This window comes from Streptomyces sp. NPDC058525 (genome assembly GCF_042719495.1).
GTDB lineage: Bacteria > Actinomycetota > Actinomycetes > Streptomycetales > Streptomycetaceae > Streptomyces.
In genome coordinates this window covers 1-55548 of sequence record NZ_JBHXNP010000045.1, presented here as the reverse complement: position 1 = coordinate 55548, position 55548 = coordinate 1, and the positions used below count along the sequence as shown (strand labels likewise).

The following is a 55548-nucleotide window of genomic DNA, read 5'->3' as shown; positions in this document are numbered from 1 at the left end:
CCAGCTCGCCGTTGAGGGAGTCGAGGGCGCCGGTGGGCTCGTCCGCGAAGATCACCCGGGGCTGGGTGACCAGGGCGCGGGCGACGGCCACACGCTGGCCCTGGCCGCCGGAGACCTCGCCGGGCCGCTTGCGGGCCAGGTCCTCCACCTGGAGGCGCTCCATCCACTGCAGCGCCGTCCGCTCGGCCTCCTTGCGCTTGACGCCGGTCAGGCGCAGCGGGAGGGCGACGTTCTCGACGCAGGTCAGCTCCGGTACGAGCTGCCCGAATTGGAAGACGAAGCCGAACTCGCCGCGGCGCAGGGCGCTGCGCTCGGCGTCGTTCATGGCGGACAGCTCGCGGCCGGCGTAGGTGATGGTTCCGGAGTCGGGCGGGACGATCCCGGCGAGGCAGTGCAGCAGCGTCGACTTGCCGGAGCCGGAGGGGCCCATGACGGCGACGACCTCGCCGGGGTGGATGGAGAACTCGGCGCCGTCGAGGGCGCGGGTGGGCCCGTACTCCTTGCGGAGGCCGGTGGCGGTGAGCAGGGAACCGGCCGGGGTCATCGGCGTACCTCCTGGGCGAGCCGGTCGAGCCGGGCGGCGGTGAGCTCCAGCCACCGCAGGTCCGCCTCCAGGTGGAACAGGGCGTGGTCGCAGACCAGTTGGTCGGCGAGGTCGCCCTTGCGCTTGCGCTGGGTCAGGATGCGCATGAGGCGCAGGTGCTCGGCGCGCTGGGTGTCCAGCAGCTCGGCCGCGCTGCGGCCGGTGAGCAGGGCGAGGACGACCTTGGTGTACAGGGTCGAGTGGAGGTACGGCTCGGGCTTCTCGGGCTGGGAGAGCCAGGTCTCGACGTCGGTGATGCCGGCGTCGGTGATCGCGTACCGCTTGCGGTCGGGACCGCCGCCGCTCTCTATCCCGTCGACCTCGACGAGGCCGTTCTTCAGGAGCCGGGACATGGTCGAGTAGACCTGCCCGTAGGCGAGGGGGCGGTCGTGGCCGAACTTCTCGTCGAAGGCCCGCTTGAGGTCGTAGCCGTGGCGGGGGCCGGCCTCGAGGAGGCCGAGGAGGGTGTGACCGATGGACATGCCGACGACTGTACACCGTGTGTATACCTGCGATGTATACCCGCAGCGCATAGCCCGGCGGAGGAACGCCCCGGCCCCCGCCGGAGTACGAGCGGCGGGGGCCGGGGCGCAGCCCCCGACAGGGGGCGGGGCCGGGGCGGCGGGGTCAGTCCTGGGACTTCGGGGGCCGGCCGCGGCGTGGGATGGGGCCCGGTCCGGAGGGGAGGCGGCCGGACTCCGCGAGCGCCCGGCGCAGCAGGAATTCGATCTGGGCGTTGGCGCTGCGCAGTTCCTCCCCCGCCCAGCGGGCCAGCGCGTCGTACACGAGCGGATCGAGCCGCAGCAGCACCTGCTTGCGCGGCTGCCGGGCCGCCCGGCTCCCCTCCTCGGGCGGGGTCACTGGTAGAGGGTGCCCGCGTTGACCACGGGCTGGGCCGCACGGTCCCCGCACAGGACCACCAACAGGTTCGAGACCATCGCGGCCTTGCGCTCCGGGTCCAGGTCCACGATGTCCTCCTCGGCCAGGCGGTTCAGAGCCAGTTCGACCATGCCCACCGCGCCCTCCACGATCTGCTTGCGGGCCGCGACGACCGCGCCCGCCTGCTGGCGCTGGAGCATCGCGGAGGCGATCTCCGGAGCGTACGCGAGGTGCGTGAAGCGGGACTCGATGATGGACACCCCGGCCGCGTCGACCCGCGCGTGCAGCTCGGCGGCCAGCTTCTCGGTGATCTCCTCGGCGTTCCCGCGCAGCGAGAGGCCGCCCTCCTCGTGCGCGTCGTACGGGTACTCGATGGCGATGTGCCGGACGGCCGCCTCGGTCTGGGTCTCGACGAACTCCGTGAAGTCCTCGACCTCGAAGGTGGCCCGGGCCGTGTCCTCGACCCGCCACACCACGACCGCGGCCAGCTCGATGGGGTTGCCGTAGGCGTCGTTGACCTTCAGTACGGCCGTCTCGTGGTTGCGCACGCGGGTGGAGATCTTCTCCCGGGAGGTCAGCGGGTTGACCCAGCGCAGGCCGTCCGTGCGGATCGTCCCCCGGTAGCGGCCGAACAGCTGGACCACCCGCGCCTCGCCCGGCGCGATCGTGTTGAGTCCGGTCATCGCGATGAGCGAGGCGAGGAACAGCAGGGCGCCGGCCGCGATCAGCGAGGCCTTGACGGCGGCGCCCGGCATGACCGCGCCGGCGACTATCAGACCCACCCCGGCCGCGGCGCCCGCCAGTCCGAGCAGCAGCGCCAGGCCGCCGCCCGTGCTCCGCGCGGTGAATTCCCGTACGTCCTGTGGAGTGGAGACGTTGTTCGTCATCGTTTGCCCCGTTTCTCGTCGCCGCAGCTGGTCGAGCTGCTTATCAAAGTGATATCACTTTTTTCCCCTACGGCAACCCTTCGGGCATCGTGTGCGTCGGTTCCTGTGATGTGGGTGCTGATTCTCACGTCCGAATTGACCGATATTGGCCATGGTTGGTCAACCTTTGTCACAGCCTGCGGTGTTAGCTTTCTGAGCTGACGTCGGGGGGTATATCGAGCGGAGCGGGAGCGATGGGCCGAGCAGAAGCGCGTAGGGCGCAGCAGCAGCGCGGTGCGCGGCGGGCGCCGAGCGGACGCGCCAAGGGCGCCAAGGGCAAGAGCGGCGCCGGCAAACCCACCGGCATACGTCGCTTCTTCACCTGGAAGAAGGTCGTCGGCACCTTCTTCGGGATGATGCTGCTCGGCATGGCCGCCCTCATCGGCCTGTACTTCTACGTCGACGTGCCCAACCCCAACGAGCAGGCGACGCAGCAGAGCAACGTCTACAAGTGGGCCGACGGCACGACGATGGCCAGCACGGGCAAGGTCAACCGCGAGATCGTCGAGATCGACAAGGTCCCGAAGGACGTCCAGGCGGCGTTCATCGCCATCGAGAACAAGTCCTTCTACAAGGACCGGGGCGTCGACTTCAAGGGCCTGGCCCGCGGCCTGTGGAACACGGTCAGCGGCCAGGGCAAGGCCGGCGGTTCGACGATCACCCAGCAGTACGTCAAGAACCACTACCTGACCCAGGAGCAGACGGCGACCCGCAAGATGAAGGAGATGGTGATCTCCCTCAAGGTCGACCAGCAGATGGAGAAGCCCGAGATCCTCGCGGGCTACCTGAACACCAGCTACTTCGGACGCGGCGCGTACGGGATCCAGGCCGCGGCCCAGGCCTACTACGGGGTCGACGCCTCGCAGCTGAACCTGGCGCAGGGCGCCTACCTCGCCGCCGTCCTCCAGGCCCCGAGCCAGTACGACTGGGCGGTGGCCGGACCCAAGGCCCAGGAACTGGTCATGACCCGGTTCAACGGCACGCTCATCAACATGGTCGACATGGGTGAGCTGGACGAGGCCAAGAAGGCCGAGACCAAGTTCCAGGAGCCGATCAAGCCGAAGGCCCGCGCCGGCATGGACGGCCAGAAGGGCTACCTGGTCGAGGCGGCCGACGCCGAGCTCGTCCGGGGCGGTGCGCTGACCAAGAAGCAGATCGACGCCGGCGGCTGGACGATCACGCTCAACATCAACCCGAAGAACCAGGCGGCGCTGGAGAAGGCCGTCCAGGACGAGCTGGAGTCCAAGCTCGACCGCAAGGACCCGAAGGGCCGCCCGCAGGACCAGAGCGTCCAGACCGGCGTCACCTCGGTGGACCCGAAGACCGGCGCGATCGTCGCGATGTACGGCGGTACGGGCTTGCAGGACAAGTACGCGAGCAACGCCCTGCGCGACGACTTCCAGCCGGGCTCGACCTTCAAGCCCATCGTGCTCGCCTCCGCCCTGCAGAACAACGCGACCACGCAGGACGGCAAGCCGATCACCCCGAACGCGATCTACGACGGCACCAGCAAGCGCCCGGTCGTCGGCAGCAAGATCCCGTTCAACCCGCAGAACCAGGACGACAAGGACTTCGGCAAGGAAATCACCGTCCAGAGCGCGACCAACGACTCGGTCAACTCCGTCTACGCGCAGATGATCGTGGACGTCGGCCCGCCGGCCGTGAAGAAGACGGCCCTCGCCCTCGGCATGACGGACCGCGAGGGCTGGCCCGAGGACAAGCCGGCCATGTCGCTCGGCACCATGAGCACCAACACCGTGGAGATGGCGGGCGTCTACGCGACCTTCGACAACCACGGCAAGAAGGTCACGCCGACCATCATCAAGTCCGCCGAGCACAAGGACCTGGAGTACAAGCCGGCCGAGCCCGCCATCGGAGCGCAGGCCGTCAGCCGCCAGACCGCCGACACCGTCACCAAGGTGCTCACCGGCGTGGTCGACGACGGCTCCGGCAAGAACGTCAAGAGCGGTGCCTACGAGGCCGCCGGCAAGACCGGTACCACCGAGTCCAACGTGGCCGGCTGGTTCACCGGGTACACCCCCGAACTGGTCACCGTCGTCGCGATGTTCGGCGAGGACCCGGTCACCCACGGCCAGGTCACCCTCACCGGCACCGCCGGCCTCGGCCGAGTGGGCGGCTCCAGCTTCCCCTCCAAGATCTGGAAGGCCTACACGGAGGCCGTGCTCAAGGGCGTGAACACGGGCGAGTTCGACGTCTCCGAGGCGGAGATGGGTGCCTCGCAGGCCCCGTCGCGCAGCCCCTCCCCGCCCCCCTCGCACAGCGCCTCCAGCCAGCCGCCGGCCAGCAGCGCACCGCCGTCGAGCTCGCCGACGCCGTCGTCGTCCCCGACGCCGAGCAGCACCCCGACGAAGTCGCCGACTCCGACCAAGTCCCCGACGCCGACGGCGACCGACACCGGCGGCCCGAAGCCGCCGGACCCGGGCCCGCTGTTCCCGCACGCGGGCGGTCACTGACCGACACCGGCAACACCACTGCCCCGCAGCCTGTGAAGGCTGCGGGGCAGTGGCGTTCGCAAGCGGGGCTCAGCGCCGTTCGTGACCCGGCGGCAGCGCCAGCTCGAACCAGACCACCTTGCCGCTGCTGAGCCGGGTGGCGCCCCAGCGGCGGGCCATCCGGTTCACCAGGAACAGGCCGCGGCCGCCCTCGTCGGTGTCCCGGGCCCGGCGCTGGCGCGGCAGCTGCGGGGAGTCGTCGCCGACCTCGCAGCGCAGTACGTCCGTACGCAGCAGGCGCAGCGTAACGGGCCGTTCCGCGTACCGCACGGCATTGGTGACCACCTCGCTGACGAGCAGCTCCAGCGAGTCCTGGAGCTCCTCCAGGCCCCACCGGGTCAGGGCGCGCCGGGCGAAGCGGCGGGCGCGGCCCGGAGCGGTCTCCTCCGGGTCCAGGAACCAGTACGCGACGTCGCTGGGCGCGATCCCGTCGAACCGGGCCGCGAGCAGCGCGATGTCGTCGTCCCGGTCGCCCGGGCCGAGCATGTCCAGCACGTCGTCGCACAGGGCTTCCAGCGGCGGCGGGTGGTCCAGGCCGGTCAGCTGGGCGGTGGTCGCCAGGCGCTCGCGGAGCTGCTCGATGCCGGTCCACACGTCCCGCAGCCGGGACTCGACCAGTCCGTCGGTGTACAGCAGCAGGGTGGCCCCGGCGGGCGCGTCCAGCTCCACGGCCTCGAAGTCCACGCCGCCGACGCCGATGGGGGCGCCCGGGGGTACGCGGAGCACCTCGGCCCGGCCGCCCAGGTGCAGCAGCACCGGCGGCGGGTGGCCGGCGTTGGCGATGGTGATCCGGTGCGAGACGGGGTCGTAGACCGCGTACAGGCAGGTGGCCATGCGGTCGGAGCCCAGGCGCTGGGCCTGCTCGTCCAGGTGGTGCAGGACCTCGGCGGGCGGCAGGTCCAGCTGCGCCAGGGTCTGCGCGGTGGTGCGGAGCTGGCCCATGATCGCCGCGGAGGTCATGGAGTGCCCCATGACGTCGCCGACGACGAGCGCGACCCGGCTGCCGGGCAGCGGTATGGCGTCGTACCAGTCGCCGCCGACGCGCGCCGTCTCGGCGGCGGGCAGGTAGCGCGAGGCGAGCCGCACCCCGGTGGGCTGGGGCAGGCTGTCGGGCAGCATGGTGCGCTGGAGCTCGTCGGCGATGTACGCCTCGCGGCCGTACAGCACCGCCTTGTCGATGCCGAGCGCGGTGTGGGTGGCCAGCTGGGCGGCGACCAGGAGGTCGTTCTGCTCGAAGGCGGGCCGCTCGGGGCTGCGCAGGAACACGGCCGCGCCGATCACCCGGCGGCGCCCGCGCAGCGGTGCCAGCACGGCCCGGTTGCCGCGCGGCAGCGGATGGTCCGAGCCCAGCAGTTCGGGCAGCGCGGCCTTGGCTGCCGCGGAGGACCCGAAGACGGGCCGTACGCCGCGCAGCACCTCGGCGAGCGCGCCGCCGGACCGGATCTCGCACAGCTCGGCCGCGGGCAGGTCACCCTGCGGGCCGACCAGCGGCAGCTGGCTGAAGTCGAGCTCGCCGGTGGCCCCCGCGGCCCCGGCGAGGTCCAGGCCCGCGCCGATGGTGCCGCCCGAGACGGCATCGGTGAGATCGTCGATCGGCCGGAGCCGGTCGGTGCGCCGCAGCCTTAAAACGACCGGGCCGAGGGGACGCTCGTCCCCGACCGGCAGCGGGTCGCGCAGGTAGACGAGGATGGCGTCCGAGAACGTCGGCACGGTGGCCCGGCACAGGCCGAGCACGATCTCGTCGAGGTCGATGCCGCGGGCGATCCGCCGTGTGGCGGCGCCGACGAAGCGCAGCCGGTCCCCTTCGCGGCGCGCGGCGGTGTCCCCGGCGCCTCCGCCGGCCGGTATGCCGGCCCCGCCGCCGTGCCGGTCGCCTCCCGCGGGGTGCGGGGATCCCGGGGCGGGGCCGTCCTGGCCGCCGGCCGGGCCCTGGGCCGCGTCCCGGGCGGGGAGGGCCTGCGGGCCGTCGGCGGCCGCGTTGCGCGCGGCGCCCGTGTCCCTGGACCGGGCGGCGCCGCCGTCCCGGGACCGGGCGGCACCCCGGGGCCGGGGGAGACCGGCAGGGCCGCCGCCGGGCTCCGCGCCCGGGCCCTGCGCATGCGTGCGTACGGCCTCGGCGGCGGCGATGGGCGCCTTGCCGTGGCCGGCCTCGTCCGTACCTCCGCCGGAGGCGACGGGCTGCGGGCCCTCCTGAGAGGTGGGGTACTCCGTCACGCGTGGCATTCCGTCCGTCTGCGCTCGATGTGCGCTGCACTCAACTCGGTCAGTCGCGGTATACCCGCTCAGCGGCCGGGGCACCATCACCCCGCGATACCGCGTCTCCCCCGTTACCTCTCGCTCTGCGTCGACCTCCGGTCAAATCCCGCGTACGGCACGACACTTGCGCACACAGGGTCTCATCGCGCCGCCCTCCGCGCGCGACCTTGCGGAGGACGATCCTACGTTTGCATGCCAGGGGCGCATCAAGGGTCTCATGAGGTCATATGAGCCGGGGTGCGGTCCCAGTCCTCGGGGAGGTCCGGAACCGTCCAGGCCGGATCCGGCCGCCAGTTCTCCCAGCCGTCGCCGAACGGCGCACCCCACTGCCGGATGACCTCGACCGCCGCCCGGCCGGCCTCCCGCACCCGCTCCGCCTCCTCCGGGCCCATCAGCCCGGAGCGCTGCGCCTGGGCGAACTCGTCCTCGTCGCGCCACTTCAAGCTGCGGTCCGGGTAGACGGAGATGTCGAGGAAGTGGTCCACGGAGTCGACCCCGCCGGACCACCGCGAGCGCGGCTCCTCCAAGTTCACGTACCAGCTCTTGAACCGCCAGCCGTGCTCCCAGAACAGCCACACCGACCACGGCTCCCCGGGACGGGCCAGCTTCAGCACGCCCGCGCCGAACCAGCGCGAGCGCACGGTGGTGCGCGGCGCGGTGTAGCGGGTGGCGAGCGGCTCCTCGTGGACCGGGGTGCCGTCGGCGAGCACCGGTTTGACGCACTGGGTGCCGGGGGCCATCCAGACGGCGAGCAGTTCGTCGGTGTCCTGCACCACCGTCACGGGACGGCAGATGTGCACCTGCCCCTTCAGCCCCGGGGCGTGGTCGCGGTAGCGCCAGAGGATCTGCTCCCCGGGCGCCCAGTGCGTGCCCTGCGCACGGGTGCGCGCGGCGCTGCCCGCAGGCCTGAAGGTACCTGTCATGCGCAGATCTTAGGGCTGGCGCCCCCGCGGATGCTGCGGTGCAGGTCACCGTGGGGGCGGGGGACGGTAAACGACCGGATTCGGACCCTGTCGGGGGGCCGCTCAGGGGTGGGTCATGCGCAGCACGTCCAGCGCCTCGTCGAGCTGTTCGAGGGTGAGCGCGCCGCGGTCGACGTAGCCGGACTCCAGGACGACCTCCCTGATCGTCTTCCGCTCGGCGAGGGACTTCTTGGCGACCTTGGCCGCTTCCTCGTAGCCGATGTACCGGTTCAGCGGGGTCACCACGGAGGGGGAGGATTCGGCGTACTCCCTGGCCCGCTCGGCATTGGCGGTGATCCCGTCCACCGTGCGGTCGGCCAGCAGGCGGCTCGCGTTGGCGAGCAGCCGGACCGATTCGAGGAGGTTGCGGGCCATCACGGGGAGCATCACATTGAGCTCGAAGTTGCCGGCCGCGCCCGCCACCGCGACGGTGGCGTCGTTGCCCGTCACCTGTGCGGCGACCATCAGGACGGCCTCGGGGACGACCGGATTGACCTTCCCGGGCATGATCGAGGATCCCGGTTGCAGATCCGGGAGATTGATTTCGGCCAATCCGGTGCGCGGGCCGGAGGCCATCCAGCGCAGATCGTTGCAGATCTTGGTGAGCGAGACGGCGATCGTACGGAGCATCCCCGAGGTCTCCACCAGCGCGTCCCGCGCCCCCTGGGCCTCGAAGTGGTCGCGGGCCTCGGTGAGCGGCAGCCCGGTGTCCGCGGCCACCTCGGCGATCACGGCTGCGGAGAACCCGGGCGGGGTGTTGATCCCGGTGCCCACCGCGGTGCCGCCCAGCGGCAGCTCGGCCAGCCGCGGCAGGGCCGCGCGCAGCCGTTCGACGCCGTAGCGGACCTGGGCGGCGTACCCGCCGAACTCCTGGCCCAGGGTGACCGGCGTGGCGTCCATCAGGTGTGTCCGGCCGGCCTTGACGACCTGCGCGAATTCGGCCGCCTTGCGCTCCAGCGCGGCGGCGAGGTGCTCCAGGGCCGGGATCAGGTCGCGGGTGACGGCGGCGGTGGCGGCGATGTGGATGGACGAGGGGAAGACGTCGTTGGAGCTCTGCGAGGCGTTGACGTGGTCGTTGGGGTGGACCTCCCGGCCCAGCCGCTCGGTGGCCAGGGTCGCGATCACCTCGTTGGCGTTCATGTTGGACGAGGTGCCCGAGCCGGTCTGGAAGACGTCGATGGGGAAGTGCTCGTCCCAGCGGCCCTCGGCGACCTCCTCGGCGGCGGACCGGATCGCCTCGGCGACGTCCTGCTCCACGACGCCGAGCCGTGCGTTGACCACGGCGGCCGCGGCCTTGACGCGGGCGAGCGCCTCGATGTGGGCGGGCTCCAGCCGCTGCCCGGAGATGGGGAAGTTCTCCACCGCGCGCTGGGTCTGAGCTCGCCATTTGGCGTGGGCGGGCACCCGTACGTCGCCCATGGAGTCGTGCTCGATCCGGAACGCTTCGGCCTGCTGCTGATCGGTCATTTTCGTGGCCTCCTCAAAAAGTTGAGCAATTGTCTTGTTCGAAGTGTTCCCAACTCCCCTACCGGCCAGTAAATACCGGGGGTAACACCGGCACTCGGGGAGGCGTTCATGACACGTGCACACAGGAAACCCAGGCTCAGATGTACCTTCGCCGCCATCGCGGCGGCCGCGGCCGCCCTCGGGGGCGTCACCGCCATCACCCCCACGGCCCACGCGGCGGTGCCCGCGGCAGCGGCGGCAGGGGCGGTGACCCCCCTCTCGCCCGAGCTGGAGGCGATCCGCGCGGCCGAGGCCGTCAGGATCTACGGCGACTCCGCCGTGCGCCCGCTCGCCGAGCGCAAGACCGGCCTGATCTCGCTGGGCGACAGCGAGATCTCCGGCGAGGGCGTCGGCAACTACGACCCCGCGACCAACACGCCGAACAACCAGTGCCACCGCTCGCCCGACGCGGCGATCCACCGCACCGGCATCCCGGCCGACCTCACCTTCAACGTCGCCTGCTCCGGCGGGTACACCGGCAACATCAGGATCGGCGGCAGCAAGCAGTACGCCGACGAGCTGGTCCAGAGCGACAGCCTGGCCATCAAGGCCCGCAACACGAAGATCAAGATGGTGCTGCTGGTCGCCGGGGCCAACGACGACCTGCAGTTCGGCCCGGTCATGACCGACTGCGTCACCCGCTGGGTGCTCAGCCAGGGCACCTGCGAGCCCAAGTACGCCCCCGGCTGGCAGGCGCGCGTCGACGGGCTGAAGCCCAAGGTCGAGGCCACCGTCGCCGACCTCAAGACGGTGATGCGCGGCGCCGGCTACGCCGACTCCGACTACAAGCTGGTCGTCATGGGCTACCCCAGCCCCATCGGTCCCGACTTCCACGACAACCCGAACTTCCCCGGCAAGCTGCCCGGCGGCTGCGCCGGCTACGACTCCGACGCCACCTGGGGCCGCAACTACGCGGTACCCACCTTCGAGAAGGGCATGCGCGCCGCGGCCCTCGCCTCCGGCGCCGTCTACCTGGACAACTCGCGGCTCTTCCACGGGCACGAGGTGTGCATGGAGGACACCTGGGCCCGCGGCCTCTACCTGGACCTCGCCGACCACTTCCCGTGGGACGAGAACACCGCCCGCCAGTCCTTCCACCCCAACTACCGGGGCCACGGCGCGTTCGCGTCCTGCCTGACCCAGCTCTACAACTCCGGCCTGCGCGAGGCCTCCTGCGCCGACCCCGCGAGCACCGGCACCCCCGTCCTCCAGGCCGGGGCCTGGGACGACAAGTTCAAGCCCCTGAAGAACGAGGCGACCGGCACCTGCCTCGACTCCAACGGCGGCTCCAGCGCCAATGAGACGGCCGTCCTGGGCTGGGACTGCCACGGCGGCCGCAACCAGGGCTGGTGGTACGACTCCGCCCGCAAGTCCGTCCACATCGAACTGACCCAGGACCGCTGCCTCGACGCCCCCGGCGCCAACTACGGCCCCGGCACCGGCCTGATCATCTGGAACTGCCACGGCGGCGCGAACCAGCAGTTCGTCCGCGACGGGGCCACCCTGCGCCCCGCGGCCTCCCCCGGCATGTGCCTGACGGTCGCCGCCGCCCGCGAGCCGCTGCGCCTGCAGACCTGCAACGGCTCGGCGAACCAGCGCTTCGCGTAACCCCGCCCCGATCCGCCCCTACGACCCCCCCACACCCGGCCGGCGCACCCCGGCCGGGTGTCACACGTCGCGCAGCAGCTTGCGCACATCCCTCGGCCGGTTGGTGATGATCGTGTCGACCCCGAGCCGCACGCACAGCTCGACGTCCTCCGCCTCGTCCACGGTCCACACCCGCACGGCCAGCCCCTTGGCCTTCAGCCGGGCCACCAGCCCCGGATCCCGCCGCACCAGGTCGATGCCGGGGCCCGCGTGGGTCGCGTACGGGGGCCGCACCGGGCGGACCGCACGCTCGATCAGGAACACGGTGGGCAGGCCGGGCGCGAGCCGGTGCATCCGCGTCAGCGCGGTCCGCGAGAAGCTCATCACCTCGACGCGGCCCGAGGCCCCGTCGGCCAGACCGTACTCCCGGAGCATCCGCACCAGCTCGGCCTCCAGCCGCCCGCCCGCGCGCGTCGGATGCTTGGTCTCGACCGCGAGCCCGACCGGCCGGGGCGCGGCCAGCGCCTCCCGCAGCAGGTCCTCGAAGAGCAGCACCCGGGCCCCGGCGTGCTCGGCCCCCTTCCACGCCCCGAAGTCGAGCGCGCGCAGCTCGTCGTAGGTCATCTCGGAGACGACCCCCCGCCCGTCGGAGGTCCGCTCGACCCGCCGGTCGTGCACGCACACCAGCCGCCGGTCGGCGGTGAGCCGCACATCGCACTCGAGCGCGTCCGCCCCGTCCTCGATCGCCTGCCGGTACGCGGCCATGGTGTGCTCGGGGTGCTGGTGGGAGGCCCCGCGATGGGCGACGACCCGCGTCGTGCGGGCGGAGCTGAGGGCGGACGTGGCTGTCATGCGGAAATCCTTGCGAGCCGGGGTGAACGACCACGTGCGGGCCTGTGTCCCCGACGTTAACCGTTCCGGGCCGCTGCGCGGGCAGGGCGGGGCCGGTCCCGGCGGTACCGGGCCACCCCCGTTGAGGCCCGGTACCTGCTGTTGCCGACGCCGTGACTACGGCTTCGGTTCCGGGGCCAGGGGGGCGGGGGTGACCTTGAAGCCGCCCTTGGTGACCTCGGTGAAGGGGGCCGGGGCCATGCAGGTGCCCACCGCGCCCTCGGCGACCGTGCCGTCCGGCTTCACGTCGACGTTGGCGACGCCCCAGGAGAACCCGACGCGGTCCGGCTCGCCGTGCCGGCCGTCCTGGACGCTGATGCCGATGCGCTTGCCGTCCCAGCCGACGTTCGAGTTCTTGACCACGGCGGTGAGGGTGGCGGTCCTGCCGCCCGTGACCAGGCAGTCCACCTCCGCCTCGGCCGTGGCGGTGAAGCCGGTCTCCGTGTAGTGGTGCGAGATGGTCACCCGGCCCCGCGCGTCCGTCGGCAGGCCCTTCTCGCCCCCCGGGGCCGGGAACGGCCTGGTCCACGGGGTCGACACGGCGTCGACCGTGAAGCGGATGTCGTCCTTGGCGGAGTACGGGAAGAGGATCGTGCCGCCCCCGTGCACGGCGGCGGGCTTCGGCGCGGCAGCCGGCGCGGCCGGGGCGGGACCCGCGGCGATCAGCGTGGCCGCGAGGGCGGCGGCGGTTCCGGCGAGGATGAGGACGCGCTTACGGTTCTTCATCGTGAACTCCCGTGTTCCAAGGGCTGTTTGGTTACGGGAACAGCCTCGCCGGGAGCCCGCCCGCCGGCCATCTGCCGATGGGCGGATATGCCCGAGGGCCCCTCCCCCGAACGGGGGAGGGGCCCTCGGCGCGCGTGCCTACAGACCCGGGCCGCGCACCGGGATGTGGGTGAACGTCGGCTCGGGGGCCGGGTTCTGGAAGAACAACGCGATGAAAAAGGGCGATGTCCCAGAACCCTCGGAGAAATCGGCCGTGACCGGCGTTCATGCCCGTGTGCGTCATGCACTGCCTGTCTACCTCGGCCACATCGGGGCCGGGCGTAGCAGCCCAGCCACATCCCGGGTGCAGGCAGTTTGCAGCCACATTGGGCGGAGTTTCGGGGTCTCTGATGATCCGGTGTTCTGTATGCCGGATGACTGAGCGCGTCATCGACGCGTCCCGTCTGCATTGACGCACCGGATGTGCCAGTAGGCGACTTTCGGCGGGCCGTCCTTCTGGCCGAGCGTTCCCCGCCGGGCGAGCTGGTGCAGAGGGATCGGCATGCTGCACGATGGGCACGTCTCGCGCTTTTCGGTGAACGTCGCGTACTCGAACGTGTCTGCCCTGGTTGCCATTTCGCACCCCTCGCCACTTTGGGAATCGACACCCAATGGTGTCTAGGTGTGGGGCCAGGTTCTAGCCGGTTTCCTGTTCGCGCAAAAGCTCGTCTCGGATGCCGTCGAGCATGGCACGCATGGAATCTCCGGATAGCGCTGTTGAGGCAAACCCCTCAAATTTGTGCAGATACAGCGAAACGTCTCTGGGATCGGTCACGACGATTTCCGCGTGAACGGTTTCGACGGTGACCGTCCTGTCATCCCGGATGACAAACGCATGATTGGCTACATCCTGCTGTCTCCCCGACAGGGGGACGACGCGAATGTCTATGTTGGGCAGCCGTGAAAGTGATACAAGCCGATCGATCTGTTCCGCCATCCTGGCGGCTGACACGATGCGCCACCGCAATACGGACTCGGTAATGATGAAATGGAGCTGCTTGGTCGGGTCATAGAGAGCCTGTTGGCGTTCTATCCGGGCACTGATGGTTCGAGTTAGAACATCCTCGCCGAGGTCGTGCCGAGACAGAATCGCTCGAATGTATTCAGGGGTTTGTAGTAGGCCAGGGATCAAAGCTGGCTGGAAGAGCCGCAGCAATGTCATTTGAGCCTCTAGGGCTCTCGTCTGCTGCTGCGCCTTATGCACTCCCATACGGCGGATGAAGCGCCAGGCTGTGGCCTCTGTTGCTGCTGCTCTGACAGCTTCTAGGTATTCTTCCTTGACTTCATCTGAAACGCCGATGGCTGTGAGGATGCGCTCAACGTCCACGACAGACGGGGCAACCTTGGCCGTTTCAATTTTGCTCAACTTGCTTGCAGACATGACGGAGCTACGGGCGACGGCTTTTGCTTCCTTCCCGGATGCCTGCCTAAGCGCCCGCAGTGCGGCCCCTAGCTGTCCCTTGTTCACTCCCCGTACTTCGCCCACCATTCAGAGAATGGCTCGGCATGTGCCATAGCCGTGTCCCGGTAGGCGCGGAATTCCTCCGCACGCTCACCGGACAGGACGTCGGCCCCGAGAAATGCCCCATCTTCCGAATAGCTCATCACCGCTGGCGTCAAGCCATCCATCTGCCAGAAATCTGGAACCCCTTCTAGGGGGTTCGGCCGTTCGGTGATGTCGAGAATGAAGAACTCTTCGCCACCCGTAGCGTTCTTGTGGTAGCCCCAGCCCAGTTCGAACCGTAGATACGGCGTGAGAGGGCGCGAGAGAACGTGCACGCGATAGATGCGCCTGCCATTGCTGATGTGAGAACGAAGTTCTGACACCCAGGCTTCGTTGTAGTCGGCCGGCTGAGGGTCGCCGGCAAGGAATGCCTGATAGGCATCCACGTTTCCCGACTTGCTGTAATCGTCCAGCGTCTCCAGACGGAATGCTTCCCGCTGAAAGGTGTCGAACAGTTCACCCAAAGTCTTAGAAGCCACGAAGGCCCTTCCGGATGAGATCGAAGATCAGTTGCTCCGGGATCTCGACCACGGTTTCGTGCGCGGGAATGTCGAGCCCGTGATCTGTCGGGGTCTCGCCCTGGACCAGCAGCGTGCCCCTGTCGGTCGCATAGATGGTCGGGCAGTCCTTCAGGTCACACGTGCTGACGAGCTTGGTCACCTTCACGGGGTACCCCTCCCGACGTGCTGCGTGGTGTCTTGTCCGATGCTTCCGACCAACTCCCCTCAAGCGCAAGGGGTTCGAGTTTCCAAGACGGGAAACCGGAAGCGCCGAGGTCGCTCGCTACCCTCGGCGCGTGGCCGTGCGGCCCGCTGAGGACCGGGAAGGGCCGGTACGGCAAGAGCCCCCGGCGGTTGGCGCCGGGGGCTCTCTGGGGGGAGTGCTGGGTTACGCCAGACCCGGGCCGCGCACCGGGATGTGGGTGAACGTCGGCTCCGGGGCCGGGTTCTGGAAGAAGTCGTTGCCCTTGTCGTCGACCACGATGAAGGCCGGGAAGTCCTCGACCTCGATCTTCCAGACCGCCTCCATGCCGAGCTCCTCGTACTCCAGGACCTCGACCTTCTTGATGCAGTCCTGTGCCAGCCGCGCCGCCGGGCCGCCGATCGAGCCCAGGTAGAAGCCGCCGTGCGCACCGCACGCGTCCGTCACCTGCTGCGAGCGGTTGCCCTTGGCCAGCATGACCTTGGAGCCGCCCGCCGCCTGGAACTGCTCGACGTACGAGTCCATGCGGCCGGCCGTGGTCGGGCCGAAGGAGCCCGAGGCGTAGCCCTCGGGGGTCTTCGCGGGGCCGGCGTAGTAGACCGGGTGGTCCTTCAGGTACTGCGGCATCGGAGCGCCCGAGTCCAGCAGCTCCTTGATCTTGGCGTGCGCGATGTCGCGCGCCACGACCAGCGGGCCGGTCAGGGACAGGCGGGTCTTGACCGGGTGCTTGGTCAGCGTCGCCAGGATCTCGTCCATCGGCTGGTTCAGGTCGATCGAGACGACGTCCGAGGCCTCGGACAGGTGCTCGTCGGTGGTCTCCGGCAGGAAGCGCGCCGGGTCCGTCTCCAGCTGCTCCAGGAAGACGCCCTCCGCGGTGATCTTCGCGGTCGCCTGGCGGTCCGCGGAGCAGGACACGGCGATGGCGACGGGCAGCGACGCGCCGTGGCGCGGGAGGCGGACGACGCGGACGTCGTGGCAGAAGTACTTGCCGCCGAACTGCGCGCCGATGCCGATCTTCTGCGTCAGCTCGAAGACCTTCTCCTCCAGGTCGAGGTCGCGGAAGCCGTGGCCTGTCGCGGAGCCCTCGGTCGGCAGCTCGTCCAGGTAGTGCGCCGAGGCGTACTTGGCGGTCTTCAGCGCGTGCTCGGCCGAGGTGCCGCCGACCACGATCGCCAGGTGGTAGGGCGGGCAGGCCGCCGTACCGAGCGAGCGGATCTTCTCCTCCAGGAACTTCATCATGGAGGCCTCGTTGAGGACCGCCTTGGTCTCCTGGTAGAGGAAGGACTTGTTGGCCGAGCCGCCGCCCTTGGCCATGAAGAGGAACTTGTACGCGCCGCCGTCCGTCGCGTACAGCTCGATCTGCGCGGGCAGGTTCGAGCCGGTGTTCTTCTCCTCCCACATGGTGAGCGGGGCCATCTGCGAGTAGCGCAGGTTCAGCCGCGTGTAGGCGTCGTAGATGCCGCGCGAGAGCGCCGCCTCGTCGCCGCCCTCGGTGAGCACGTTCTGGCCGCGCTTGCCCATCACGATCGCCGTGCCCGTGTCCTGGCACATCGGCAGGACCCCGGCCGCCGCGATGTTCGCGTTCTTCAGCAGGTCCAGGGCCACGAACTTGTCGTTCGACGAGGCCTCGGGGTCGTCGATGATCCGGCGCAGCTGCGCGAGGTGCGCGGGGCGCAGGAAGTGCTGGATGTCGTGGATGGCCTCTTCGGCGAGCTTGCGCAGCGCCTCCGGCTCGACCTTGAGGAACGTACGGCCGTCCGCCTCGAAGGTGGACACGCCCTCGGCGGTCACCAGCCGGTAGGGGGTGGTGTCCTCGCCCAGGGGCAGCAGATCGGTGTACGCGAACGCCGGGCCGGCGGGGCGGGAGCTAAGGGACATGGGGTGCAATCCTCACTCGGCAGACAGCACTGACGACCAATTGGCAGCGCAGTCCACCAGCGTAGAACCTCCCGGCGTGCCCGTGTCTGTGAGGTAAGGCTCACTCAGCAGTATCGCGATCTATCGTGTCTCGCTATGCTGGGTCGCGTGGACCTGGAAAAGCAACCCGCCGCCCCCGCCCCCGCGCCGGTTCCCACCCCCGCGGGGTCCGAACTGCGCGCCTCCGACGCCGACCGCGACCGGATCGCGCAGATCCTCGCCGACGCCGTCGCCGAGGGCCGGCTGACCGCCGAGGAGCACTCCGAGCGCCTGGACTCGCTGTATGCCGTCAAGACGGTGGGCGAGCTGGACGTGCTCGTACGGGACCTTCCCGCGCCGGGCACCGGCCACACCTCCGCCCTTGGCGTGCCCGCGTACGCGGCCCACACCGCGGCCGCGGGCCAGGCCGAGACGGTCGTCGCCGTGTGCAGCAGCTCCGCCCGCAAGGGCCGCTGGCGTCCCGGGGCCCTCACCCGTGCGGTCTCGGTCATGGGCGACATCAGCATCGACCTCACCGAGGCGGTCTTCGAGCAGCAGGTCACCGAGATCAACGTGACGTGCATCCTCGGGAACGTCGAGGTCGTGGTCCCGGAGAACGTCACCCTGCGCGGCTACGGAAGCGGGGTCCTCGGCAACTTCGAGGTGCGCGGCCAGGGCCGCGGCGCGACGGACCCGCAGGCCCCGGTCGTGATCGTCCGCGGCTTCGCCCTGCTGGGCAACATCGAGGCACGGCCCAAACTCGGCGCCCGGCTGGTCGATCTCGCCGACCGGATGCGCAAGCGGCTCGGCGGCTGAGGCGGCCGGAACGGGCCCGTCGCGGGGGTCGCGTTTCGGACGAACCCCCGGCGCCCGGTGGCACCCAGTGCATAGGGGCGCGTGCAGCGGGTAGGGACAGGTGCATCGTCTCTCGCTCGCGTACCCGTCGTCAGGAGTAGACCGTGCCGCATCCGCCGCATCAGTCCCTGAAGGTTGCCGTCGTGCCGAAGCCGCGGGTGCCGGCGAGGGCTGAGGACGGTCCATGGCATGCGGAGGCGGTGTGCCGCCGCGATGAGGCGGGCCTGTTCTTCGCGCCCTCCAAGGAGCCCACGGCGGCCCGGCTCTCCCGCGAGGAGGCCGCCAAGCGCGTCTGTGCCCGCTGCCCGGTGATGGTCGCCTGCCGGGAGCACGCCCTGCTCCAGCCCGAGCCGTACGGCGTCTGGGGCGGCCTCACCGCCGCCGAGCGCCGGGTGGTCCTGGCGCGGATGCGGCGCAGGTCGGCCGAACTGCGCCAGGCCCCCGGAGCGGGGCCGATCGCCGCAGCCGGCTGAGCCGGCCTCCTGCCGCGGCACAGCGGGGGACGCGACGTCCGCGGACATGCGAGAGGGGCGGTCACCGCCGCACACGGTGACCGCCCCTCTCGCGCTGCCGCGCCGGAGACTACTGGGCGCGGTCGAAGTCGATCGCGCTGTAGGCGCGCAGCTTCGACAGGCGGTGCGTCGAGTCGATCTGCCGGATCGTGCCCGACTTCGAGCGCATGACCAGCGAGGACGTGGTCGCGGTCTCCGAGCGGTAGTGGACGCCGCGCAGCAGCTCGCCGTCCGTGATGCCGGTGGCGACGAAGAAGACGTTCTCGCCGGACACCAGGTCGTTCGTGTGCAGGACGCGGTCCAGGTCGTGGCCCGCCTCGATGGCCTTCTGGCGCTCGGCGTCGTCCTTGGGCCACAGCTTGCCCTGGATGGTGCCGCCAAGGCACTTTATGGCGCAGGCCGAGATGATGCCCTCGGGCGTGCCGCCGATGCCGAGGAGCAGGTCCACGCCGGTGCCCTCGCGCACCGCCATGACCGAGCCCGCGACGTCGCCGTCCGAGATGAACTTGATCCGGGCGCCCGTCTCGCGGATCTCCTTGACGATGCCCTCGTGGCGGGGGCGGTCCAGGATGACGACGGTGACGTCCTCGACGGCCATGTTCTTGGCCTTGGCGACCCGGCGGATGTTCACCGAAGCGGGGGCGGTGATGTCGACGAAGTCGGCGGCCTCGGGGCCCGTGACCAGCTTGTCCATGTAGAAGACCGCGGACGGGTCGAACATGGTGCCGCGGTCGGCGGCGGCCAGCACGGCGATGGCGTTGGGCATGCCCTTGGCGTTCAGGGTGGTGCCGTCGATCGGGTCCACGGCGATGTCGACCTCGGCGCCGGTGCCGTCACCGACCCGCTCGCCGTTGAACAGCATCGGGGCTTCGTCCTTCTCGCCCTCGCCGATGACGACGACGCCGTTCATCGAGACGGTGGAGATCAGGGTGCGCATCGCGTTGACCGCGGCGGCGTCCGCGCCGATCTTGTCGCCGCGTCCGACCCACCGGCCGGCGGCCATGGCGGCGGCCTCGGTGACCCGTACGAGTTCCAGGGCGAGGTTGCGGTCGGGGGCCTCCGGAGAGACTTCGAGCTGGGGCGGCAGGTTGTGCTCGGTCATCGGAGCGCACCTTTCTGTACGGCGACGGCCGGGAAGTGAGGGTGCTGGAACTCTATCGGTACGTCGACATATTGAGCAGAGCGGGTCACGTATGAGCGGAATATCGGTCAGCCGATTGGCCTGAGCGGACGTCTTGCCAGCCGGGCGGGCGCGCCGCGCCGCCCGGTGGGGCCACCCCGGCGGAGATCGCTCCCGCGCATGCGGGACGATGGTGCCGTGGCAGGTATGAAAGGCAAGCAGACGGTCTGGGACATGGTCCGGTCGCTGGCGGTGATCGGCCTCGTGGTCGCGGGGATCTACATCTTCGTCCCGCACGACGAGGACGCCGATCCGACGCGCACGGTCGACTACCGGGTGGAGACGATCACGGCGCGGCGCGCCGCCCCGTACCCCGTGGCCGCCCCGGTGGGGCTGCCGGCGGAGTGGCGGGCGACCTCGGTGACGTACCAGCGCAAGGACTCCCACGCCTGGCACCTGGGCTTCCAGGACCCGGACCGGCAGTACGTGTCGGTGGAGCAGTCCGTGGACACCTCCGCCAAGTACATCGGCGCGGTCACCCAGCGGGCGAAGCCCACCGGGCAGACCCAGCAGGTCGGCGACGCGGTGTGGGAGCGCTGGGACGGCGAGAAGTACGACGCCCTGGTGAAGCAGGAGCAGGGCTACGTCACGGTGGTCACCGGGACGGCCTCCTTCGAGCAGCTCGGGACCATGGCCGCCGCGCTGGAGTTCAAGCAGGGCCAGCAGGGCACGTAAGGCCCGCAGGCCCGCAGGCCCGCAGGCCCGCAGGGCACGTAGGGCCCAGCCCTTCGGCTACAGGCACGCGCACAACGGCAACGGCCGCGCCCCCGGGATCCGGGGGGCGCGGCCGTTGCCGTTGCGCGTGGGGTGCGGGGCGGCTCAGACGGTGGTGACGACCTCGTCGAACGCCAGGCGCGGGGAGCGCGGGAACCAGGCGTCCTCGCCCGGCTTGCCGATGTTGACGATCATCAGCGGGGTGTGGTCGGCGTCCAGGAACTCCTTCTGGATGCCGCCGAGGTCGGCGCCGGTCATCGGACCCGCGGCCAGGCCGGCGGCGCGGACGCCGACGATGAAGTAGGCGGCCTGCAGCGCGGCGTTGAGCAGGGCGGACTGCTCGCGGACCGGGCGCTCGGCGAAGAACATGTCCTTGGCCTGCGGGAAGTGCGGCAGCAGCGCCGGGAGCTCCTCGTGGAACTCGTTGTCCGCGGAGAGGATCGCGACCAGCGGCGCGGCGGCGGTCTTGGCCTGGTTGCCCTCGGCCAGGTGCTTCACGAGGCGCTCGCGGGCCTCGGGGGAGCGGACCAGGGTGATGCGCAGCGGGGTCTGGTTGAAGGCGGTGGGGCCGAACTTCACCAGGTCGTAGATGGCCTGCACCTGCTCCTCGGTGACCGGCTCGTCGGTGAACGAGTTGGCCGTGCGGGCCTCGCGGAACAGCAGGTCCTGCGCGGCGGAGTCAAGAACGAGAGACATCGGAAAGCCTTCTTCCATACGTGGGTGAAGCGATGTCCCAGACTCTACGGCGAAAGTAGGTGAACTTTCAACTAAATCACCGCGGGGTGATCGGGATCACTCGGGCCGCTCGATCGCCCGGGCCGCTCGATCACCCGATCACCCGATCCCCCGATCACTCGTCGCCGTCCGCCGCGTCCCGCGCCGCGAGCGCCGAGTCCAGCCGGGCCCTGGCCCCCTCCAGCCAGTGCCGGCACACCTTCGCCAGCTCCTCGCCGCGCTCCCAGAGCGCCAGGGAGTCCTCGAGCGAGGTCCCGCCGGCCTCCAGCTTGCGGACGACCTCGATGAGCTCGTCGCGGGCCTGCTCGTAGCCCAGCGCCGTTTCGGCCTCTGCCATTCCCTGATCCACCTTATGTGTGTAGTGCAACGACTTGATTGCGGCAGTGTGTCGCCGTGCCGGGGCTATTCGGGGCCGGCGACCCGTACGGAGAACTCCCCCTCCGCGACCCGCGCCCGCAGCACCTCGCCCTCCGCGACCTCCTCCGGCGCGCGCACCACGTGCCCGTCGGCCCGCTGGAGCACCGCGTACCCCCGCTCCAGCGTCGCCGCCGGCGACAGCGCCACCACCCGCGCGAGGGTGTGCGCGAGCTCCGAGTCCGCCCGGTCCAGCAGATGGCCCAGCGTCCGCCTGCTGCGCCCGAGCAGCGCCTCCAGCTCGTCCTCGCGGGTCTCCACCATCCGCTGCGGGTGGACGAACACCGGCCGGGCCAGCGCGTGCGCGAGGCCGCGCTCCTCCCGGTCCAGCAGCCCGCTCACCGCCCGCAGCCCGCGGCCCTGGAGCTGGCGCACCCGCTCCAGCTCCTCGCCGACGTCGGGCACCACCTTCTTGGCCGCGTCCGTGGGCGTGGAGGCCCGCAGGTCCGCGACCAGGTCCAGCAGCGGGGAGTCCGGCTCGTGGCCGATCGCCGAGACCACCGGGGTACGGGCCGCCGCGACCGCCCGTACGACCTCCTCGTCGGAGAAGGGCAGCAGGTCCTCCACGCTGCCGCCGCCCCGCGCCACGATGATCACGTCGACCTCGTCGAGGGCGTCGAGCTCCTTGACCGCCTGCACCACCTGGGGCACCGCGTGCACCCCCTGCACGGCCACGTTGCGCACCTCGAAGCGGACCGCGGGCCAGCGCCGCCGGGCGTTCTCCAGTACGTCCCGCTCGGCCGCCGAGGCCCTGCCCACCACCAGCCCGATCAGCTGCGGCAGGAAGGGCAGCGGCTTCTTGCGGTCCAGGGCGAACAGGCCCTCCGAGGCCAGCGAGCGCTTCAGCCGCTCCAGCCGGGCCAGCAGCTCCCCGATGCCGACCGGCCGTATCTCCGTGGCCCGCAGGGACAGCTGCCCGCGCGGGGCGTACCACTCGGGCTTGGCCAGCAGGACGACGCGCGCACCCTCCGACACCACGTCCGCGACCTCGTCGAAGACCTGGCGGAAGCAGGTCACGCTGACCGAGATGTCGTGCGAGGGGTCGCGCAGCGTCAGGAAGACCACCCCCGCCCCCGGCCGCCGCGAGAGCTGCGTGATCTGCCCCTCCACCCACACCTGGCCGAGCCGCTCGATCCAGCCCCCGATGAGCCGGGACACCTGGCCTACCGGCAGCGGCGCCTCGGCCGACGTATTCAGACCCATGTACGCAGGCTAGCGGGCCGCACTGACAGCGTCTCAGGCTCCGGGTCCGGTGTCGGTCCTCGTCGCGGCGGAGGAACCGGTGCCGGAGCCCGGGCCGGGGCGGAAGCCCGGGCCGGAGCCGGTGCCGCCGCCCGGGCCTGTGCCGGGGCCATCGCCCGGGCCAGGGCCCGTGCCGGTGTCAGGGCCCCGCCCCGCGTCCCGGCGGCCGCGCTGCACCACCAGCAGCCCCAGGCCCACCGCCAGCCACACCGCGCCCACCACCTGCGCCGTCCAGGAGGCCTCCACGATCACCGCGACCGTCACCGCCGCGCCCAGCACCGGGGCCACCAGGTGCTTCCACCAGACGGGCCGGCCCTCCGCGCGCCGCACCACGAACCAGCCCACCACCGAGGCGTGCAGCAGCGTGAAGGCCACCAGCGCCCCGACGTCGACGACCGACACCAGGTGGTCGAGCCCGTCGTCGCGCCGCGCCGCCCACACCGCCGCCACCAGCGTCACCGTGGCCGCCACCAGCAGCGCCGGCCGCGGCGTACCGTCCGAGGTCCGCGCGAGCAGGCGCGGCAGCCGCCGCTCCCGGGCCATCGCGAAGAGCAGCCGCCCGGCCGCCGCCTGCCCGGCCAGCGCTGCGAACGCCGCCCCGATCGCCTTGGAGATCGCCACCAGGTCGTGCAGCCAGAAGCCCACCGAGGCCTCCACCGCGTTGTAGAAGGCCGGCCCCTGCTGCACCGGATCCGCCGCCAGCTCCGCCGACGTGACCGGGCTGAGCAGCGCCGCGAGGTAGGTCTGGGCGATGAACAGCACCCCGGTCACGCCCAGGCAGAACAGCACCGCCCGGGCCACCTTCGCCGAGCCGCCCGTCACCTCCTCGGCGAAGGAGGCGATCGCGTCGAAGCCCAGGTACGAGAGCACCGCCACCGACACCGCGCCCAGGACCGCGGCCGTCGAGAAGCCCAGCGAGCCGTCGCCGGTCAGCGGGGACAGCCAGCCGCGCTGGGCCCCGTCCCGCACCAGCACGGTCACCGCGGCGACCACGAAGACCAGCAGCACCACGATCTCCATGGCCAGCACCGCGAAGCCCACGCGGGCGGCCGCCCGTACGCCCCACAGGTTCAGCAGGGTCGTGACCACCACGGCGAGGGCGGTCCACACCCACCGCGAGACCTCCGGCACCAGGGCGTTCATCGCGATCCCCGAGAACAGGTACGCGACCGCCGGGATCAGCAGGTAGTCGAGCATCGCCATCCACCCGGCGATCAGGCCCGGCCCCTCGCCGAGCCCCTTGCGGGCGTAGGTGAAGACCGAGCCGGCCTGCGGCGCGACCCGCACCATCTGGGCGTACGAGAAGGCGGTGAAGGCCATGGCGACCGTCGCGACGAGGTACACCAGGGCGACCGCGCCGTGCGATGTGGCGTCCAGGGTGCCGAAGACCCCCACCGGGGCCATCGGCGCGATGAAGAGCAGCCCGTAGACCACCAGGTCCCGGAAGCCGAGGCTCCGCCGCAGTCCGGCGTGTTCCGTACGGGGCTCCGTAACGGACGCCATCGTTCCTCCGGGGGATAGGCGGTACGGACATTCGCCCCAGTCTCTGCCGAACGGGCGACGCCCGGCCTCCTGGAGACCCCCGTACGATGGAGCCCATGACTGCTCCCGCTTCCCGCCGTGTCCTGCTCGCCGCCCCTCGCGGCTACTGCGCGGGCGTGGACCGAGCCGTGATCGCTGTCGAGAAGGCTCTCGAGCAGTACGGTGCGCCGGTCTACGTCCGCCACGAGATCGTGCACAACAAGTACGTCGTCCAGACGCTGGAGAAGAAGGGCGCCATCTTCGTCGAGCGGACGGAGGAGGTCCCCGAGGGCTCCATCGTGATGTTCTCGGCGCACGGCGTGGCGCCGGTGGTGCACGAGGAGGCGGCCCGCGGCAAGCTCGCGACGATCGACGCGACCTGCCCGCTGGTCACCAAGGTGCACAAGGAAGCCATCCGGTACGCCAACGAGGACTTCGACATCCTCCTCATCGGCCATGAGGGCCACGAGGAGGTCATCGGCACCTCCGGCGAGGCCCCGGAGCACATCACGATCGTGGACGGCCCGGACGACGTCGCCAAGGTCGAGGTGCGCGACGAGTCCAAGGTCGTCTGGCTCTCGCAGACCACCCTTTCGGTCGACGAGACCATGGAGACGGTCGACGCGCTGAAGCAGAAGTTCCCGCTCCTCGTCTCCCCGCCCAGCGACGACATCTGCTACGCCACCTCCAACCGGCAGGCCGCGGTCAAGGTCATGGGCGCCGACTCGGACCTGGTCATCGTCGTCGGCTCGAAGAACTCCTCGAACTCGATCCGGCTGGTCGAGGTCGCGCTCGACGCGGGCGCCCGCGCCGCCCACCTGGTCGACTTCGCGAGCGAGATCGACGAGGCCTGGCTGGAGGGCGTCACCACGGTCGGCCTGACCTCGGGCGCCTCGGTGCCGGAGGTCCTCGTCGACCAGGTGCTCGAATGGCTGTCGGAGCGCGGCTACGCGGACGTCGAGATCGTCAAGACCGCGGAGGAGTCCATCGTCTTCTCCCTCCCGAAGGAACTGCGCCGCGACCTGCGCGCCGAAGCGGCCGAACTGGTCGCCGACAAGTAACTCCTTTCGTACGGTATGTCCATGCAGATCATGGGTGTGGACATCGGCGGTTCCGGGATCAAAGGCGCTCCCGTCGACTTGGACCGCGGCGAGCTGGCGCAGGAGCGCCACAAGGTACTGACACCGCAGCCGGCCACCCCCGACGGGGTGGCCGGCTGCGTCGCGGAGGTGGTCCGGGCCTTCTCCTGGTCGGGCCCGGTCGGGGTCACCTTCCCGGGGGTGGTCACGACCGGAGTCACCCGTTCGGCCGCCAACATGGACAAGGGCTGGATCGGCGCCGACGCGGCGGCCCTGCTCTCGCGCGAGCTGGGCGGCCTGCCGGTCACGGTCCTCAACGACGCGGACGCGGCGGGGGTCGCGGAGATGACGTACGGGGCCGGGCGCGGGCACGACGGCACGGTCATCCTGCTCACCCTGGGCACGGGCATCGGGAGCGCCGTGTTCACGGACGGGCGGCTGGTGCCGAACACGGAGCTCGGCCACCTGGAGCTGAAGGGCCACGACGCGGAGACGCGGGCGTCGGTGAAGGCCAAGGAGGACGCGGACCTCACCTGGCCGCACTGGGCGCACCGGGTCCAGAAGTACCTGGCCCACGTGGAGATGCTCTTCTCCCCGGACCTCTTCATCATCGGCGGCGGCGTCAGCCGCAAGCCGGAGAAGTTCCTGCCGCTGATCGAGGGCATCCGGGCCGAGATCGTTCCGGCGAAGCTCCAGAACAACGCGGGCATCGTGGGAGCGGCGATGGCGGCACGGGGCTCGGCTCCGGCCTAGGGCGGGGGCGGGGCGGGCCCTGGGGTGGGCCCTGGGGTGGGCCCTGGGGCGGGCCCTGGGGTGGGCCCTGGGGCCGGCTCAGCCCTGGGCGACGCGCCGGGGCATGCGCCGCCTGCCGATGAGCACGGCCTTGCGCACGACGGCGATCAGGGCGGCGACCAGGGTCCCCGCGTACAGCCAGCCCGCGTGCAGGGACAGGGCGGACACCAGCCCCATCAGCTGCCCGCCGAAGCCGCCGGAGCCGCCCGAGATGGGCCACACTCCGGCGGCGAAGGCGATCGGCACGGTGATCGGGGCCGTGATCAGGTCGGCGGGGCGCACCCACAGGGCGGTGGCGGCCGCGACGGGCAGGAAGAGCAGCCCGTAGACGAAGAGCGAGGAACCGAACAGCAGCCAGCAGATCCCGCCGGCCAGCAGCATCCCGGCGCAGGCGAAGAGCCCGCCGCCGAGCCCGGTCAGCCGCGGCCGGGGCGTCCGCCGCCGGTACGGGGGCTGCGGGCCGCCGCCCTGCGCGGGCAGGGCCGCGGGGCGCGGGCCGCGGCGCTGGGCCGGGGGTCGCTGCGGGTGAGGTGCCGGTCGCGTCCTGTATTGCTCCACGGCTCCACGCTAGGCGGGGCGAGCGCGGTATCCGTGTGGGGACACGCGTACAACGACTGCCGCTCATCGGAAAGTAAACTGTCCGGTGGCCCACTCCCGGGCCGCCGCCCCCTCCAGCTACGGGAAGTCGCCAACGTGTCGCTCACGATCGGAATCGTCGGCCTGCCGAATGTCGGCAAGTCGACCCTGTTCAACGCCCTGACCAAGAACGACGTGCTGGCGGCCAACTACCCGTTCGCCACCATCGAGCCGAACGTCGGCGTCGTCGGCGTCCCGGACCCGCGCCTGGCCGTCCTCGCGGGCATCTTCGGCTCGGCGAAGGTCCTCCCCGCCACGGTCGACTTCGTCGACATCGCGGGCATCGTCCGCGGCGCCTCGGAGGGTGAGGGCCTGGGCAACAAGTTCCTGGCGAACATCCGCGAGTCGGACGCGATCTGCCAGGTCATCCGTGCCTTCAAGGACGAGAACGTCGTACACGTCGACGGCAAGGTCTCGCCGAAGGACGACATCGAGACGATCAACACCGAGCTGATCCTCGCCGACCTCCAGTCCATCGAGAAGGCGGTGCCGCGCCTGACGAAGGAGTCCCGCCTCCAGAAGGACAAGGTCGCGGTCCTGGCGGCGGTCGAGAAGGCCCAGAAGATCCTCGAAGCGGGCGACACCCTCTTCTCCCACGGCATTACGAAGGGCACGGAGCAGGGCGACCTCCTCCACGAGCTCCACCTGCTCACCACGAAGCCCTTCCTCTACGTCTTCAACGTCGACGAGGACGAGCTGACGGACGACGCCTTCAAGGCCGAGCAGTCGGCCCTGGTCGCCCCGGCCGAGGCCATCTTCCTCAACGCCAAGCTGGAGCAGGACCTCTCCGAGCTGGACGACGAGGAGGCCCTCGAGCTCCTCCAGTCCGTCGGCCAGGACGAGCCCGGCCTGGCCACCCTCGGCCGCGTCGGCTTCGCCACCCTGGGCCTGCAGACCTACCTGACGGCCGGCCCGAAGGAAACCCGCGCCTGGACCATCAAGCAGGGCGCCACCGCCCCCGAGGCCGCCGGCGTCATCCACACGGACTTCCAGCGCGGCTTCATCAAGGCCGAGGTCATCTCCTTCGCGGACCTGGTCGAATGCGGCTCGGTCACCGAGGCCCGCGCGAAGGGCAAGGCCCGCATGGAGGGCAAGGACTACGTCATGCAGGACGGCGACGTGGTGGAGTTCCGCTTCAACGTCTAATACGTCCGGCGAAAGGCCGTCTGACCTGCGACGGAGCGGGTTGGGCGGCCTTTGCTGTCCGCACAGAATCCGCAGCGTGCTGGATGAGTCCGCAGCCGGGGGAGCGGCTACGCCGCTTCGTTAGCTGGCGCTTCGCCGTCCCGCAGGGCGGTCCGCGTACGCTTTGTCGACAGCAGCCCGGGTCCGCTCCTCGGAGTCGGGCCACAGGTGGGTGTAGATGTTCAGCGTCATGGCCGCATTGGTGTGGCCGAGGTGCTCGGAGACGGTCTTCACCGACTCGCCGTGCTTGATCAGCAGGCTGGCGTAGTGGTGCCGGAGGGCGTGGGGGCCAGTGCCCTTGGCTGTGCCGGCCTTCGCGCAGGCAGGCCGCCAGGACCCGTCCATGAAGTGTGTGTAGACCACGGGTCCGCCTTGCGGCGCCGTGAAGATCCAGCTTTCGGGCCCATCGGCGGGGAAGTCCCGCAGGTGGGCCCTCATCGCATCCACCGCCACGCGGGGGAGTGGAACCGTTCGGTGCGAGCGGGCGGTCTTCGGCGGCCCGACGTACACGCCGTGCTTGGCCGTCTGCCGGATCTGCTGCTCTACCGAGACGGTCGCCTGCAGCAGGCCTGGCTCGCGCCGCTTGTGCGCAGATGGTCGCCGATGAGGTTCAGGCCGAGGAGGACAACCCTGGTGGCGCGCGCATCCTCGCCGACATCCGCCGCATCTTCTTCGCCCAGCGCGAGCCGGAGAGCCTGACCACCGACGAGATCCTCAGCGCCCTGCGCGGTGACGTCGAAGGCCCCTGGGCGGATTGGGGACGCAGCGGCCTGACGGCCCGCGAACTCGGTTCCCTGCTGCGCGAGTACGGCATCAGCTCGGGCAACGTCCTCCTCGCGGACAAGACCCAGCGCAAGGGCTACACCCGCAACAAGTTCCTCGATGCCTGGCGTCGGTACTGCCCTCGTGTCCACCCCGTCGACGCCAACCCTGCCTCCATCGAGGGCTGAGACCTTGCCCACCCCGGTTGCTGTCCGTGCCGTCCCTGCCGTCGCACCGCAGGTCAGAGGCGTGTAGCCGAGACGGCAACTGGGGCTAAGACGGGACTCGATCAAGACTGCCCGAGCCGCACCACTGATGTGCCGCTAATGCACGACCACGAAGCCACCTCCCGCATGCTCCGCGCCCGCACCGCCCGCTCCCTCGTCGGCAGCGACGACATCGACGTCGTACGGCAGATCACCGCGGCCTTCAGCGCCGCCGACGAACGCCTCGGCGGCGGCCACGGCCTGACCACCGTCACCGCCTACCTCGCCGACACCGCAGCCCCCATGCTGCGCGGACGCTTCCCCTCCGAACCCCTACGCCAAGCCGCCTTCGGCGCCGTTGCCGAACTCGCCTACCTCGCCGGGTGGAAACACCACGACCTCGGCCACGAGGGCGCCGCCCAGCGCTACTACCAGGTCGGCTACCAGCTCGCCTGCGAGGCCGACCCCCACGGCCACGCTGCCTGGATGATGCGCGCCCTCGCCCACCAGGCCCTCAGCCGCAAGCAACCCCACCACTGCGTCGACCTCGTCGAAGGCGCCCTCACCCGCGGCCTCGGCCACGTCGACGGCCAGACCGAAGCCCTCCTCCACATCACCCACGCCCGCGCCTACGCAGCCGTCGGCGAGAACCCCTCAGCGGCACGCGCCCTCCTCGCCGCCGAAGATGCCCTCCTACGCGAGGACGGGCCCCAGCCCAGCTTCTCCCGCGTCAGCGGCCCCGCAGCCGGCACCGTGGCCAGCCACACCGCCCGCACGCTCACCGATCTCGCCGACCACATCGGCACGGAACAGCAGCACCGCGACGCACTCACCCGCTGGGACCCGCAGAAGTACAAACGCGTCCACGCCCTCACACACGCCGACTTGGGCGACAGCCTCGCCGCCCAGGCCAGGCCCGTGCCGATGAAGCGGTCGCCGCCTGGACCCAGGCTCTGGCCCTCATGGAGGGCATGACCTCCGACCGCACCCGCCAGGCAATCTCCTCGATCCGCTTCACCCTCGCGGTCTACCAGCGCCGCCGCGTCCCCGGCGCCGCCGATCTCGCCCGCCGCGCCCGCGAGGCCCTCGCCTAACATGCCCAACAACCCGCTCGACGAAGGGAACCCCGTGGCTCAGCAGACCGACGACCGCTCCCAAGCCTTCAAGCCGGCGCTCGACTCGATGACGCTGCTGGTCGCGGCCGTCATCGTCCACGACGGGGCCACCAACCGCGTGGTCCTCCTCCAGCGCAGCGAGAACGCCAAGTTCGCCCAGGGCATGTGGGACCTCCCCGTCGGCAAGAGCGAACCGGGCGAACCCATCACCGCAACCGCGGTTCGCGAGCTCTACGAGGAGACGGGCCTCACCGTGAAGCCCGAGTCGCTCAAAGTCGCCCACATCATCCACGGCGCCTGGGGTGTCGAGGCCCCCAACGGCTTCCTCACGGTCGTCTTCGCCACCCACGAATGGACGGGCGAACCCGAGAACCGCGAACCCCGAAAGCACTCCCAGGTGCGCTGGGTCGACGCCAATGCGATCCCCAAAGCCTTCGTCGACACCACCGCCAGCGCGCTCCACCACTACCTGACCAGTGGCGCCGAGGTGTCCCTGGATGGCTGGTCAACCGCATGAGCATCACGTTGCTCTATTGGATTCCGTTGGCCAGGCTCGGCGTCAGAGGGACCAGTAGGCGCATGGGCAGTGTCTCGCCCGCAGGGGGACTGGGCTCAGATCATGTCGCCCCTATCACGGATGAGCTTGGTGATTGAGACCACCCTCGGGCGGCCGACATTACTTACTCCAAATCCGAGCCCATACCGATAGATCTCAGGGATCCAGTATTGGTCGTTCTCCCTGAAGAGGACACCGTTTGCCTCGAGTAGGCGAGCCTGCGCGGAATCCAGCTCCACGGACTCGAGCGTGAAGGGCACCTTGCGGATCTCCTCTGGCAATGCCCGCAGATGCCTGAAGACGGTTCCGACTGGTACGTTTTCCAGCTCCATCGCGGAGATCTTCTCGCTGCTTGACTGAGGCAGCGCCCTGCGCATCGCAGAAGGAGTCAGTAGGCGATCTGACCATCGTCCAGCTTTTTCGTCACCTGCTGAGTCGCTAGCGGCCTCGGCCAGGAAGTAGACGATGTCTCGTGCTTGAGTCTGCAGATTGAAATCGGAAAGGGCAGCGAGGAACCACTCTTCGGACCGTGCCTCTCGAGAGCGATCCGACCCAAGTTTCTGGCCCCACACCTGGACGAGAAGCCGAGAGAGTGTTTTGGTTCCAGCTGAGCGGATGCTGACAGATTCGTCTCGGGTAAGGACTCTGGCCCGTTCGCCGACCCAGGCCACCAGGCGAAGCGCTTCGGTGCGGTTCCAGCGGAGCTCATAGGCGCGATGCCGTTCAAGAAACTGCTGGGCGTTTTGCGTCACGGAGTTCAAGACGAGGTCGCGCCGTACGAACACCACCAGGCCCAGTGGGCGCCCGCGAAGTGAGCGAAGCCATTCGGGGCAGCCGGTGAGCAGCGCCCTCAGTGCGCGCTGCTGTTGGAGGTTGCTGCTGAAGTCCTGGAACAGGTCTTCGAGCCCGTCGATCACGAAGATCGCTCGCTTGTTTCGTGCGAGGTCCGTGAGTGCCGACTCTGCGGTCTCGGGCGTGGCACTCAGGCCGGCTGCTCGTGCCAAACACGTCAACCAGACCCGGCGCCATCCCACCTCATTCATGTCCGTGTCGAGTGCATCGGTGACGAGATCGCGGAGTGACAAGAAACTTGCAGGTTCGCCTTCGGTCAGATCATTTGCGGAAGCCTTCTGTACTTCTTCAACTTCAGCGCGTAGTTCATCGGCGAGATTCTGTGAAGCCATAACGGGCACTAGCGGGGCGCGCAGTTCAACGCCTTCCACTCCGGCGGCCCTGGCGAAGGCGTCCCAGGTTCCTTGTCGGCACATGCGGAGATACGTGAAGGTCTTTCCAGACCCCTTGGCCCCAACAATGATTTCGACTGGTGCCTCGGTTCTGTGGGTCGAAACCAGGTTCACGAGAGCTTCGGTCGGTAGGAAGTCTTCCTGGACCTGCGTCGTCTCGGCATACGTAAGACTCCGGGCCAGCTTCGCCAGAGCCTCGCGGGTGCCTTGAGGGTCGTCGCGAAGGCCCGGCAGGGCTGATTCCGATTCGGTCAGCTCGAGGGGGCTAAGGGCGTCTGCGAGTCCGGATACCACGGATCGCAGCGTGGTTCGCTCGATTCTCTCGCAGACGTCGGCCCAGCCTCGGGGAAGCGCAAGCAAAGGAGAAAGAAATGGGCTGCTGAGGGGCTCGGATGCCACATCACGGTCGACCGTGGTTGCATCACCACCCTCTCCAGACTCGTCGGTTGGCGAAGTGATGGTTCGGGCGACTGCCTCCATCAGCGTTGCCGCCGCTTCTGACAACTCTGTGCTGTGTTCCTTTTCTTGAAACTGAGTGAGCAGCACAGCGCAAGCTGGATCGGTCGATCGGCGAGATGGGGCACGATGGGCCAAATGACGCAGCAGATTCGTTGTGCCCTGGACTGACTGGTCGCTGATGGTGGTTACAAATACCCGGTGCACTCGAGGGTCGAGAAGGATTGGCGCGCTGAGCTCGCTGGTGCCAGCCCTCAGGTCGATCAGCACAGTGTCTGCCCCTACAGAGTGGGCAAGTTCCGCCAGTGCTTCGGTCAGGATGTACGGCGGCCTGCTGTGCGTGAGCAGGTCCACCGGCTGGATTCGGGGAGGCCCGACCCGCGCGGTGTCCCGGGTGGTGGGCAGGACGATGACGCCGTCCTGTTCTTGGTTGAGCAGGAACTTTCGGGCCATTGCGATAGCTCGGCCGCGGTCGCTGCCTGCAGAACCGTGCAGCAGCGCGAGGAAGTCGTCCAGCGCGAAATCTAGTCGGCTTCCCTGGGCGGCGACCATCCAGCTGATGCCTGGCGCTTCAAGGTCAGCATCGACCAAGAGCACGCGCCGACCTCCCCCTACGGCTTCGGCGCCCCGCTCAGCCAGCTCACGGGCCAGTGCGACGCAGTGCAGCGTGCGACCTACTCCACCCGTGAAGGAGTGGAAGGCGCAGATACGTACACCGTTTGGGAACGACTCGGAATCTGGTGCGGGTAGGCCCTCCGCTAGTTGCCGGACGACACGCCGCTCGCTCCAGCGGGGCTGCCTGGTCACCTCGGTGAGTTCTGTCGCTGAGCGAAGGTGGACCTCAAGGGCGTCCTCGTGGCGATCACTCTCAAGGGATTCCAGGAGAATCGCTTGGCGCCCGGGGTCTACAGTCAGGGGGCCGAGCCGACTGGCAAGCCAGGCCCACACAGCTTCGGGGTCTGTGCCCTCGGCTACGGTGAACTCGACACTGTCCCAATAGGCATCGACCTCGAGCAGCCAGGGCTCCCACTCGCCCCGTGATGCGAGCTTGGCGAAATGCTCGTCGACATCCACCCACGTGTAGAGGTGGCTCGGAGCCGGAAGGCTCTCCTTGACGGTCACCGCTTGTGCTCCCTTCGACACCATTCGCTGAGACTGCTCAACGCGGCATCCGCAGCTTTCTCGTCATCCCCATGCAGCGCGGCGCCATAGCGCCAAGCCTCGTGGAGCTGATGCTGTTCCACTCTGTTCCGTTCGTCGTGTCGACGACGGCAGCCAGCCAACTGGCCTATTGTCTCGGCGCTGAGGTTGAGCGCCTTGGCGAGGGCCCTCAGATCGTGTGTCCGCAGCTCAGGGGGCAGGTCCGCAGTGCTCTGGGCATTCGTTCCGTTCTTGCCGAGGATCGCCGCCTTCAGACCGCATTCCACGCTGTAGAACTGCAGTAGGCGCGCTGCGGAGTCATCTTGTCCGGCGGCACTGTTGCGGAGCCCTGCGTAGCTCCGGACCAGGTCCCCCACCCCTACCTCTACTCCCATGCGAGCAGCTTAGGGCGCGGAAGGAGCTACCGGAGCCGGCCCGTCGGATTGCGTCGCAGCGAACTGAGACTGCTGCTATCCCGACCAAAGGGGGATGCGTCGCTATCCGACGCCGTCTCCGAGGAGGAGCTCGTATGGCGGTGTTCGTCGTCCGGAACGGACGGTACGTAGTTCGGGGCCGTTCGTGCCGAGACGGTCAACAGTCGGGCAGCAGCTTCCTCTTCGGAGGTGGGGGCGAGCCCGAGGGCGTACAGGAGTCGGTCGCGCTCGGCGTCGAAGTCGGGGTCGTCGGCGCGGAGCTCCGATCGCAGCTCGCTGATCGCGAGCCGTTCGCCACGTCGCGCCAGAAGGGCAGCACGACGATGAGCGTCACGGCCTCGACGAGGTCAGCGCCGATCAGAGTGGCGCGGCCCTCGGAGTCGGCGTACAGCACGGGCCTTTCCTCGGCCCCAGGTTCCCCCCACAGGTAGTACGTGTCGCCGGCGCCGCAGCCAGCTATCGGGTGCAGCGGTGCTCCCGTGAAAAGGACCAGGTCGTCTATGGGGTCCCGGCGGTCGATGTCGAAGTCGCCGGGACAGACGAGCGAGGCGGCCAGAGATGGGTTCTGCTCGATCCGGCGGAGCAGAGCGTCTGATGCGGTCATGGGCGGAACGTAACAGCGTCGTCGGACAGAGGGTTCCGCCGAGTGGTGGCGCGAAGCCGGAGGGTGCTGTCAGTGGGCCGTGGCAGTGTGCGGCCATGAGCTATGACCTGGCGGTGTGGGAAGGCGACAGACCTCGCGACGATGTGATCGCGGGCAAGGTCTGCACCCAGCTGTACGACCGATACATCGACACGGCCGAAGAGTTTCCGCCGTCCCCACGTATCGCCGAGTACGTCGCCCGGCTGCTGGCGAGATGGGTGGACCTCACGGAGGACGAGGAGGACACGTCTCCATGGTCGACGGGGCCGTTGATCGGCGAGGCGTGCGGGCCGTTCATCTACTTCCCGATGCGCTACAGCATGGCCGAGGAGGCTTCGGCCTACGCTGCCGATCTCGCGGCATCGATGGGGCTCGTTTGCTACGACCCGCAGGCTCGGCTCCTGCGGCCGTGACCCTTCGGATCGAGGGCGGGTTCAGTCCGGCACGACCTCCCTGTGCGCGGGTAGCGTGATCGACATGTCCGAGGAATTGCCCGGCTTTCCCTACCACCCCGACCCCTTGGCGACCGGGGCGGTTGTTGCGTCCGGCACGACGTGCGTCTGCTGCGGGTGGGCGCGGGGGTACGTCTATACCGGCCCGGTGTACGCGGTCGAGGAACTTTCCCGCCTGCTGTGCCCATGGTGCATTGCGGACGGCAGCGCGGCTGCGAAGTACGACGCGCACTTCATCGGTGACCCGGTCGGGGACGATGTCCCGCTTGAGGTCGTGATGTCCGTCGACGCGCGTACGCCGGGTTTCTCGTCCTGGCAGGACCCGCGGTGGTTCTTTCACTGCGGTGATGGGGCGGCGTTCCTGGGGGTTGTCGGGGCCGCCGAGCTGGCCTCGTTCCCCGATGCCCTGGAGGCGCTGCGCAGCGAGGCCAGCGCGTGGGGGTGGTCTGCTGACGCAGTGGAGAGGCTTCTCGGTGCCTTGGACAAGGATGGCCAGCCCACCGGCTACCTCTTCATGTGCCGCACCTGCGGGCGGTACATGGCCTACTCGGACTTCACGTAGCCGCAGTCGGGCGGCTACGGCTGAGTCCAGCTGTTGGCGAAGTCGCAGTGGAGGTCGGTCAAGCGGCGCTGTTCGGCGGGGGTGAAGTAGGGGGAGCCCTGGAGGTGTGCGAGGGCCTGGACCTACCGGTCCCAGAGACCGTCTGGCTCCGTGAAGCGGTCCGCGTGGTGGGTGCCGAGGTGGGCGTCGAGGTGGAGGAGGGCGCCGAGGGCTGCGGGCTGGTCGTAGCGGAGGTCGGTGCGGGGGAGGTAGCGGTCGAGGTAGGCGGTGAGGATCTCGGCGTCTGCGTGGGTGCCGAAGCGGGCCAGGGCGAAGCAGTAGGCGCTGCCGGAGAAGCAGAACTCGCTGGCCAGGAGCAGGTCGCCGATGCGTTCACGGAACGTGGCGCGTCGGCCTACGCCGATCAGCCAGGCGGCGGTGAGGCGTGAGCGCCACTCGTAGCCGAGAAGGGCCTCCAGCTCGGCATCGGTGATCGTGGCCGAGTCGTCGATGAGGTGACGGGCGAAATATTCGGCGTGAGGCCACTCGGGCCGCAGGAATCGACCACTTTTCAGGACGAGGTAGCGCGCGTGGCCTGAGTCCTTCCTTGCCGCGTAGCGCTCGATCACGTAGCCGTAGTCGATCTCCTCGGGGTGCTGGAACGGCATCGGTCACCTCTCTGGGTACAGGTCGGTACGGTCGATCCAGGTGGGGGCGACGAAGATGTTGTCGCCGGCGGGGGCTTCGGAGGCTTCCAGCAGAGACCAGGTGCGGGACTCTTCGACCAGGTGCTCCCAGGGCGCGGTCCAGTTGAGTTCCCAGTCCAGGCTGGGGCCGGAGACGCCGTACGTGCGGCCGGCGTCCACCTGCCAGAACTGGGAGTAGAGGATCACCTGGGCGTGGTCGGCCAGGTCGTTGATGATCTCGGTGAAGTTGGCCGAGGGCCAGCCAGGGGCGTCGTCCGCAGCGATGGCGCGTAGGCGCACGGTGAGCGGCGGGACGACAGGGTTGCGGGCACCGAGTTCCGTCAGGGCCCAGCGGATGCCGTCCGGCTCGCTCCAGTCCGGTGGCGTCGCCCGTTCCAGGCAAGCGCGATAGGCGCGGCGCACTGGCTCGACCGCGCCCTCGCTCTTCAGGCTCGCCAGGGCCATCGCCGCCCATTCGCGGACGGTGGAGTCCTCGCTGCCCAGGAGGGCGATCAGAGCGGGGCCGCAGCGTGGGTCCGCCACCTCTTCGAAGACCTCGATAGCGGTCAGCTGCCCGAAGCCGCCGAGGGAGGGCAGTCCGTCGATGATGTCGGGGATGGCGTCGGAGCCGATGTCGATCAGTTCTGCGCGGGCATCGTACGACGGTCCGGTCGAGTCATCGAGCTGCTGGATGAGTCTCTCGATGTGGGTGGTCATGGATGCTCCCGGCGCCAGAAAGTGGGGAGCCACCAGCAGAGCACCGAGCGGTCGTCGGGCCACGGGGCGCGTTCGTCCGCGTCCCAGTCCTCGAAGGAGTCGCGCGTCAGGTCGATGGGGCGCCAGGCGGGGTCGATCGGCTCGTCCGCGGCCGGCGGGCGGACGTACTGGCGGCCATGCTGGTCGCAGGCGCCGAAGTCCTGGTAGTTCCGCTGCGCCTCGATCAGGGAGACCTTGTTCGCTCCGCCGTCCATGGTCGGCCAGCGGAACTGGACCCCGTCGTCCTCCCAGAAGCAGACGGGGCAGATCTCGTAGGAGCCGGGCATGGCGTCGAGCATGCGGTGCCCGCAGCAGGGACAGGGGTAGCGGTCGCTCACCTGCGCAGTCTCGTTGCAGGTCCGGCCGGTGCGCCATGGATTTCTCGGCCTCCGCAGGCCCGGCCAGTCCGCAGCCAGTCCGCGGGACGCTCGTAAACGGCCGTCGGGAGCCAACGCATGCCAACTGGGAAATCCCAGGTCAGGGCCCTGGAGGGGGCTCCGTCGCAGGTCAGGATCGGGCCGCAGACATTCCGCTTCAACGTGTAATCGCTTCATTACTGCATGTTGGATAGTTTCGTCAAGCGTGCAGTTCAGAAGGGGTCGGACTCTGGCGAGTCCGACCCCTTCTGCGTTCCCGTGCTGACTTGGTGCTGACTTCTCAGCCGCTTCGGGGCGGTGTGAGCTTGTCGAGATCCAGGCTGACCTCGAAGGGCACCGGGCGCTGGAGGGTGCCCCGGAAGATCCCGGCGGGCGCGTAGGCGCCGGTGGGTTCGTCGAGCTCGTAGACGTGGACTACGGGTGCGCCGTTCTCGTCCTCGATGCACCAGTAGTGCGGGATGCCGGCCTCCGCGTACTTGCGGAGCTTTACTGTGCGATCGCGATGGGCGGACTCGGGTGACACCGCCTCCACGACGAGCTTCACGTTCTCCGGGGCGTACCAGGTGCGGTCGGGGTCGTAGGGCAGGTCCGTCAGCAAGAGGTCCGGCTCGGGGCGGTTGCGGGCATCGAGGCGGATCGTCATCTCCCGCTCGACCTCGAATCCGGCCGGTGCCTGCGCCATGAGCGTGGTGGTCAGGGCGGTGACGAGGCGGCCATGCCAGGACCGCTGGGGCGACATCATGAAGACGAGGGCTCCGTCGATCAGCTCGGTGTGGCGGGGTGCCTCGGGGAGGCGGTCGAGGTCCTCCGCGAACCAGCCTTCCGCGCGCGGCGGGCGCATCCAGTCGGGCAGTGCGGTCATGGCTTCACGGTAGCGGGCCGCCGCTCAAGCCGGAGAGCCAATGAACCCGGTCCGGTGGTTTTCGGCAACTTGCCGCGCCATGACCGGCCACGCGCCTGGCATCCGGCCATGAGCGACTCATCGGTCCAGGTCGCTACGGCGGTCATCTCCGTGGCGGCTCTCGTCTACAACCGGCGTCAGGCGAGAGCAGTTGCCCAAGACAACGCCTCACGGAGAAGGCGCGACGCGAGCAGGCGGAGCCGTACGTCGTCGTCGACATCAGACCTCGTATCCCCGGGTCGTCGCTGCTCGTCCGCAGGGCTGGAGCGCCTACGCGTCATAGACCGGGGAGTGGTGTCCGGCGTGCACGGCCCAGACCGCCAGTTCCCCGTTGTCGAGCGTGTAGGCGACGCGGTAGTCGCCGACGCGCAGGCGGCGCCGCTCAGGCTGGGACACGAGTGCGGTGGTGTTGAAGCCGAGAGGGTCGCTCTCCAGCTCGGTCAGCTTGGCCAGGATGCGCAGCGCCATGTCGCGGGGGATCTTCCGAAGCTCGGCCTGTGCCTCGGGACGGAAGGCGGTTCGGTACTCATTCACCGCGCGCCAGCGTCTCCCTCATGATGTCCTCGATGGGGATGCCGGGCGCCGGGTTGGCCATGCGCTCGTCGATGATCCGGTTGATCTCGCGCTCTTCCCACTCCTGGTACTTGCGCAGCACCTCGATGGAGACGACGGCGGCGACTTCCTTGCCGCGGCGCGTGATCACGGTGGGCACGTCGTCGCGGTCTGCGCGCTCCACGACCTCCGCCAGGTGGGCGCGCACATCGCGGATGGACTCTATGGGCAGCGGCTGGTCATGCGCCCAAGCGTACCGAGTGTCCCATGTGTCCCATGTGTACACAACGCGTCGCTGGGGCGGGCGGACGGCCGGGCTACAGGCCGCTGACCGAGGCGATGGTGAAGGGGGTGGGGGTGCCCTCGTTCGGGGAGAGGGGGCCGCCCTTGTCGAATTGGGAGCGGACCACCAGGGTGCGGGCGCCGGTGTGGGTGAGGGTCGTGGGGATCTGGAGGGACGGGTCCGTGAGCGTGCGCAGCAGGCGGGCGCGGGTGCCGTCGTGGGTGAGCTGCCAGCGGGTCAGGGTGTTGGTCGTGTTGTGCGCGACGCGCAGGGTGCCGTCGGGGGCGAGGTCGAGGCCGTCGGCGGCCTTGAGGTCGGCGCCGGTGAGGGTGACCCGGCGGATGGCGCCGCTGCGGAGGTCCACGCGGTAGAGGTCGCCCGCGACCATGTCGACCGTGAGCAGGTAGCGGCCCGTCCGGTCCGAGGTGATGCCGTTGAGGCTGTACGCCCGGGCCGGGCGGGGGCGCAGGGCCGGGGAGAGGTCGTGGGCCTCGGTGAGGGGGCCGCTGCCGGCGGCCAGTTGGGCGGGGGTCACGCGGTACAGGACTCCGCGGATGCTGTCCGTGAGGTACGCCGTGCCGTCCGGGGTGATCGTCAGGTCGTTGACGAAGCGGGGCGCGTCGCCCGCCACCTCGAAGTGCGCCAGCCGGGCCCCGGTCTCGGTGTCGTAGACGGCGACCCCGGTGGTGGAGTCCGTCACCCACAGGCGGCCCCGCGCGTCGACGCGCAGTCCGTTCGCCGTGCGGCGGCCGTCGGTCCCGGCGGGCAGGAAGACCTCGGCCTCGGACCGGCCGGGGCGGGCCCGGTAGACGGTGCCGTCCGCGTACGAGCCGACGTAGACGGTGCGGGTGCGGGCGTCGGAGGCGATGCCCTCCGGGTAGACCTTCGCGCCGGGTATGGAGAACGCCGTCGATATGCGGGATATGCGGGATGTGGGGGATGTGGGGGATGTGGGGGATGTGCGCGCGTCCGTGGTGGGGGTGGGGGCCGCGCCCAGGGTGAGGGTCGCGGCCGCGGTGGTGAGCAGGGCGGTCGTCAGGGTCGTCAGGGTCGTCAGGGCTGGGGGCAGGAGCCTCATGGGTGTCGTCCTCTATTCGTTGGGTGTGGGCGAATGTATGTTAGAGCTCTAATGTCTGCAAGGGGCGCGGGCCGTAGGATGCGGGCATGACCTCCATGGCCCCCGAGGAGCGCATCGGCTCGCACCTCAAGCGCGCCGAGCAGGCGCTTCTCGCGGCGAAGAACGCCGCGTGCAAGCCGGCCGCAGTAACGGTTCCGCAGTACGCCGCGCTGCTCTGGCTGGCCGAGAAGCCCGGTATTTCCGCCGCCGCGCTCGCACGGCTGTGCGGGGTCACCCCGCCGACCATGAACACCGTGCTGAAGAACCTCCAGGAGCGCGCGCTCATCGAGCGGACCCCGCACGAGTGGCACCGCAACGTGCTGGAGACCCGGCTCACCGACGCGGGGCGGGCGGCGCTGGAGCTGGCCGATTCCGGTGCGGTGCGGGTCGAGCGGGCGCTGGCCGCCGCGTTCACCGGGGAGGAGCGGGAGCAGCTCATCCGGCTGCTGGGCCGGTGCGCGGAGGTGCTCGGCACCCAGCGTTAGCCGGCCGCCCGGGGCGGTACGCGGATCCGCCCGTTCTGGTGCGGATCCGCCGGGCCTCCGAGGAGTTTTTTGCTCGGATTTGGAACTGCGCTGGGGATTCGTACATCAGGACCAATGGGTGCGGTGCCCAGTCGTGCCCAGCCGATCTGCCCTCGGCCCTCGGGCCACTCAAGACCGTTCGGAGCGAAGTTCGTGCACCACGACCCGTACCAGCCGGCGCGACCCCGGCGTTCCCGCCGCCTCATATGGATCAGCGCGGTGGCCGCTCTCGCGCTCCTGCTTGGCGGCGGCGGATTCGCCGCCTGGAAACTCGACTGGTTCTCCGGCAACGGCGAGGCCGTGAGCTTCGGCAAGCCCGGCGCCCCGGCCGAGGCCGGCGGCAAGCAGACGCCGGGCCAGTCCCCGTCCGGCAAGCCCTCGCCCTCCGGCGACCCGGACGTGCTCATGCCGACGGGCCCGAAGGCCGACTTCAAGCAGACCACCAAGCTCGACGACGGCACGATCATCGCCAAGACCCGCCTCACGGGCGCGAAGTCCGGCTTCGAGGGCGACGTGTGGGTGTGGGCGCCGAAGGAGTACGAGGACCCGAAGTACGCCAAGAGCGGCTTCCCGGTGCTCATCGCGCTCCCCGGCGGCAACGGCTTCCCGGCGAACTACTGGGCCGACCGCAGCCTCGGCCTGCAGAAGGCCATCAGCGACGGCGTCCAGGCCGGGACCAGCCTGCCCTTCATCGTGGTCATGCCGGTGCTCAACCCGGACGCCAAGTACTACTACGACGGCGCCGACATCCCCGGCCAGCCCAAGATGGGCACCTGGATCGCCGAGGACGTCCCGGACTTCGCCAAGGCCAACTTCCGTACGTACAAGTCCCGTGACGGCTGGGCCTTCATGGGCTCCTCCTCCGGCGCCTTCGTCGGCATGAAGACCGTCCTCCAGCACCCGGACCGGTTCAAGGCCGTGATCGCCAGCGGCGGCGAGATCGTCCCCGACTCCCCGCTCTGGAAGGGCCACCAGGCGGAGATGGACGCGAACAACCCGGAGAAGCTCGCCCGGAAGCTGATCGACGCCAAGGGCCCCGAGGTCTACATCAACTTCCAGATCGGCACCAAGGAGAGCGGGAAGGAGCGGATGACGAAGTTCGTGCAGACGTACGGCCAGGGCCCCGTCAAGACGACCATCCGCGACATCCAGAACGGCGAGCACAACGGCTGGCACTACGTCCGGGGCATGAAGGAAGGCTCCCTGGAGTGGATCAGCAAGGTGCTCAAGGGTCCGAAGCCCGCCACCGGCTGACCCGCCCGACCCAGCCCTTCGCCCCACGCCACGCCATGCGCCACATGCCCCACGCCACACGTCACGTGGCGCGTGCCACGTCCCGTCCGTCCCAGGCAACCCATCCCGTCGTTCATACCTCTGTAAAGGGTGTAAGGGGGACCGATCGGTCCGGCCCGCGCTCCCATCCGAGCGCCGGAGAAGGAACGGGACAAATCAGTGCAGCATGACCAGCAAGGCGACGGCAGCCCCATGACCAAGGGCGGCCGTCGCCCCAAGCGCCTGCGCCTGCTTCTGATCAGTGGCGGCCTCGCGCTCACCCTCGCCGCCGGGGGCGGCGCCGTGGCGTACAAGTACGGGCTCTTCTCCGACATAGGGGAGCCGGTCTCCTTCGGGAAGGTCGACGTCGAGGTGAAGGAGAAGGCCGCCACCAAGGCCTCCGACACCCGTCCGGGCGTACGCATGCCCACCGGCCCGAAGGCCGAGTTCGTCCGCACCAACCGGCTGCCCGACGGCACCCAGATCGGCCGCACCACGCTCACCGGTGCGAAGTCCGGTTTCACGGGCGACGTGTGGGTGTGGGTGCCCAAGGAGTACGACGACCCGAAGTACGCCAAGAGCGCCTTCCCCGTCCTGATCTCCCTGCCCGGCGGCCGCGGCTACCCCACGAACTACTGGGGGACGGGCCCCGGCCTCGGCCTCCAGAAGGCCGTGAGCGACGGGGCGAAGGCCGGCACGAGCCTGCCCTTCATCCTGATCATGCCGGTGCACAACGCCGACACCAAGCACCACTTCGACGCCTCGGACATCCCCGGCCAGGCCAAGATGGGCACCTGGATGGTCGAAGACGTCCCGGATTTCACGAAGGCCAATTTCCGGACGTTCACCTCCCGCGACGGGTGGGCCTACATGGGCTCCTCGGCGGGCGGATTCGGCGCCTTCAAGCACGTCCTGAAGTACCCCGACCGCTTCAAGGCGGCCATCGCGAGCGGGGTCGACATCGTCCCCGATTCCCCGCTGTGGAACGGGAACACGCAGGCGATGGACGAGAACAACCCCGAGAAGCTCGCCCAGAAGCTGATCACGGCGGGCGGCCCGGACGTCTACATCAACTTCCAGATCGGCACCGCCGAGACCGGCCGCGAGAAGGCCGAGCAGTTCATGAAGGACTACGGCAAGGGCCCCGTGCACACCAAGCTGCAGGTGATCCAGGATGGTGAGCACAACGGGAAGTCGTACGTACGCGGGATGCGGGAGGGCGCACTGGAGTGGATCAGCAAGGTGATGGTCGGACCGACACCCGACCCCGGCGTGCGGTGAGCCCCGTGGTGAAGGGCGCATCGGCGGCCGCCGCGGCGGGGATCGTGGCGGTGTGCGCCGTCGCGTTCCTGAAGTCGCCGGGCGAGCGGCCGGTGCAGCCCTTCCCCACCGTGGGCGTGCTCATGGCCGGCGGCGAGCACTGGTGCACGGCGAGCGTGGTCGACAGCCCGAAGGGCAACGTCGTCGCCACCGCCGCCCACTGTGTCGCCCCGGCCGGCGAGGACGGGCAGCCGGGCGAGGTCGCGCACGACGGCCTGGCCATCGGCGAGCTCGCCTTCGCCCCGGCCTTCTCCGGCGAGGGCTCCGGCAGCCAGCCGCTGGGCACGTGGAAGGTCCGCTCGATCCACGTCGACGACCGCTGGACGAAGTGGGGCGAGGACACCGCCGACTTCGCCTTCCTCACGATCGCGCCGGACGGCGACGGGCGCAGCGTCCAGGAGGCCGTGGGCGGCGGCGACGAGACCCCGAAGCCGGACTGGACCTCGGGGTACGAGCGGGACGTGACCGTCGTCGGATACCCCGAGTCCGAGCACAACCCGCAGAACAAGCCCGTCTCGTGCACCACGCAGACCCGCCACGACGACGAGGACCCGGACATGCTGTACATCAGCTGCGCCGGGTTCTGGACGGGGACCAGCGGCAGCCCCTGGATCGCCGACCGGGGCGGGCCGGAGCGACCGGGCCGCCTCATCGGGGTGTTGAGCGGCGGGGACACGGACGTGGACTCCACGGCCGCGCTGTTCGACGAGCACGCGAAGGCGCTGTACGAGCGGGCTGCGGAGGGCTGAGGGGCCGCGCGGGGCCGCCGTACCGCCGGGGCGGTCGTCGCTTTGCTACTTCGCTACTTCACTTCTTGCGCTCCGTGCTGACGATCACGCCCACCGCCGCCACCACGATCGTGCCGCCGAGCACGATCGGCCAGGTCAGGGCCTCCCCCAGGATCAGCGCGCCGAGCGCCACGGCCACCACCGGATTGACGTACGCGTACGTGGACACCAGCGAGAGCGGCGCGTTCCGCAGCAGCCAGGCGTACGCGGTGAACGCGACGACCGAGCCGAAGACGATCAGGTAGCCGAGGGCCAGCCAGGAGGAGGTCGAGTACGCGGCGAGGTCGAGGCCGCGGTGCTCGCCGCGCAGCAGGCCGACGACCACGCCGCCGACCCCGCCCGCGAGCATCTGGTACGCGCTCCCGGCGAAAGGATTCTCCGGAAGGCTGACCTTCGACCCGGTGAACGAGCCCAGCGACCACAGCACGGACGCGACCAGCACCAGCAGCACACCCGACAGCTGCACCGCGCCGCTGAGCCCCGGGCTGGTCAGCACGGCGAGCCCGGCCAGGCCGACCAGAACCCCGGCCAGGGTGCGCAGCGGCGGCCGGTCACCGCTGCCCGCGCGCAGCAGCACCACCCACATCGGCACGGCCGCCACCAGCAGCGCGGCGAGCCCGGACGGCACCGAGGTCTCGGCGAGCACGACCAGGCCGTTGCCGCCGAGGATCAGCAGCAGGCCGACCACGACCGACGAGCCGAGCTGGGCGCGGGTGGCCTTGAGCGCGGCCGGGCCGGACCGCCAGGCCACGACGCCGGCCAGCAGCAGGCCGGCGGTGATGAAGCGGGCCCCGGCGGAGAGGAACGGGGGCATGGTCTCGACGACGATCCGGATCCCGAGGTAGGTCGAGCCCCAGACGACGTAGACGAGGACGAGGGCGGTCCAGACCGCGCCGGATATCTTGCGGTGCGGCGTGGTCGTGGACCGGCTCTCCGCCGTGGTTGATGTGCGCATGGCCGAGATCCTCTCAGCCTTGCAGCAGGCTGTTCAGCTCGCGGTACGGCAGGGAGTCCGCGAGCGGACCGTACGTGCCGTCCGAGACCAGCTGCTCGGCGGCTCGGCGGACCACGGCGTACGCGGCCTCGGCCACCCAGGACCCCAGGCTGACCCGGGCCACGCCCAGGGCGCCGAGCTCGGCGACGGAGGGGGCGCCGGGGCCGACGAGCACGTTCAGCGGGGCGTCGATGCCCTTGGCCAGCTCGGCCACGGTCGCCGGGTCGGTGACGCCGGGCACGAAGACGCCGGTGGCTCCCGCGCGCAGGTAGGCGGCGGCCCGGGCCAGGGTCTCGTCGAGGTGGGCGGCGGGATCGCCGAGGCCCTTCAGGTACGTGTCGACGCGCGCGTTGATGTACAGCGGGACCCCGGCGGAGTCCGCGGCGGAGCGGGCGGCGGCGACGCGCTCGGCGTGCTCGGCGGGGGCCCGGGTGCCGTCCTCGATGTTGATGCCGACCGCGCCGGCGGCGAGCACCCCGGCGACGGTCTCCGCGACGGCGGCGGCGTCGGTGCCGAAGCCGCTCTCGATGTCGGCGGTGACCGGGACGGAGACGGCGGCGACCACGCGGGCGATGAGGTCGAGGGCGCGGTCCCGGGCCAGGGCGTCGCCGTCGGGCGACCCGAGGGACCAGGCGACGCCGGCGCTGGTCGTCGCGACGGCCGGAGCCCCGGCCGCCTCCACGATGCGGGCGCCGGCGACGTCCCAGGCGTTGGCGAGGGCCAGTGGCTTGGCCGGGCTGTGCAGTTCCGCGAAGGCGCGGGCCAGGTCTGTGGTCATGGGGCCAGTTGAGCAGACCTGCCCGGTCGGGGCGCGCGAGTTTCCGACATGGAGTTCCGGTGCGGCGCCGCTGCTGGGGCTCCGCCCCAGACCCCGCGCCTCAAACTCCCCCAGCTACCGCTGGGAGGGGCCCCCAGGCGAGGCTGGGTTGTGCCTGGCGGACGGCATCGGCCGAAATCCAGCCCCGCCGGCGTTTGAGGCGCGGGGGTTCGGGGGCGGCGCCCCCGACAACGGCGCCGCAGGTTACTTCGGGCCCGCGCCGCACAGGGGCAGGACCGCGGTGCGGCCCTGTAGGGGGTCTTCGGGGGCCAGAGGGCCCACCGCGGCCCAGCACGCCGCTGCCGTCGGTTCCACCGACAACCCGCGGCGGGCCAGGTCCCGCTGGGCCTCGCGGAGGCGGGCGTCGGGGACCGTCAGGAAGGTGCCGCCCGACTTGCGGACCGCCGCCAGGATCTGCCGGGCCCGCGGCGGAGCCGGGATCGCGATGCCCTCGGCCAGGGTCGGCAGCTGGGCGACCGGCTCCGCGTCCTCGGCCCCGGCCTCGAACGCCGACGCCAGCGGAGCCACCGCCTCCGCCTGGACGCCGATCAGGGCCGGCGGCCGCACCCCGCGCCGGGCCAGCTCCTCGACGGCCAGCGCGGCCCCGAGCAGCAGGGTGCCGTTGCCCACCGGGACCACCAGGGTGTCCGGCAGCCGGCCCGACATGGCTTCCCAGATCTCGTACACGTACGTCTTCGTGCCGTGCAGGAAGTACGGATTGAAGACGTGGCTCGCGTAGAACACCCCCGGCTCGTCCGCCGCGGCCCGCGCCGCCTCCGCGGTGGCCTCGCGGCCGCCGGGGACCACCCGTACGGCCGACCCGTGGGCCCGGATCCGGTCCGTTTTCTTCTCCGAGGTGCCCTCGGGCACGAAAACTTCACAACTCAGTCCGGCCCGTGCGCAGTACGCCGCCACCGCGGCCCCCGCGTTGCCGCTGCTGTCCGCCACCACCCGCTGCGGGGCCAGCCGTCGGGCCACCTCCGCGAGCATCACCGCGCCCCGGTCCTTGAAGGACAGCGTCGGCATCAGGAAGTCGAGTTTGGCGTGAACCCGCTCTGCCAGCGGCACCATCGGAGTGTTCCCCTCCGCCAGTGACACGGAGAACGCCCCCGGCAGCGGCAGCGCGGCCGCGTACCGCCACAGGGAGTTCGGCCCGGCGGACGGTTCCAGCGCGCTGGCCGGATCCGGTGTGAAGTCGAGGTCCCAGGGGCCGGCGCAGACGGGGCAGCACCAGGGCGCGGTCCGGACGTCGGCGCGTGTGCCGTCCTCGGGGCAGAGGTATCCGGGGAGTGCGTGCGTCATGTGCGGAGCGCCTTTGCTCGATCATGGCGGGCGTATGGCATGGATGTTACGCGTCGGCCGTCCTCTTGTGGGAGCTGGTGAGGGTGCGTCAACCTTTCGGAGGCGGAAGCCCGTTCGGCCGAATGATTTGACATGGGCATGGCTATCCCACGTGCCCGTGCGTCGGACCGCGCGGTTCCGCTTAACCCCCCGCAGCGCACCACCTATGAGGAGGACCCCTCACATGTCCGTGATGCGTCACACCCGCCGGAAGCTCGCCGGCATCAGTGCGACCGCTGTCGTGGCCCTCGCACTCGGCACGGCCGCGGCGCTGCCCGCCTCGGCGGCCGACAACGGCCCGCAGGGCGTCATCGAGAACGCCGGTGTCGCCGGAGCCGTCCCCGGCAGCTACATCGTGACTCTGCACGACACGGCCGCCCGCTCCACCGCGGACAGCGGCAAGGCCGTCGCCAAGCGGTACGGCGCGAAGATCGACCGTACCTACAGCGCCGCCCTCAACGGCTACTCCGTCGAGGTCTCCGAGGCGCAGGCCAAGAAGCTGGCCGCCGACCCGGCGGTCAAGTCGGTCGTGCAGAACCGGGTCTTCACCGTCGACGCCACCCAGCCCAACCCGCCGTCCTGGGGCCTGGACCGCATCGACCAGCGGGCGCTCCCGCTGAACCAGAGCTACACCTACCCGGACAAGGCCGGTGAGGGCGTCACCGCCTACATCATCGACACCGGCGTCCGCAAGACGCACCAGGACTTCGGCGGCCGTGCGGCCGACGGCTACGACGCGATCGACAACGACAACACCGCCCAGGACGGCCACGGCCACGGCACGCACGTCGCCGGCACCGTCGGCGGCGGCGCGTACGGCGTGGCCAAGAAGGTCAAGATCGTCGGCGTCCGCGTGCTCAACAACCAGGGCTCGGGCACGACCGCCCAGGTCGTCGCGGGCATCGACTGGGTGACGCGGAACGCCGTCAAGCCGGCCGTGGCCAACATGTCACTCGGCGGCGGCGCGGACTCCGCGCTCGACACCGCCGTGCGCAACTCCATAGCCTCCGGCATCACCTACGCGGTCGCGGCGGGCAACGAGTCCACCGACGCCTCCACCAAGTCCCCGGCGCGCGTCGCCGAGGCCATCACGGTCGGCGCCACGACCAACACCGACGCCAAGGCCAGCTACTCCAACTACGGCTCGATCCTGGACATCTTCGCGCCGGGCTCCAGCATCACCTCCGCGTGGGCCACGGGCGACACCGCCACCAACACCATCTCGGGCACCTCCATGGCCTCGCCGCACGTCGCGGGCGCGGCCGCGCTCTACCTCTCGCAGAACCCGGGCAGCACCCCCACCCAGATCCGGGACGGCCTGGTGGCCGCGTCGACCCCGAACGTGGTGACCAGCCCCGGCTCCGGTTCCCCGAACCGCCTGCTGAACGTGGGCGCCGGCGGCACCGTCCCGCCCGGCCCGAAGTTCGAGAACACCGCCGACTACGCGATCAACGACAACGCGACCGTCGAATCGCCGATCACCGTCAGCGGGGTCGCCGGCAACGCCCCGGCCGCGCTGAGCGTGCCGGTGGACATCAAGCACACCTACACCGGTGACCTGAAGGTCGACCTCGTCGCCCCCGACGGCACCGTCTACACCCTGCACAACCGGGCCGGCGGCAGCGCCGACAACATCATCCGGACGTTCACGGTCAACGCCTCCTCCGAGGTGGCCAACGGCGTCTGGAAGCTGCGGGTGAACGACAACGCGAACATCGACACCGGCAAGATCGACTCCTGGGCGCTCCAGTTCTGAGGCACCGGCGCCGCACCTGAGGCGCCGGTACTGAACGCACGCGCAGGGCAGCGGTGAACAGGCGGGGGCGACCGACAGGGCGGTCGTCCCCGCTGCGTACTATTCGCGCATTCGTTCGCGCACCCCGTGATGGAGTTCCCCAGCCCGTGAGCACCCCGCCGAGCCCGCCCCCCGGACCGGGCCACTCCTGGCCGCCGCCCTCCCCGCACCCGGGGTGGGGGCCGCCGCCGGGCTACGGGCAGCCGCATCCGGAGCAGGCCCTCAACGGCTTCGCGCTCGCCTCGCTGCTGGTCGGGCTGCTGTGCCTGCCGCCGCTGGGCATCGTCTTCGGCATCGTGGCCCTCGTACAGATCGCCAGGCACCGGCAGCGGGGCAGGGCGCTCGCGATCGCGGGCCTGGCGGTGTCCGTGGTGATGACCGCGGTCATGGTGTTCGCGGTCGACCGGGTCGCCTCGGAGGTCCGCCACCGGATGGACGCGATGGGCGAGTTCACCGACGTCGAGGGCGACCTCCGGGACCTCGACGACCTGCGGGCGGGCGACTGCTTCAACGTCCCGGGCGGGGACCTGATGGCCGACCGGCCCCTGACGTACAAGGTCGACTGCGCGGAGCCGCACCACGGCGAGGTGACCGCCTCCAAGCTGCTGGAGCCGGTCAACGCCCCCGAGTCGGCCGAGGCGGACCGGGTCTCCGAGGACGAGTGCTGGAAGGCGCAGGACGCCTACGCGATGGACACGTGGGCACTGCCCGTCTACGCGGAGATGTTCTACTTCGCCCCCTCCCGCCAGTCCTGGCGCCAGGGCGACCGGCGGCTGGTGTGCGTGATCGGCACGACCGCGGAGGAGCGCCGGGGCAGCCTGCGGCAGGACGCGGGATCGCTCGAGCCCGAGCAGGCCGCGTTCCTCCGGGTGGCCAACGAGGTCGAGTTCGTGCTCGGCCGGCCGCCCGTGGGGGACCTCGAGGACACGCTCCCCGAACACCAGGCGTGGGCACGCTCCGTGTACTCGGCGCTCGGCGACGAGGCGCGCACGCTGGAGGCCGACAAGGCGCGGCCGGGACTGGAGAAGGCGGTCCGGGCGCAGCTGGGCGAGATCGAGGCGGCCCGCACGGCGTGGCAGCGGACCTCCCAGGCCACGACCGCCGCCGACTTCGACCGGCAGTGGGGCCGGGCGCTGCGGGCGATGTCCGTGGAGACGGAGAAGGCGCTGCGCGGCGCGTACGGGCTGTCGACGGAGGTTCCGGAGTGGCTGGCGGAGTCCCCGGAGGAGCCCGGGAGCGGGCCGGGGCGGGAGCCTTCGGCGCAGGCGGCGTGACGTCGTCCGCGTAACGCGCGGTAACGGGTTTGGGTGACCAGGCTTCATCACTTCGGGTGAAACTCTGGCCCTTGCTTGCGGTCTACAACCGTCGGTTGCCAGGGTGTAGCTGTCTGTCAACCTGATGGGAGTGGCCAGTGACTTTCGGTGAGCAGCCGGCCTATCTGCGCGTGGCCGGGGATCTGCGACGGAAGATCGTCGACGGTTCCCTGCCCCCGCACGCCCGGCTCCCCTCGCAGGCCCGCATCCGCGAGGAGTACGGGGTCTCCGACACCGTGGCGCTGGAGGCGCGCAAGGTCCTCATGGCGGAAGGGCTGGTCGAGGGCCGGTCCGGATCGGGCACGTACGTACGGGAGCAGCCGGTGCCGCGCCGGGTCGCCCGCTCCGGCTACCGCACCGGCGGCACCTCGACCCCGTTCCGGCAGGAGCAGGCGGAGTCGGGCGTGCGCGGCACGTGGGAGTCGAACAGCGAGCAGACGGCCGCCCCTGCGGAGATCGCCAAGCGGCTCGGCATCGAGCCGGGCGAGCGGGTGATGCGGACGCGGTACGTGTTCCGCGACGCCGGCGAGGCGATGATGCTGTCGACCTCGTGGGAGCCGCTGGCCGTGACCGGCCGGACGCCGGTGATGCTGCCGGAGGAGGGCCCGCTGGGGGGCTCCGGGGTGGTCGACCGGATGGCCGCGATCGACGTCGTCGTGGACAACGTGGTGGAGGAGGTCGGCGCGAGACCGGGTCTGGCGGAGGAGATCCTGCTGCTCGGCGGGGTGCCGGGGCATGTGGTGCTGGTGATCGGGCGTACGTACTACGCCTCCGGCCGCGCGGTGGAAACGGCCGACGTGGTCGTCCCGGCGGACCGCTACCGCCTAGCCTACCACCTCCCGGTGCGCTGACCCACCCTCCGGGCCAAGGCCCCCGGGGCTCCGCCCCGCCCCCCGCGCCTCAATCGCCGGCGGGGCCGGGTTGTGCTCGGCAGGGGGCGGGGGCTCTCGCATAGCGGGCGGCATCAGCCAAAATCCAGCCTCGCCGGCGTTTGAGGCGCGGGGTCTGGGGCGGCGCCCCAGGAGCGGCGCCGCGCACAACTGCCGTGGTCATGCTGACGGGCCGTCACCCGGTGCCCCCGTGCGCCGGGTCGAGACCGGCGCGCACGGCGCACTCGTACGCATGGCCGAATGCGTACGCCCCGGGGTACCTCTTCGTGAAAAACCGTATCCGCTCCGTAAAGTCCGGGCGTAAGGTCGGGCATATGCGCAATGCGGTTTCCCGGGCAGGTACGTCGGCGGAGGGTGAAACGCGATGAACGACAGCGGTGCCCTGCTCCCGTGGCTGGTCATACGTCAGGACGACAACGGCAACCGCTACCGGGTGGGCCGGTACTCCACCCGGGCCGAGGCCCAGAAGGTCGTCGACAGCCTCGACGACCGCGGACACAAGCAGCTCTACTGGGTCGAGCGGATCGGTCAGACCGCCACGATGAACTGAGCAGCCAGTGTTGACATAGGCTCCGCCCATGACGGTACGAGTGGTCGTGGGCGGAGCCCTTTGTCATGAGGGTCGCCTGCTGGCCGCTCGCCGCAGCGCACCCCCCGAGCTGGCCGGACGCTGGGAGCTGCCGGGCGGCAAGGCCGAGCCGGGGGAGTCCGCCCCCGAGGCGCTGGTGCGCGAACTGCGCGAGGAGCTCGGCGTCGAGGCCGAGCCGCTGGAGCGGATCCCGGGGGAGTGGCCGCTGAAGCCCGGACTCGTCCTGCACGTGTGGACCGCCCGCCTGGTGTCGGGCGAGCCGGCGCCCCTCGAGGACCACGACGAGCTGCGCTGGCTCGGGCCGGAGGAGCTGGAGTCGGTGGACTGGCTCGACCAGGACCGGCCCGCGGTCGCCGAGGCGGGGCGCCGACTGCGCGCCGGTCGGCGCCCGCAGCTGCACGACGGGGCGCCCGGGGGCGCGTGACGCGCGCTCTCTAGGCCGTCTGCGCCACAGTGCGCCGGTGCGTGGGGGATCGAGTGGTACGACGCCCCGAATATCGGGTATGTCGCTATTAGTCCCTATCTCGTCCCCCTTTCGTCCCCGACGAACCGGACTGGGGTCGCTGCCGGCCCGGGAAGTGATCGGCGTGATCGACACAGACGGTGAATGCGCCGAGTGGGCCTTTCCCGCTGAGCCCGGCGCCGTCCGAACCGCCCGCCACGCCGTGCGGGGCGCCCTGCGGGACTGGGGCCTCGATTCCGTCGGCGATGTGACCGTCCTGCTGGTCAGCGAGCTCGTCACCAACTCCCTGCGGTACGCGTCCGGCCCCATCGGCGTCCGGCTGGTACGGCGCAATCAGGCCGTCGGCGGCCCGGTCGGCGCCGCCGCCCTCCTCGTGGAAGTCTCCGATCCGCTTCCGGATCCGCCCCGCGAACGCGTCGCCCACGCCGACGACGAGGGCGGCCGCGGGCTCCATCTCGTCGCCGTCTCCTCACAGCGCTGGGGGACCCGCCACGGGAAGTCGGGCAAGACTGTGTGGTTCGAGTTGGCTCTTCCTGGTGAGTAACAAGGTGACGGGTGGCCGACCATCACTCGAGGTGGCTCGAAACTAACGGGACCTTTTTGTGATCGTGAACGCCGTGCCGTCCGGGGCCGTGGTGCTGAATACTGCGGTCATGGCCGGTCCGGTGCGGTGAGCTGGAGGGGACGGTCGCGTGAGCGAGATACCTGCGCAGGCACATCAGACCAGGGTGCCCGGGGAGACATGGCACGACTCCCTGTGGCACAGCAGTCCGCCTGGCTCGATATATGACTACATAAAGGTCGCTTCCTTCTCGATCGGGCCCGACGGCCTCATCGACCAGTGGAGTCTGCGCGCCGAAGACCTCTTCGGCCTGACCGCAGCCCAGGCGGTGGGCCGCGATCCGGTCGACGCCTTCATGCCGCCCGAGCTTCGCGCCGGCGGACACCGCCGGGTCGCCGAGATCCTCGACGGCAAGGAATGGACCGGCCTCGTCCCCTTCCGGATCCCCGGCGGCGACGGCGAGCACGGCGTGGCCGAGATCTACGTGATGCCCACACAGACCGAATCCGCCGAGCGGGCCGCGCTGTGCGTCGTCGTCGACGTGCGCGCGCTGCGGCGCATCGAATCCGATCTCGCTGCTTCACAAGCCATATTCGGCCAATCCCCCTTCGGCTTCCTCCTGTTCGGTACCGACCTAACCGTCCAGCGGGCCAACCGACGCTTCGCCGCCGTCTTCGGGGGCGCCGCCGAGGAGCACCGCGGCCGGACCGTGCACGACTACCTGCCCGCGCACGAGGCCGACCGGATGGCCGAGGCCCTGCGCCGGGTCCTGGAGACCGGGGACTCGGTCACCGACCTCCGCATCACCGGCGCCGCCCCCGGCAGCCGGGACAACCGCCACTGGTCCATCAACCTCTACCGCGTGCACGGCGGCACCGGCCGGCCCATCGGCGTCGCCGGGATCGGCACCGACGTCACCCGGCGCCACCTCGCCGCCCGCGAGGCCGCCGGGGTGCGGCGCAACCTCGCGCTGCTCAACGAGGCCGGACACCGCATCGGCAACTCCCTCGACCTGGAGACCACCGCCCGCGAACTCCTCGACGTCACCGTCCCCGGCTTCTGCGACCTGGCCGCCGTCGACCTCTACCAGGGCCTGCTGCTCGGCGACGACGACCGGCCCGCGCGCCCGCAGGGCCCCGGGGTGCCCTCGCTGCCGCCCGGCCTGGGCGCCGGCAGGGCCCCGTCCGCGCCGCTGCGGAGGGTCGCCTTCGCCTCGGCCGTCTCGGACGCCCCGCTGTCGGGACCGGGCGCGCTGGTCTCCGTGGGCGAGGTGCACCGCTATCCGGCCGCCTCGCCGGGCGCGCTCGCGCTGCGCACGGCCCGGCCGCGGCTCATCGAGGGGGGCGGCGCGGACGACCTCGTGCAGTCCACGCTCGTCGTGCCGATGGTCGCCCACGACACGGTGGTCGGCCTCGCGCAGTTCTCCCGTACGAAGGGCAGCGAACCCTTCGGCGAACGGGACCGGGCGGTCGCCGTGGAGCTCGCCGCGCGGGCCGCGGTCTGCATCGACAACGCACGGCTCTACCGGCGCGAGCACGAGCGGGCGCTGATCCTCCAGCGCAGCCTGCTGCCGCCCGGCGACCCGGAGGCGGCCGGCCTGGACATCGCCTGCCGGTACCTGCCGGGCAACGCGGCCACCGAGGTCGGCGGCGACTGGTTCGACGTCATCGAACTGCCCGGCCACCGCACGGCGCTGGTCGTCGGCGACGTGATGGGGCGGGGGCTGCGGGCCGCCGTCGCGATGGGCGAACTGCGCACGGCCGTACGGACCCTGGCGCTGCTGGACCTCGAACCGGCGGAGGTGCTGACCGCCCTCGACGAGATCGCCCGGGGCCTGGGGGCGCCCGGCGGCTCCCAGCAGGCCTCGCGGGCAGCCCTGCACTCGCGGGACGCGGACCGCTCGGAGGTGTACCTCGCCACCTGCGTCTACGCCGTCTACGACCCGGTGACGCGGCGGTGCACCATCGCCAACGCGGGCCACATGCCGCCCGTCCTGGTCGAACCGCCGGACGAGGCCGGCCGGCCGCGGCCCGCGCTGCTGCTGGAGGTGCCGCCGGGGATGCCGCTGGGGGTGGGCGGGGAGCCGTTCGAGGAGGTCGAGGTGGAACTGCCGGAGGGGGCGCTGCTGGCGCTGTACACCGACGGGCTGGTCGAGTCCCGCGACCATCCGCTGGAGGAGGGCCTGCGGGGCCTGCGGGAGGCCCTCGCGGATCCGGTCCGCCCCCTGGAGGACGTCTGCGACCACGTGCTGAACACGCTGGACACCCGGCACGGCGAGGACGACATCGCCCTGCTGATGGCACGCGTGCAGGGGCTGCCGCAGGAGGCGGTGGGCGACTGGCAGCTGCCGCGCGAGGCCCGTTCGGTGGGCCGGGCCCGGGAGCTGGCGCGGGCGAAGCTGCCCGGGTGGGGCCTGGAGGGGCTGCTGGACACCACCGAGCTGCTGGTCAGCGAGCTGGTCACCAATGCGCTGCGGTACGGGGAGGGCGAGATCCGGCTGCGTCTGCTGCTGGACCGGACGCTGGTGTGCGAGGTGTGGGACGCGAACCTGGTGCAGCCGCGGCGGCGGCGGGCGCGGGACACGGACGAGGGCGGGCGCGGGCTTCAGCTCGTCGGCCTGCTGTCCGCGGGGTGGGGCACCCGGCGGACCCACCGGGGGAAGACGGTCTGGTTCGAGCTGCCGTTGCCTGGGGCGGCGGCCGAAGCCGTGTCCGAACTCTCGGCGGAACAACTGCTGAGCATGTACGGCTGAGCGCCGCCGCGGGGGGGGGGGGGCCCCCCCCCCCCCCCCCCCCACAACCCAACGAGAAACAAAAAAAAAAGA

Annotated in this window: 55 protein-coding genes and 2 pseudogenes (1 of these 57 only partly in view); 25 read left to right on the top strand and 32 right to left on the bottom strand. The window is 70.5% G+C overall.

Features of this window, described 5'->3' with window-relative positions; all coding sequences use genetic code 11:
- From ACFWP3_RS21590 to ACFWP3_RS21575, 4 genes are all read right to left on the bottom strand, one after another.
- Positions 1-544, bottom strand: partial view of an ABC transporter ATP-binding protein gene (locus ACFWP3_RS21590; protein ID WP_384223429.1) — the 5' portion only. The gene continues 143 nt to the left of window position 1, outside the view; the window shows 544 of its 687 coding nt (coding positions 1-544); it begins with the start codon at positions 542-544; the stop codon falls past the left edge of the window.
- Complete coding sequence (locus ACFWP3_RS21585; RefSeq protein WP_384223427.1) at positions 541-1065, bottom strand: PadR family transcriptional regulator; 525 nt, start codon at positions 1063-1065, stop codon at positions 541-543. The genes ACFWP3_RS21590 and ACFWP3_RS21585 overlap by 4 nt, the downstream gene beginning before the upstream one ends.
- A gap of 145 nt (positions 1066-1210) precedes the next feature.
- Positions 1211-1444 carry a hypothetical protein gene (locus ACFWP3_RS21580; RefSeq protein ID WP_384223424.1) on the bottom strand — a complete coding sequence of 78 codons (234 nt, stop codon included), beginning with the start codon at positions 1442-1444 and terminating at the stop codon, positions 1211-1213.
- Positions 1441-2349, bottom strand: a complete 909-nt coding sequence (locus tag ACFWP3_RS21575) for an SPFH domain-containing protein (protein ID WP_384223422.1) — start codon at positions 2347-2349, stop codon at positions 1441-1443. The genes ACFWP3_RS21580 and ACFWP3_RS21575 overlap by 4 nt, the downstream gene beginning before the upstream one ends.
- 233 nt (positions 2350-2582) lie before the next feature.
- On the opposite strand from ACFWP3_RS21575, the gene ACFWP3_RS21570 reads away from it, so the two are divergent.
- Positions 2583-4862: a transglycosylase domain-containing protein gene (locus ACFWP3_RS21570; RefSeq protein ID WP_384223420.1), complete on the top strand. Its 2280-nt coding sequence runs from the start codon at positions 2583-2585 to the stop codon at positions 4860-4862.
- A gap of 69 nt (positions 4863-4931) precedes the next feature.
- Here the strand turns inward: ACFWP3_RS21570 and ACFWP3_RS21565 are convergent, their stop codons facing one another.
- The 3 genes from ACFWP3_RS21565 to ACFWP3_RS21555 all read right to left on the bottom strand — a co-directional run bounded on the left by ACFWP3_RS21565 (position 4932) and on the right by ACFWP3_RS21555 (position 9586).
- A complete protein-coding gene (locus ACFWP3_RS21565; RefSeq protein ID WP_384223417.1) occupies positions 4932-7115 on the bottom strand; it encodes a SpoIIE family protein phosphatase in 2184 nt (727 codons plus the stop codon).
- Between the two features lie 257 nt (positions 7116-7372).
- Positions 7373-8080, bottom strand: coding sequence for a DUF402 domain-containing protein (locus tag ACFWP3_RS21560; RefSeq protein ID WP_384223414.1), 708 nt, complete (start codon positions 8078-8080; stop codon positions 7373-7375).
- 102 nt (positions 8081-8182) lie between these two features.
- Positions 8183-9586 carry a class II fumarate hydratase gene (locus tag ACFWP3_RS21555; protein ID WP_384223412.1) on the bottom strand — a complete coding sequence of 468 codons (1404 nt, stop codon included), beginning with the start codon at positions 9584-9586 and terminating at the stop codon, positions 8183-8185.
- 108 nt (positions 9587-9694) lie between these two features.
- Between ACFWP3_RS21555 and ACFWP3_RS21550 the strand changes: the two genes are divergently transcribed.
- Positions 9695-11233: a ricin-type beta-trefoil lectin domain protein gene (locus ACFWP3_RS21550; RefSeq protein WP_384223409.1), complete on the top strand. Its 1539-nt coding sequence runs from the start codon at positions 9695-9697 to the stop codon at positions 11231-11233.
- Between the two features lie 60 nt (positions 11234-11293).
- Here the strand turns inward: ACFWP3_RS21550 and ACFWP3_RS21545 are convergent, their stop codons facing one another.
- The 6 genes from ACFWP3_RS21545 to ACFWP3_RS21520 form a co-directional block, all read right to left on the bottom strand.
- Complete coding sequence (locus ACFWP3_RS21545) at positions 11294-12064, bottom strand: glycerophosphodiester phosphodiesterase (RefSeq protein WP_384223407.1); 771 nt, start codon at positions 12062-12064, stop codon at positions 11294-11296.
- Positions 12065-12220: 156 nt separating this feature from the next.
- Entirely contained in the window at positions 12221-12829 is a 609-nt protein-coding gene (locus tag ACFWP3_RS21540) for a hypothetical protein (protein ID WP_384223405.1), read from the bottom strand.
- A gap of 676 nt (positions 12830-13505) precedes the next feature.
- On the bottom strand, positions 13506-14336 hold the full coding sequence (locus ACFWP3_RS21535; RefSeq protein ID WP_384223402.1) for a helix-turn-helix domain-containing protein: 831 nt from the start codon (positions 14334-14336) through the stop codon (positions 13506-13508).
- Complete coding sequence (locus ACFWP3_RS21530) at positions 14333-14851, bottom strand: DUF6879 family protein (protein WP_384223400.1); 519 nt, start codon at positions 14849-14851, stop codon at positions 14333-14335. The genes ACFWP3_RS21535 and ACFWP3_RS21530 overlap by 4 nt, the downstream gene beginning before the upstream one ends.
- Complete coding sequence (locus ACFWP3_RS21525) at positions 14841-15038, bottom strand: hypothetical protein (protein WP_384223397.1); 198 nt, start codon at positions 15036-15038, stop codon at positions 14841-14843. Before ACFWP3_RS21525 ends, ACFWP3_RS21530 begins: the two co-directional genes overlap by 11 nt.
- A gap of 222 nt (positions 15039-15260) precedes the next feature.
- Positions 15261-16952: a fumarate hydratase gene (locus ACFWP3_RS21520; RefSeq protein ID WP_384223394.1), complete on the bottom strand. Its 1692-nt coding sequence runs from the start codon at positions 16950-16952 to the stop codon at positions 15261-15263.
- 147 nt (positions 16953-17099) lie between these two features.
- Between ACFWP3_RS21520 and ACFWP3_RS21515 the strand changes: the two genes are divergently transcribed.
- Both ACFWP3_RS21515 and ACFWP3_RS21510 read left to right on the top strand, forming a co-directional pair.
- The gene (locus ACFWP3_RS21515) at positions 17100-17786 is read left to right on the top strand and encodes a DUF1707 domain-containing protein (protein ID WP_384223391.1); all 687 of its coding nucleotides are present in this window, start codon (positions 17100-17102) and stop codon (positions 17784-17786) included.
- Positions 17787-17929: 143 nt separating this feature from the next.
- On the top strand, positions 17930-18298 hold the full coding sequence (locus ACFWP3_RS21510) for a WhiB family transcriptional regulator (protein WP_384223389.1): 369 nt from the start codon (positions 17930-17932) through the stop codon (positions 18296-18298).
- A 109-nt stretch (positions 18299-18407) separates the two neighbouring features.
- Here the strand turns inward: ACFWP3_RS21510 and glpX are convergent, their stop codons facing one another.
- The gene (glpX, locus tag ACFWP3_RS21505; RefSeq protein ID WP_384223386.1) at positions 18408-19439 is read right to left on the bottom strand and encodes a class II fructose-bisphosphatase; all 1032 of its coding nucleotides are present in this window, start codon (positions 19437-19439) and stop codon (positions 18408-18410) included.
- A 225-nt stretch (positions 19440-19664) separates the two neighbouring features.
- On the opposite strand from glpX, the gene ACFWP3_RS21500 reads away from it, so the two are divergent.
- Complete coding sequence (locus tag ACFWP3_RS21500) at positions 19665-20192, top strand: DUF4245 domain-containing protein (RefSeq protein ID WP_384223461.1); 528 nt, start codon at positions 19665-19667, stop codon at positions 20190-20192.
- A 144-nt stretch (positions 20193-20336) separates the two neighbouring features.
- Here the strand turns inward: ACFWP3_RS21500 and ACFWP3_RS21495 are convergent, their stop codons facing one another.
- From ACFWP3_RS21495 to ACFWP3_RS21480, 4 genes are all read right to left on the bottom strand, one after another.
- Complete coding sequence (locus ACFWP3_RS21495; protein WP_384223383.1) at positions 20337-20927, bottom strand: malonic semialdehyde reductase; 591 nt, start codon at positions 20925-20927, stop codon at positions 20337-20339.
- A 154-nt stretch (positions 20928-21081) separates the two neighbouring features.
- Positions 21082-21303, bottom strand: coding sequence for an exodeoxyribonuclease VII small subunit (locus ACFWP3_RS21490; RefSeq protein WP_384223380.1), 222 nt, complete (start codon positions 21301-21303; stop codon positions 21082-21084).
- 65 nt (positions 21304-21368) lie between these two features.
- Positions 21369-22583: an exodeoxyribonuclease VII large subunit gene (gene xseA / locus ACFWP3_RS21485; protein ID WP_384223377.1), complete on the bottom strand. Its 1215-nt coding sequence runs from the start codon at positions 22581-22583 to the stop codon at positions 21369-21371.
- A 33-nt stretch (positions 22584-22616) separates the two neighbouring features.
- Positions 22617-24125 carry an APC family permease gene (locus tag ACFWP3_RS21480; protein ID WP_384223374.1) on the bottom strand — a complete coding sequence of 503 codons (1509 nt, stop codon included), beginning with the start codon at positions 24123-24125 and terminating at the stop codon, positions 22617-22619.
- Between the two features lie 86 nt (positions 24126-24211).
- Here ACFWP3_RS21480 and ACFWP3_RS21475 point away from each other — a divergent pair, with 86 nt between their 5' ends.
- On the top strand, positions 24212-25204 hold the full coding sequence (locus ACFWP3_RS21475; protein ID WP_384223371.1) for a 4-hydroxy-3-methylbut-2-enyl diphosphate reductase: 993 nt from the start codon (positions 24212-24214) through the stop codon (positions 25202-25204).
- A 21-nt stretch (positions 25205-25225) separates the two neighbouring features.
- Positions 25226-25975: a polyphosphate--glucose phosphotransferase gene (gene ppgK / locus ACFWP3_RS21470; RefSeq protein ID WP_384223368.1), complete on the top strand. Its 750-nt coding sequence runs from the start codon at positions 25226-25228 to the stop codon at positions 25973-25975.
- 78 nt (positions 25976-26053) lie between these two features.
- On the opposite strand, the gene ACFWP3_RS21465 is transcribed toward ppgK, so the two are convergent.
- Positions 26054-26572 carry a DUF6542 domain-containing protein gene (locus tag ACFWP3_RS21465; protein ID WP_384223365.1) on the bottom strand — a complete coding sequence of 173 codons (519 nt, stop codon included), beginning with the start codon at positions 26570-26572 and terminating at the stop codon, positions 26054-26056.
- A 135-nt stretch (positions 26573-26707) separates the two neighbouring features.
- Here ACFWP3_RS21465 and ychF point away from each other — a divergent pair, with 135 nt between their 5' ends.
- The gene (ychF, locus tag ACFWP3_RS21460; RefSeq protein ID WP_384223362.1) at positions 26708-27796 is read left to right on the top strand and encodes a redox-regulated ATPase YchF; all 1089 of its coding nucleotides are present in this window, start codon (positions 26708-26710) and stop codon (positions 27794-27796) included.
- A 120-nt stretch (positions 27797-27916) separates the two neighbouring features.
- Here the strand turns inward: ychF and ACFWP3_RS21455 are convergent, their stop codons facing one another.
- On the bottom strand, positions 27917-28288 hold the full coding sequence (locus ACFWP3_RS21455; protein WP_384223359.1) for a tyrosine-type recombinase/integrase: 372 nt from the start codon (positions 28286-28288) through the stop codon (positions 27917-27919).
- A 116-nt stretch (positions 28289-28404) separates the two neighbouring features.
- Between ACFWP3_RS21455 and ACFWP3_RS21450 the strand changes: the two are divergent.
- The 3 genes and pseudogenes from ACFWP3_RS21450 to ACFWP3_RS21440 form a co-directional block, all read left to right on the top strand.
- A pseudogene (locus ACFWP3_RS21450) lies at positions 28405-28785 on the top strand (DUF3631 domain-containing protein); the annotation flags it as partial.
- A 129-nt stretch (positions 28786-28914) separates the two neighbouring features.
- Positions 28915-29897 (top strand): annotated as a pseudogene (locus ACFWP3_RS21445) (tetratricopeptide repeat protein); the annotation flags it as partial.
- A 1-nt stretch (position 29898) separates the two neighbouring features.
- Positions 29899-30435 carry an NUDIX domain-containing protein gene (locus ACFWP3_RS21440; RefSeq protein WP_384223356.1) on the top strand — a complete coding sequence of 179 codons (537 nt, stop codon included), beginning with the start codon at positions 29899-29901 and terminating at the stop codon, positions 30433-30435.
- Positions 30436-30530: 95 nt separating this feature from the next.
- Here ACFWP3_RS21440 and ACFWP3_RS21435 read toward each other — a convergent pair whose 3' ends face one another.
- Positions 30531-33296: a ParA family protein gene (locus tag ACFWP3_RS21435; protein WP_384223354.1), complete on the bottom strand. Its 2766-nt coding sequence runs from the start codon at positions 33294-33296 to the stop codon at positions 30531-30533.
- 101 nt (positions 33297-33397) lie between these two features.
- Here ACFWP3_RS21435 and ACFWP3_RS21430 point away from each other — a divergent pair, with 101 nt between their 5' ends.
- On the top strand, positions 33398-33619 hold the full coding sequence (locus ACFWP3_RS21430; protein ID WP_384223351.1) for a hypothetical protein: 222 nt from the start codon (positions 33398-33400) through the stop codon (positions 33617-33619).
- A gap of 286 nt (positions 33620-33905) precedes the next feature.
- Here ACFWP3_RS21430 and ACFWP3_RS21425 read toward each other — a convergent pair whose 3' ends face one another.
- Positions 33906-34352: a hypothetical protein gene (locus tag ACFWP3_RS21425; RefSeq protein WP_384223348.1), complete on the bottom strand. Its 447-nt coding sequence runs from the start codon at positions 34350-34352 to the stop codon at positions 33906-33908.
- 95 nt (positions 34353-34447) lie between these two features.
- Here ACFWP3_RS21425 and ACFWP3_RS21420 point away from each other — a divergent pair, with 95 nt between their 5' ends.
- Both ACFWP3_RS21420 and ACFWP3_RS21415 read left to right on the top strand, forming a co-directional pair.
- A complete protein-coding gene (locus tag ACFWP3_RS21420; RefSeq protein WP_384223345.1) occupies positions 34448-34804 on the top strand; it encodes a hypothetical protein in 357 nt (118 codons plus the stop codon).
- A 64-nt stretch (positions 34805-34868) separates the two neighbouring features.
- Complete coding sequence (locus ACFWP3_RS21415; protein ID WP_384223342.1) at positions 34869-35405, top strand: CbrC family protein; 537 nt, start codon at positions 34869-34871, stop codon at positions 35403-35405.
- 122 nt (positions 35406-35527) lie between these two features.
- Here the strand turns inward: ACFWP3_RS21415 and ACFWP3_RS21410 are convergent, their stop codons facing one another.
- The 7 genes from ACFWP3_RS21410 to ACFWP3_RS21380 form a co-directional block, all read right to left on the bottom strand.
- Positions 35528-36052, bottom strand: a complete 525-nt coding sequence (locus ACFWP3_RS21410; protein WP_384223339.1) for a DUF6000 family protein — start codon at positions 36050-36052, stop codon at positions 35528-35530.
- Between the two features lie 3 nt (positions 36053-36055).
- Positions 36056-36787 carry a HEAT repeat domain-containing protein gene (locus ACFWP3_RS21405; protein ID WP_384223336.1) on the bottom strand — a complete coding sequence of 244 codons (732 nt, stop codon included), beginning with the start codon at positions 36785-36787 and terminating at the stop codon, positions 36056-36058.
- Positions 36784-37164: a CPCC family cysteine-rich protein gene (locus tag ACFWP3_RS21400; protein WP_384223333.1), complete on the bottom strand. Its 381-nt coding sequence runs from the start codon at positions 37162-37164 to the stop codon at positions 36784-36786. Before ACFWP3_RS21400 ends, ACFWP3_RS21405 begins: the two co-directional genes overlap by 4 nt.
- 319 nt (positions 37165-37483) lie before the next feature.
- The gene (locus tag ACFWP3_RS21395; protein WP_384223330.1) at positions 37484-38065 is read right to left on the bottom strand and encodes a Uma2 family endonuclease; all 582 of its coding nucleotides are present in this window, start codon (positions 38063-38065) and stop codon (positions 37484-37486) included.
- A gap of 309 nt (positions 38066-38374) precedes the next feature.
- Entirely contained in the window at positions 38375-38638 is a 264-nt protein-coding gene (locus ACFWP3_RS21390) for a type II toxin-antitoxin system RelE/ParE family toxin (RefSeq protein ID WP_384223327.1), read from the bottom strand.
- Positions 38631-38888 (bottom strand): type II toxin-antitoxin system Phd/YefM family antitoxin, encoded by a 258-nt coding sequence (locus ACFWP3_RS21385; protein WP_384223459.1) that lies wholly within the window; start codon positions 38886-38888, stop codon positions 38631-38633. Before ACFWP3_RS21385 ends, ACFWP3_RS21390 begins: the two co-directional genes overlap by 8 nt.
- A gap of 85 nt (positions 38889-38973) precedes the next feature.
- On the bottom strand, positions 38974-40017 hold the full coding sequence (locus ACFWP3_RS21380) for an SMP-30/gluconolactonase/LRE family protein (RefSeq protein ID WP_384223325.1): 1044 nt from the start codon (positions 40015-40017) through the stop codon (positions 38974-38976).
- An 86-nt stretch (positions 40018-40103) separates the two neighbouring features.
- On the opposite strand from ACFWP3_RS21380, the gene ACFWP3_RS21375 reads away from it, so the two are divergent.
- The 4 genes from ACFWP3_RS21375 (at position 40104) to ACFWP3_RS21360 (ending at position 43921) form a co-directional block, all read left to right on the top strand.
- Positions 40104-40541, top strand: coding sequence for a MarR family winged helix-turn-helix transcriptional regulator (locus ACFWP3_RS21375; RefSeq protein WP_384223322.1), 438 nt, complete (start codon positions 40104-40106; stop codon positions 40539-40541).
- 249 nt (positions 40542-40790) lie between these two features.
- Positions 40791-41834, top strand: coding sequence for an alpha/beta hydrolase (locus ACFWP3_RS21370; protein ID WP_384223456.1), 1044 nt, complete (start codon positions 40791-40793; stop codon positions 41832-41834).
- A gap of 198 nt (positions 41835-42032) precedes the next feature.
- Entirely contained in the window at positions 42033-43133 is a 1101-nt protein-coding gene (locus ACFWP3_RS21365; RefSeq protein WP_384223320.1) for an alpha/beta hydrolase, read from the top strand.
- A 5-nt stretch (positions 43134-43138) separates the two neighbouring features.
- Positions 43139-43921, top strand: a complete 783-nt coding sequence (locus tag ACFWP3_RS21360) for a trypsin-like serine peptidase (RefSeq protein ID WP_384223317.1) — start codon at positions 43139-43141, stop codon at positions 43919-43921.
- A 58-nt stretch (positions 43922-43979) separates the two neighbouring features.
- On the opposite strand, the gene ACFWP3_RS21355 is transcribed toward ACFWP3_RS21360, so the two are convergent.
- The 3 genes from ACFWP3_RS21355 to ACFWP3_RS21345 form a co-directional block, all read right to left on the bottom strand.
- Complete coding sequence (locus tag ACFWP3_RS21355; protein WP_384223315.1) at positions 43980-44915, bottom strand: EamA family transporter; 936 nt, start codon at positions 44913-44915, stop codon at positions 43980-43982.
- A gap of 13 nt (positions 44916-44928) precedes the next feature.
- Positions 44929-45732, bottom strand: a complete 804-nt coding sequence (locus ACFWP3_RS21350; RefSeq protein WP_384223311.1) for an isocitrate lyase/phosphoenolpyruvate mutase family protein — start codon at positions 45730-45732, stop codon at positions 44929-44931.
- A 243-nt stretch (positions 45733-45975) separates the two neighbouring features.
- On the bottom strand, positions 45976-47073 hold the full coding sequence (locus ACFWP3_RS21345; RefSeq protein WP_384223309.1) for a pyridoxal-phosphate dependent enzyme: 1098 nt from the start codon (positions 47071-47073) through the stop codon (positions 45976-45978).
- Positions 47074-47296: 223 nt separating this feature from the next.
- Here ACFWP3_RS21345 and ACFWP3_RS21340 point away from each other — a divergent pair, with 223 nt between their 5' ends.
- The 7 genes from ACFWP3_RS21340 (at position 47297) to ACFWP3_RS21310 (ending at position 55476) form a co-directional block, all read left to right on the top strand.
- Positions 47297-48868, top strand: coding sequence for a S8 family serine peptidase (locus ACFWP3_RS21340; RefSeq protein ID WP_384223306.1), 1572 nt, complete (start codon positions 47297-47299; stop codon positions 48866-48868).
- A gap of 146 nt (positions 48869-49014) precedes the next feature.
- Entirely contained in the window at positions 49015-50181 is a 1167-nt protein-coding gene (locus tag ACFWP3_RS21335) for a DUF4190 domain-containing protein (RefSeq protein WP_384223304.1), read from the top strand.
- A 137-nt stretch (positions 50182-50318) separates the two neighbouring features.
- Positions 50319-51071, top strand: a complete 753-nt coding sequence (locus ACFWP3_RS21330) for a GntR family transcriptional regulator (RefSeq protein WP_384223302.1) — start codon at positions 50319-50321, stop codon at positions 51069-51071.
- 403 nt (positions 51072-51474) lie between these two features.
- Positions 51475-51660 carry an SPOR domain-containing protein gene (locus ACFWP3_RS21325; protein WP_319723421.1) on the top strand — a complete coding sequence of 62 codons (186 nt, stop codon included), beginning with the start codon at positions 51475-51477 and terminating at the stop codon, positions 51658-51660.
- Between the two features lie 28 nt (positions 51661-51688).
- On the top strand, positions 51689-52123 hold the full coding sequence (locus ACFWP3_RS21320; protein ID WP_384223299.1) for a (deoxy)nucleoside triphosphate pyrophosphohydrolase: 435 nt from the start codon (positions 51689-51691) through the stop codon (positions 52121-52123).
- A gap of 154 nt (positions 52124-52277) precedes the next feature.
- Positions 52278-52706 (top strand): ATP-binding protein, encoded by a 429-nt coding sequence (locus ACFWP3_RS21315; protein ID WP_384223297.1) that lies wholly within the window; start codon positions 52278-52280, stop codon positions 52704-52706.
- Between the two features lie 157 nt (positions 52707-52863).
- On the top strand, positions 52864-55476 hold the full coding sequence (locus ACFWP3_RS21310; protein WP_384223455.1) for a SpoIIE family protein phosphatase: 2613 nt from the start codon (positions 52864-52866) through the stop codon (positions 55474-55476).
- The last annotated feature ends 72 nt before the right edge of the window (positions 55477-55548 follow it).

Excerpts from the sequence above, each read along its gene's own strand:
- ACFWP3_RS21585 (WP_384223427.1), bottom strand. The coding sequence starts at position 1,065 with ATGTCCATCGGTCACACCCTCCTCGGCCTCCTCGAGGCCGGCCCCCGC.
- ACFWP3_RS21575 (WP_384223422.1), bottom strand. The coding sequence starts at position 2,349 with ATGACGAACAACGTCTCCACTCCACAGGACGTACGGGAATTCACCGCG.
- ACFWP3_RS21570 (WP_384223420.1), top strand. The coding sequence starts at position 2,583 with ATGGGCCGAGCAGAAGCGCGTAGGGCGCAGCAGCAGCGCGGTGCGCGG.
- ACFWP3_RS21560 (WP_384223414.1), bottom strand. The coding sequence starts at position 8,080 with ATGACAGGTACCTTCAGGCCTGCGGGCAGCGCCGCGCGCACCCGTGCG.
- ACFWP3_RS21555 (WP_384223412.1), bottom strand. The coding sequence starts at position 9,586 with ATGACCGATCAGCAGCAGGCCGAAGCGTTCCGGATCGAGCACGACTCC.
- ACFWP3_RS21550 (WP_384223409.1), top strand. The coding sequence starts at position 9,695 with ATGACACGTGCACACAGGAAACCCAGGCTCAGATGTACCTTCGCCGCC.
- ACFWP3_RS21545 (WP_384223407.1), bottom strand. The coding sequence starts at position 12,064 with ATGACAGCCACGTCCGCCCTCAGCTCCGCCCGCACGACGCGGGTCGTC.
- ACFWP3_RS21540 (WP_384223405.1), bottom strand. The coding sequence starts at position 12,829 with ATGAAGAACCGTAAGCGCGTCCTCATCCTCGCCGGAACCGCCGCCGCC.
- ACFWP3_RS21520 (WP_384223394.1), bottom strand. The coding sequence starts at position 16,952 with ATGTCCCTTAGCTCCCGCCCCGCCGGCCCGGCGTTCGCGTACACCGAT.
- glpX (WP_384223386.1), bottom strand. The coding sequence starts at position 19,439 with ATGACCGAGCACAACCTGCCGCCCCAGCTCGAAGTCTCTCCGGAGGCC.
- ACFWP3_RS21500 (WP_384223461.1), top strand. The coding sequence starts at position 19,665 with ATGAAAGGCAAGCAGACGGTCTGGGACATGGTCCGGTCGCTGGCGGTG.
- ACFWP3_RS21495 (WP_384223383.1), bottom strand. The coding sequence starts at position 20,927 with ATGTCTCTCGTTCTTGACTCCGCCGCGCAGGACCTGCTGTTCCGCGAG.
- ACFWP3_RS21490 (WP_384223380.1), bottom strand. The coding sequence starts at position 21,303 with ATGGCAGAGGCCGAAACGGCGCTGGGCTACGAGCAGGCCCGCGACGAG.
- xseA (WP_384223377.1), bottom strand. The coding sequence starts at position 22,583 with ATGGGTCTGAATACGTCGGCCGAGGCGCCGCTGCCGGTAGGCCAGGTG.
- ACFWP3_RS21480 (WP_384223374.1), bottom strand. The coding sequence starts at position 24,125 with ATGGCGTCCGTTACGGAGCCCCGTACGGAACACGCCGGACTGCGGCGG.
- ACFWP3_RS21475 (WP_384223371.1), top strand. The coding sequence starts at position 24,212 with ATGGAGCCCATGACTGCTCCCGCTTCCCGCCGTGTCCTGCTCGCCGCC.
- ppgK (WP_384223368.1), top strand. The coding sequence starts at position 25,226 with ATGCAGATCATGGGTGTGGACATCGGCGGTTCCGGGATCAAAGGCGCT.
- ACFWP3_RS21440 (WP_384223356.1), top strand. The coding sequence starts at position 29,899 with ATGCCCAACAACCCGCTCGACGAAGGGAACCCCGTGGCTCAGCAGACC.
- ACFWP3_RS21425 (WP_384223348.1), bottom strand. The coding sequence starts at position 34,352 with ATGACCGCATCAGACGCTCTGCTCCGCCGGATCGAGCAGAACCCATCT.
- ACFWP3_RS21420 (WP_384223345.1), top strand. The coding sequence starts at position 34,448 with ATGAGCTATGACCTGGCGGTGTGGGAAGGCGACAGACCTCGCGACGAT.
- ACFWP3_RS21415 (WP_384223342.1), top strand. The coding sequence starts at position 34,869 with ATGTCCGAGGAATTGCCCGGCTTTCCCTACCACCCCGACCCCTTGGCG.
- ACFWP3_RS21410 (WP_384223339.1), bottom strand. The coding sequence starts at position 36,052 with ATGCCGTTCCAGCACCCCGAGGAGATCGACTACGGCTACGTGATCGAG.
- ACFWP3_RS21405 (WP_384223336.1), bottom strand. The coding sequence starts at position 36,787 with ATGACCACCCACATCGAGAGACTCATCCAGCAGCTCGATGACTCGACC.
- ACFWP3_RS21395 (WP_384223330.1), bottom strand. The coding sequence starts at position 38,065 with ATGACCGCACTGCCCGACTGGATGCGCCCGCCGCGCGCGGAAGGCTGG.
- ACFWP3_RS21380 (WP_384223325.1), bottom strand. The coding sequence starts at position 40,017 with ATGAGGCTCCTGCCCCCAGCCCTGACGACCCTGACGACCCTGACGACC.
- ACFWP3_RS21375 (WP_384223322.1), top strand. The coding sequence starts at position 40,104 with ATGACCTCCATGGCCCCCGAGGAGCGCATCGGCTCGCACCTCAAGCGC.
- ACFWP3_RS21355 (WP_384223315.1), bottom strand. The coding sequence starts at position 44,915 with ATGCGCACATCAACCACGGCGGAGAGCCGGTCCACGACCACGCCGCAC.
- ACFWP3_RS21350 (WP_384223311.1), bottom strand. The coding sequence starts at position 45,732 with ATGACCACAGACCTGGCCCGCGCCTTCGCGGAACTGCACAGCCCGGCC.
- ACFWP3_RS21345 (WP_384223309.1), bottom strand. The coding sequence starts at position 47,073 with ATGACGCACGCACTCCCCGGATACCTCTGCCCCGAGGACGGCACACGC.
- ACFWP3_RS21340 (WP_384223306.1), top strand. The coding sequence starts at position 47,297 with ATGTCCGTGATGCGTCACACCCGCCGGAAGCTCGCCGGCATCAGTGCG.
- ACFWP3_RS21325 (WP_319723421.1), top strand. The coding sequence starts at position 51,475 with ATGAACGACAGCGGTGCCCTGCTCCCGTGGCTGGTCATACGTCAGGAC.
- ACFWP3_RS21320 (WP_384223299.1), top strand. The coding sequence starts at position 51,689 with ATGACGGTACGAGTGGTCGTGGGCGGAGCCCTTTGTCATGAGGGTCGC.